Origin of the sequence: Acinetobacter kookii (assembly GCF_900096895.1) — a bacterium.
GTDB lineage: Bacteria > Pseudomonadota > Gammaproteobacteria > Pseudomonadales > Moraxellaceae > Acinetobacter > Acinetobacter kookii.
On the sequence record NZ_FMYO01000001.1, the window covers coordinates 288,357 to 346,027 of the forward strand.

General features: G+C 42.2%; 53 protein-coding genes and 2 pseudogenes (2 of these 55 cut by a window edge). 18 read left to right on the forward strand and 37 right to left on the reverse strand.

From position 1 onward, the window contains the following. Positions 1–758 carry the 5' end (the start) of a DNA mismatch repair endonuclease MutL gene (gene mutL / locus BLP85_RS01445; RefSeq protein ID WP_092818374.1) on the reverse strand. The gene continues 1,213 nt to the left of window position 1, outside the view, so 758 of the gene's 1,971 nt are visible here — the first part of the coding sequence; the start codon lies at positions 756–758; the stop codon falls past the left edge of the window. Then, a complete protein-coding gene (tsaE, locus tag BLP85_RS01450; protein ID WP_092818375.1) occupies positions 751–1,227 on the reverse strand; it encodes a tRNA (adenosine(37)-N6)-threonylcarbamoyltransferase complex ATPase subunit type 1 TsaE in 477 nt (158 codons plus the stop codon). Before tsaE ends, mutL begins: the two co-directional genes overlap by 8 nt. 149 nt (positions 1,228–1,376) lie before the next feature. Between tsaE and BLP85_RS01455 the strand changes: the two genes are divergently transcribed. The 3 genes from BLP85_RS01455 to BLP85_RS01465 all read left to right on the forward strand — a co-directional run bounded on the left by BLP85_RS01455 (position 1,377) and on the right by BLP85_RS01465 (position 3,269). Next, the gene (locus BLP85_RS01455) at positions 1,377–2,282 is read left to right on the forward strand and encodes an RluA family pseudouridine synthase (RefSeq protein WP_092818376.1); all 906 of its coding nucleotides are present in this window, start codon (positions 1,377–1,379) and stop codon (positions 2,280–2,282) included. 115 nt (positions 2,283–2,397) lie between these two features. Beyond that, entirely contained in the window at positions 2,398–2,733 is a 336-nt protein-coding gene (locus BLP85_RS01460; RefSeq protein ID WP_092818377.1) for a type II toxin-antitoxin system RelB/DinJ family antitoxin, read from the forward strand. A 92-nt stretch (positions 2,734–2,825) separates the two neighbouring features. Beyond that, on the forward strand, positions 2,826–3,269 hold the full coding sequence (locus BLP85_RS01465) for a GNAT family N-acetyltransferase (RefSeq protein ID WP_092818378.1): 444 nt from the start codon (positions 2,826–2,828) through the stop codon (positions 3,267–3,269). Positions 3,270–3,272: 3 nt separating this feature from the next. Here the strand turns inward: BLP85_RS01465 and BLP85_RS01470 are convergent, their stop codons facing one another. Then, positions 3,273–3,983, reverse strand: a complete 711-nt coding sequence (locus BLP85_RS01470) for a pseudouridine synthase (RefSeq protein ID WP_092818379.1) — start codon at positions 3,981–3,983, stop codon at positions 3,273–3,275. A gap of 139 nt (positions 3,984–4,122) precedes the next feature. Between BLP85_RS01470 and BLP85_RS01475 the strand changes: the two genes are divergently transcribed. Then, on the forward strand, positions 4,123–4,575 hold the full coding sequence (locus BLP85_RS01475) for a DUF441 domain-containing protein (RefSeq protein WP_092818380.1): 453 nt from the start codon (positions 4,123–4,125) through the stop codon (positions 4,573–4,575). Between the two features lie 53 nt (positions 4,576–4,628). On the opposite strand, the gene BLP85_RS01480 is transcribed toward BLP85_RS01475, so the two are convergent. From BLP85_RS01480 to hrpA, 9 genes and pseudogenes are all read right to left on the reverse strand, one after another. Next, positions 4,629–5,804 carry an MFS transporter gene (locus BLP85_RS01480; protein WP_228143237.1) on the reverse strand — a complete coding sequence of 392 codons (1,176 nt, stop codon included), beginning with the start codon at positions 5,802–5,804 and terminating at the stop codon, positions 4,629–4,631. Positions 5,805–5,973: 169 nt separating this feature from the next. Further along, entirely contained in the window at positions 5,974–6,894 is a 921-nt protein-coding gene (locus BLP85_RS01485) for a LysR family transcriptional regulator (protein WP_092818381.1), read from the reverse strand. Between the two features lie 751 nt (positions 6,895–7,645). Continuing rightward, entirely contained in the window at positions 7,646–8,008 is a 363-nt protein-coding gene (locus tag BLP85_RS01490; protein WP_092818382.1) for a hypothetical protein, read from the reverse strand. Positions 8,009–8,345: 337 nt separating this feature from the next. Further along, on the reverse strand, positions 8,346–9,329 hold the full coding sequence (locus BLP85_RS01495) for an ion transporter (RefSeq protein ID WP_092818383.1): 984 nt from the start codon (positions 9,327–9,329) through the stop codon (positions 8,346–8,348). Between the two features lie 112 nt (positions 9,330–9,441). Further along, positions 9,442–11,157, reverse strand: coding sequence for an AAA family ATPase (locus BLP85_RS01500; RefSeq protein ID WP_092818384.1), 1,716 nt, complete (start codon positions 11,155–11,157; stop codon positions 9,442–9,444). A gap of 88 nt (positions 11,158–11,245) precedes the next feature. Beyond that, complete coding sequence (locus BLP85_RS01505; RefSeq protein WP_092818385.1) at positions 11,246–13,252, reverse strand: hypothetical protein; 2,007 nt, start codon at positions 13,250–13,252, stop codon at positions 11,246–11,248. Between the two features lie 137 nt (positions 13,253–13,389). Continuing rightward, a pseudogene (locus BLP85_RS01510) lies at positions 13,390–14,193 on the reverse strand (lysophospholipid acyltransferase family protein). Positions 14,194–14,204: 11 nt separating this feature from the next. Further along, positions 14,205–15,314: a beta-ketoacyl-ACP synthase III gene (locus BLP85_RS01515; protein ID WP_092818386.1), complete on the reverse strand. Its 1,110-nt coding sequence runs from the start codon at positions 15,312–15,314 to the stop codon at positions 14,205–14,207. 28 nt (positions 15,315–15,342) lie between these two features. Beyond that, complete coding sequence (gene hrpA / locus BLP85_RS01520) at positions 15,343–19,233, reverse strand: ATP-dependent RNA helicase HrpA (RefSeq protein ID WP_409449174.1); 3,891 nt, start codon at positions 19,231–19,233, stop codon at positions 15,343–15,345. Between the two features lie 519 nt (positions 19,234–19,752). Between hrpA and ahpC the strand changes: the two genes are divergently transcribed. Next, positions 19,753–20,316, forward strand: coding sequence for an alkyl hydroperoxide reductase subunit C (gene ahpC, locus BLP85_RS01525; protein ID WP_092818388.1), 564 nt, complete (start codon positions 19,753–19,755; stop codon positions 20,314–20,316). 425 nt (positions 20,317–20,741) lie between these two features. After that, on the forward strand, positions 20,742–20,948 hold the full coding sequence (locus BLP85_RS01530; protein ID WP_092818389.1) for a KTSC domain-containing protein: 207 nt from the start codon (positions 20,742–20,744) through the stop codon (positions 20,946–20,948). A 48-nt stretch (positions 20,949–20,996) separates the two neighbouring features. Here BLP85_RS01530 and BLP85_RS01535 read toward each other — a convergent pair whose 3' ends face one another. Further along, positions 20,997–21,587, reverse strand: a complete 591-nt coding sequence (locus BLP85_RS01535) for an O-methyltransferase (protein WP_092818390.1) — start codon at positions 21,585–21,587, stop codon at positions 20,997–20,999. Positions 21,588–21,649: 62 nt separating this feature from the next. Continuing rightward, positions 21,650–21,871, reverse strand: coding sequence for a DUF1653 domain-containing protein (locus BLP85_RS01540; protein ID WP_092818947.1), 222 nt, complete (start codon positions 21,869–21,871; stop codon positions 21,650–21,652). Between the two features lie 264 nt (positions 21,872–22,135). On the opposite strand from BLP85_RS01540, the gene ahpF reads away from it, so the two are divergent. The 4 genes from ahpF to BLP85_RS01560 all read left to right on the forward strand — a co-directional run bounded on the left by ahpF (position 22,136) and on the right by BLP85_RS01560 (position 26,082). After that, positions 22,136–23,701 (forward strand): alkyl hydroperoxide reductase subunit F, encoded by a 1,566-nt coding sequence (ahpF, locus tag BLP85_RS01545; RefSeq protein ID WP_092818391.1) that lies wholly within the window; start codon positions 22,136–22,138, stop codon positions 23,699–23,701. Between the two features lie 191 nt (positions 23,702–23,892). Next, entirely contained in the window at positions 23,893–24,237 is a 345-nt protein-coding gene (locus tag BLP85_RS01550; protein WP_092818392.1) for a hypothetical protein, read from the forward strand. A 100-nt stretch (positions 24,238–24,337) separates the two neighbouring features. Beyond that, positions 24,338–24,541 (forward strand): VIT1/CCC1 transporter family protein, encoded by a 204-nt coding sequence (locus BLP85_RS01555; RefSeq protein ID WP_092818393.1) that lies wholly within the window; start codon positions 24,338–24,340, stop codon positions 24,539–24,541. A gap of 329 nt (positions 24,542–24,870) precedes the next feature. Then, positions 24,871–26,082 carry a YeeE/YedE family protein gene (locus tag BLP85_RS01560; protein ID WP_092818394.1) on the forward strand — a complete coding sequence of 404 codons (1,212 nt, stop codon included), beginning with the start codon at positions 24,871–24,873 and terminating at the stop codon, positions 26,080–26,082. A 385-nt stretch (positions 26,083–26,467) separates the two neighbouring features. Here BLP85_RS01560 and BLP85_RS01565 read toward each other — a convergent pair whose 3' ends face one another. The 3 genes from BLP85_RS01565 to BLP85_RS01575 are packed head-to-tail and all read right to left on the reverse strand — an operon-like array spanning position 26,468 to position 29,077. Continuing rightward, positions 26,468–26,986, reverse strand: a complete 519-nt coding sequence (locus tag BLP85_RS01565) for a hypothetical protein (protein WP_092818395.1) — start codon at positions 26,984–26,986, stop codon at positions 26,468–26,470. A 52-nt stretch (positions 26,987–27,038) separates the two neighbouring features. Continuing rightward, on the reverse strand, positions 27,039–27,818 hold the full coding sequence (locus tag BLP85_RS01570) for a TIGR03915 family putative DNA repair protein (protein WP_092818396.1): 780 nt from the start codon (positions 27,816–27,818) through the stop codon (positions 27,039–27,041). Further along, positions 27,818–29,077 carry a putative DNA modification/repair radical SAM protein gene (locus tag BLP85_RS01575; RefSeq protein ID WP_092818397.1) on the reverse strand — a complete coding sequence of 420 codons (1,260 nt, stop codon included), beginning with the start codon at positions 29,075–29,077 and terminating at the stop codon, positions 27,818–27,820. Before BLP85_RS01575 ends, BLP85_RS01570 begins: the two co-directional genes overlap by 1 nt. A 219-nt stretch (positions 29,078–29,296) precedes the next feature. Here BLP85_RS01575 and BLP85_RS01580 point away from each other — a divergent pair, with 219 nt between their 5' ends. Continuing rightward, positions 29,297–30,340 carry an NAD(P)H-dependent flavin oxidoreductase gene (locus tag BLP85_RS01580; RefSeq protein ID WP_092818398.1) on the forward strand — a complete coding sequence of 348 codons (1,044 nt, stop codon included), beginning with the start codon at positions 29,297–29,299 and terminating at the stop codon, positions 30,338–30,340. A gap of 376 nt (positions 30,341–30,716) precedes the next feature. Here the strand turns inward: BLP85_RS01580 and BLP85_RS01585 are convergent, their stop codons facing one another. Continuing rightward, the gene (locus BLP85_RS01585) at positions 30,717–31,337 is read right to left on the reverse strand and encodes a hypothetical protein (RefSeq protein WP_092818399.1); all 621 of its coding nucleotides are present in this window, start codon (positions 31,335–31,337) and stop codon (positions 30,717–30,719) included. A 283-nt stretch (positions 31,338–31,620) separates the two neighbouring features. Beyond that, a complete protein-coding gene (gene dusB, locus BLP85_RS01590; RefSeq protein ID WP_092818400.1) occupies positions 31,621–32,646 on the reverse strand; it encodes a tRNA dihydrouridine synthase DusB in 1,026 nt (341 codons plus the stop codon). An 82-nt stretch (positions 32,647–32,728) separates the two neighbouring features. Between dusB and BLP85_RS01595 the strand changes: the two genes are divergently transcribed. Further along, positions 32,729–33,937: a DUF1615 family protein gene (locus BLP85_RS01595; protein WP_092818401.1), complete on the forward strand. Its 1,209-nt coding sequence runs from the start codon at positions 32,729–32,731 to the stop codon at positions 33,935–33,937. Beyond that, positions 33,904–34,551: an HAD-IB family hydrolase gene (locus BLP85_RS01600; RefSeq protein WP_092818402.1), complete on the forward strand. Its 648-nt coding sequence runs from the start codon at positions 33,904–33,906 to the stop codon at positions 34,549–34,551. The genes BLP85_RS01595 and BLP85_RS01600 overlap by 34 nt, the downstream gene beginning before the upstream one ends. Positions 34,552–34,735: 184 nt before the next feature. Here the strand turns inward: BLP85_RS01600 and BLP85_RS01605 are convergent, their stop codons facing one another. From BLP85_RS01605 to BLP85_RS01635, 7 genes are all read right to left on the reverse strand, one after another. Then, positions 34,736–35,908, reverse strand: coding sequence for a pilus assembly PilX family protein (locus BLP85_RS01605; RefSeq protein ID WP_092818403.1), 1,173 nt, complete (start codon positions 35,906–35,908; stop codon positions 34,736–34,738). A 5-nt stretch (positions 35,909–35,913) separates the two neighbouring features. Next, positions 35,914–37,305: a PilW family protein gene (locus tag BLP85_RS01610; RefSeq protein WP_092818404.1), complete on the reverse strand. Its 1,392-nt coding sequence runs from the start codon at positions 37,303–37,305 to the stop codon at positions 35,914–35,916. A gap of 15 nt (positions 37,306–37,320) precedes the next feature. Then, on the reverse strand, positions 37,321–37,821 hold the full coding sequence (locus BLP85_RS01615) for a type IV pilus modification PilV family protein (RefSeq protein WP_092818405.1): 501 nt from the start codon (positions 37,819–37,821) through the stop codon (positions 37,321–37,323). 3 nt (positions 37,822–37,824) lie between these two features. Then, positions 37,825–38,298 carry a GspH/FimT family pseudopilin gene (locus BLP85_RS01620; RefSeq protein ID WP_092818406.1) on the reverse strand — a complete coding sequence of 158 codons (474 nt, stop codon included), beginning with the start codon at positions 38,296–38,298 and terminating at the stop codon, positions 37,825–37,827. Then, positions 38,295–38,717, reverse strand: a complete 423-nt coding sequence (locus tag BLP85_RS01625) for a type IV pilin protein (RefSeq protein ID WP_092818407.1) — start codon at positions 38,715–38,717, stop codon at positions 38,295–38,297. The genes BLP85_RS01620 and BLP85_RS01625 overlap by 4 nt, the downstream gene beginning before the upstream one ends. 588 nt (positions 38,718–39,305) lie before the next feature. Continuing rightward, positions 39,306–40,400 carry a fatty acid desaturase family protein gene (locus BLP85_RS01630; protein ID WP_092818408.1) on the reverse strand — a complete coding sequence of 365 codons (1,095 nt, stop codon included), beginning with the start codon at positions 40,398–40,400 and terminating at the stop codon, positions 39,306–39,308. A gap of 14 nt (positions 40,401–40,414) precedes the next feature. Then, positions 40,415–41,485 (reverse strand): ferredoxin reductase, encoded by a 1,071-nt coding sequence (locus tag BLP85_RS01635; protein WP_092818409.1) that lies wholly within the window; start codon positions 41,483–41,485, stop codon positions 40,415–40,417. 139 nt (positions 41,486–41,624) lie between these two features. On the opposite strand from BLP85_RS01635, the gene fabR reads away from it, so the two are divergent. Further along, positions 41,625–42,320: an HTH-type transcriptional repressor FabR gene (fabR, locus tag BLP85_RS01640; protein WP_092818410.1), complete on the forward strand. Its 696-nt coding sequence runs from the start codon at positions 41,625–41,627 to the stop codon at positions 42,318–42,320. Positions 42,321–42,372: 52 nt separating this feature from the next. Here the strand turns inward: fabR and BLP85_RS01645 are convergent, their stop codons facing one another. From BLP85_RS01645 to BLP85_RS01695, 10 genes are all read right to left on the reverse strand, one after another. After that, positions 42,373–43,200, reverse strand: a complete 828-nt coding sequence (locus BLP85_RS01645) for an alpha/beta fold hydrolase (protein WP_092818411.1) — start codon at positions 43,198–43,200, stop codon at positions 42,373–42,375. Between the two features lie 161 nt (positions 43,201–43,361). Next, positions 43,362–43,628, reverse strand: a complete 267-nt coding sequence (locus BLP85_RS01650; protein WP_092818412.1) for a PAAR domain-containing protein — start codon at positions 43,626–43,628, stop codon at positions 43,362–43,364. Between the two features lie 133 nt (positions 43,629–43,761). Beyond that, positions 43,762–46,599, reverse strand: a complete 2,838-nt coding sequence (gene rapA, locus BLP85_RS01655) for an RNA polymerase-associated protein RapA (protein WP_092818413.1) — start codon at positions 46,597–46,599, stop codon at positions 43,762–43,764. A gap of 143 nt (positions 46,600–46,742) precedes the next feature. Beyond that, a complete protein-coding gene (locus BLP85_RS01660; protein WP_092818414.1) occupies positions 46,743–47,387 on the reverse strand; it encodes an RluA family pseudouridine synthase in 645 nt (214 codons plus the stop codon). 129 nt (positions 47,388–47,516) lie between these two features. Next, positions 47,517–48,227, reverse strand: a complete 711-nt coding sequence (locus BLP85_RS01665; RefSeq protein ID WP_092818948.1) for a phosphopantetheine-binding protein — start codon at positions 48,225–48,227, stop codon at positions 47,517–47,519. A gap of 118 nt (positions 48,228–48,345) precedes the next feature. After that, a complete protein-coding gene (locus tag BLP85_RS01670; protein WP_092818415.1) occupies positions 48,346–49,050 on the reverse strand; it encodes a hypothetical protein in 705 nt (234 codons plus the stop codon). A gap of 223 nt (positions 49,051–49,273) precedes the next feature. Next, complete coding sequence (locus BLP85_RS01675) at positions 49,274–49,693, reverse strand: GlcG/HbpS family heme-binding protein (protein ID WP_092818416.1); 420 nt, start codon at positions 49,691–49,693, stop codon at positions 49,274–49,276. 141 nt (positions 49,694–49,834) lie between these two features. Next, positions 49,835–51,136 carry a glutamate-1-semialdehyde 2,1-aminomutase gene (gene hemL, locus BLP85_RS01680; RefSeq protein ID WP_092818417.1) on the reverse strand — a complete coding sequence of 434 codons (1,302 nt, stop codon included), beginning with the start codon at positions 51,134–51,136 and terminating at the stop codon, positions 49,835–49,837. Positions 51,137–51,178: 42 nt separating this feature from the next. Beyond that, positions 51,179–51,805 carry a thiamine phosphate synthase gene (gene thiE / locus BLP85_RS01685; protein WP_092818418.1) on the reverse strand — a complete coding sequence of 209 codons (627 nt, stop codon included), beginning with the start codon at positions 51,803–51,805 and terminating at the stop codon, positions 51,179–51,181. 657 nt (positions 51,806–52,462) lie between these two features. Continuing rightward, positions 52,463–52,846, reverse strand: a complete 384-nt coding sequence (locus BLP85_RS01695) for a DUF962 domain-containing protein (protein ID WP_092818949.1) — start codon at positions 52,844–52,846, stop codon at positions 52,463–52,465. A 277-nt stretch (positions 52,847–53,123) separates the two neighbouring features. Between BLP85_RS01695 and BLP85_RS01700 the strand changes: the two genes are divergently transcribed. Next, a complete protein-coding gene (locus BLP85_RS01700; RefSeq protein WP_092818420.1) occupies positions 53,124–54,584 on the forward strand; it encodes a CYTH domain-containing protein in 1,461 nt (486 codons plus the stop codon). Positions 54,585–54,814: 230 nt separating this feature from the next. Continuing rightward, on the forward strand, positions 54,815–56,275 hold the full coding sequence (locus tag BLP85_RS01705) for a CYTH and CHAD domain-containing protein (RefSeq protein ID WP_092818421.1): 1,461 nt from the start codon (positions 54,815–54,817) through the stop codon (positions 56,273–56,275). A 21-nt stretch (positions 56,276–56,296) separates the two neighbouring features. Here the strand turns inward: BLP85_RS01705 and BLP85_RS01710 are convergent, their stop codons facing one another. Further along, positions 56,297–56,929, reverse strand: a complete 633-nt coding sequence (locus BLP85_RS01710; RefSeq protein ID WP_092818422.1) for a hypothetical protein — start codon at positions 56,927–56,929, stop codon at positions 56,297–56,299. Between the two features lie 109 nt (positions 56,930–57,038). Here BLP85_RS01710 and BLP85_RS01715 point away from each other — a divergent pair, with 109 nt between their 5' ends. Continuing rightward, entirely contained in the window at positions 57,039–57,434 is a 396-nt protein-coding gene (locus BLP85_RS01715; RefSeq protein WP_092818423.1) for a DUF3144 domain-containing protein, read from the forward strand. 125 nt (positions 57,435–57,559) lie between these two features. Beyond that, positions 57,560–57,671: pseudogene (locus BLP85_RS01720) on the forward strand (amidohydrolase family protein); it runs 953 nt beyond the window's last position.

Here is a 57,671-nt window from a genome sequence, read left to right on the forward strand (position 1 = left end):
TCTGAGGGATGTCCCAACCAGCCGGACAAGCGCATATTGATACTGTCGGCATCAATCCAGTACGCATTTTCGGTAAATTGTCGGCCCAAGAGCTGCTGCACACGCTGAAAACGCAGCTCACCGCTATCTGCAACCGGCAAATTCAGGCGGATATTATTGTTATGTTCCAACACAAAACGGATATCGAAATGAGTCAATGCCAGACGGCGCACGATTTCTTCAATATGACCAAATTCAGTCGCCTGTTTTTTTAAGAATTTGCGACGTGCGGGTACATTAAAGAATAAATCCTGTACCCGGATATGGGTACCTTTTTTTGTTGCAACCGCTTGAATTTCCTGATGATCAAAAGCCGTACCATTGACTTCTACCTGATAACCGATGCCTTCATCATTTTGACTGCTGGTCAGGGTCAGGCGTGACACCGCAGCAATCGATGCCAAGGCTTCACCACGAAAACCCAAGCTGACAATGGCATGCAAATCATCTGCCGTCTGGATTTTACTGGTGGCATGCCGCATGACGGCCAGAGCCAAATCGTCAGGATGAACCCCATGACCATTGTCCATGATTTCAATGAGGGTACTGCCGCCTTGCTCAACCCGAATAATAAGCTCCGTCGCCCCCGCATCAATTGAATTTTCTAATAATTCTTTGACCACCGATGCAGGACGTTCAATCACCTCACCTGCTGCAATCTGGTTCGCCAGTGCAGGATTAAGTGCATGAATACGGCGTTCGCTTAAATTATCACGCATTGTTAAAATGGCTCTCTAATGCTTGGTTTAATGCTGCAGACGAGAAACTTAAACTTGCAGTACGCGTCAGCTCATCTTCAGACTTTTCAATGTTGATGATCAGGTCAGGCTGTGGAATTTCATCGCCACCTTTGGATGGCCATTCAAATAAAAATAGCGCATTCGGCGTTTCCAAATAATCACGAATGCCCATCAGCTCCAGTTCATAAGGGTCATTTAAACGGTATAGATCGAAATGGAAGATGTCTTTTCCATGAATATTATACGGTTCCACCAAGGTATAAGTGGGGCTTTTTACCGCACCTTGATGGCCTAAACTTTGCAAAAAATAGCGTGTCAGTGTGGTTTTACCCGCACCTAAATCACCAATTAAATAAATTACACCCGTTGTAAAATGCTCTGCCAAAACCTGTGCTAAATTTTGGGTATCGTCTTCATTGTTTAAAGCCAAATTAAATGAATACTGCATATTACTCACGACAAAATTCAAAAGAACAATTATGATAGCATCGCACCGCTTTATTGCCCATGTTCACACTTCCAAATATGGAACTTTTCCTGCATTTCATTGTAAATAGCAGGATATTATGCACAGCAGATTGATCTACCACAAATCACATGACCAGTACTGAATTTCTTCCACCCATGATTGAGGGTGTTAGCGCAAGTAAAGTTTTTTTGCCTAAAACCTCTCCTGCACCAGACAGTGTCTATCAATATCTTTGTCAGCAATTTGCGCATATCGCGCCTGCTGAATGGCAACAACGTTTTGCCGATGGTTTAATTTATGATGCCGCAGGCAATATCTTAACGGTTGATGCACCTTATAATGAAAATAGTCATGTGTTCTATTACCGCTTTTTAGCCCATGAAATACCTGTTCCTTTTGAACATAAAGTTTTATTTGAAAATGAACATTTACTGGTCATCGACAAACCACATTTTTTAACCATCAGTCCGACCGGACAATATGTCCAGGAAACGCTTTTAGTTCGCTTAAAAAAACAGACCGGCAATGAATTTCTAACCCCGATTCATCGTCTGGACCGAGAAACTGCCGGGGTGGTTTTATTCTCCAAACAGGTTGCTAGCCGTGCAATCTATCAGGAGATGTTCGCCAAACGTGAGGTGAAAAAAACCTATCATGCCATTGCACCGTTTCATACCGATTTAACATTTCCCTGCTATACACGTTACCGCATGGAAAAAGGTGAACCCTTCTATACCATGCAAGTGGTTGAAGGCAAAATAAATAGTGAAACAGAGATTGATCTGATCGAACATGATGCAGCATGGGGAAAATATGAGCTGAAACCGACCACCGGCAAGCAGCACCAGCTGCGGCTACACTTAAGTAGTTTAGGCATTGCCATTAAAAACGATCCTTTTTATCCAACAGTACAACATAAAAGGGAAGATGATTTTTCTGCACCCCTGCAACTGTTAGCCAAGCATCTTTCATTTATTGACCCCCTGAGCGGGCAGGCCATGGCTTTTTCATCGCATTTCGAATTGACATTGTAATATGCTTGTCATTACAAAATATTTTGGTAAATCGAGTGTATGAATATTGAAATTACATTCAATTTGATTAAAATAAATGCTGAAAAGTTAAGTAATTAGACGTATTTAAAAAATCATGAGAAAAACCGAAGTTTATCAAATACGACTTGATTCCCAAGAAAAAAAGCATGCTTTTGCAGTGTTTAAACAATTGGGCATTACGCCAGCACAAGCTGTCCGACTGTTTTTCAAACAGGTTGTTTTAACAAAATCCATTCCATTTTCTATTGAAAATCAAAATATTAATCTTGATCAACTACAGAAAATCCGAAAATTAAAACAACAACAAAACACTTTAAACGCTCCTGCAGAACAAGCTGTTTCTCATGATCAGGACTTTGATCTGGATGATGACCATTTAGACTTATTTGAAGAACTGAATGCGATTTTGGGTGAAAGTGACAAAACTTAACAGTGTCGCATTTACAAACAAAATTTAGAAAAATTCTCATAAAAACTTAGGTATGCTTCATGCAAAGACTATAAAAAAGCATGGAGTATCGCATGATCGTACGACGCGCCTCTTTAGAAGATTTACACCCGCTTTCTGTTCTTTTTGATGAATACCGTCAATTTTATGGTGCTTCTTCTAATCTGGATGTATCTTATCAATTTTTAAAGCAGCGATTTGAAAATCAGGAAAGCGTTATTTTCATTCATGTCAAAGATGATGTTTTTACCGGTTTTATTTTGTTATATCTCGGCTTTTCATCGGTGGCTTGCGCAAATTATTACATTCTGGATGATGTTTACGTCACCCCGACTTTTCGTCGTCAGGGTTCAGCCAAACAGCTCATCGATACTGCAATTTTATTTGCTCGTCATGAAAATGCTCAGCGTATTAGCCTGCAGACTCAAAAAAACAACTATCAATCCCATCAACTTTATCAACAAATGGGCTTTGTTAAGGATGATGAATTTCAAATCTATCATTGTTTCCTGAAATAACCATTAAACCGTCATTCGTGTCTTGGCCAGTTCTACCTGTTCCGGGCTTAAATAGGTCCAATGCCCTTCTTCCAAATCTGTGCATGTCAAGGCGCCGATTTGCTGACGATGCAATCGCTCAACCTTATTGCCTACTGCCGCCAACATTCGCTTCACCTGATGATAAACGCCCTGATGAATCGTGAATTGCAATTCGTTTTCGGCCAGTAGAATGATATCTGTCGCGGCAAAAATACCCGCTTCATTTCGCAATTCCACGCCCTGCTCTAGCTGCTGAATTTGCCCTGCCCTTACAGGATCGGCAGTTTGCATACGGTAAACTTTGGCCACATGTTTTTTCGGGTGGGTTAAGGCTTGCAGAAATTGCCCATCATCGGTCAGCAACAACAGTCCGCTGGTGTCCTGGTCTAATCGCCCCACACACTGCAAGCCGCGATTCATCAACACATCGTCAAACAAGTCAAATACGCTAAAATGATGGGTGGCCTGATGGGAACACTCATAACCTTGTGGCTTGTTTAGGGCAATATACACCTTTTCCCGATAATCAAAGCTTTCACCATAAACCGTAAAAGTTAAATCCTTTAAATCCAGCTTATGTTTGGGATTGCTGATGACTTCCCCTTGAATGGCAATCGCTCCGTTTTTAATGAGCTGCTGGCAATGTTTACGCGAACCAAAGCCCTGCGATTGCAACATCTTTTCCAACAACATAGAACCAACCTTTTACTCTCACGGAATGCGCATTCTATACCGAAATGACGGCTTTTTTTATTGTTCCCGCTTTTTCAGGCAAATCTTTTATCAAAACCTTATACAATACTCATGATTTATCACTTTCTCCCTTAAAATCATGTCCCATCTCGATTTAAACCTGATTGTTCTACTGGTGTTATTGGCCTGCGGTATTTTTAGCCACAACAGTGCCGTAACGATTGCTGCGGGGGTACTGATCGTTTTTCGCATTACCCCGCTGAGTGAATATTTTCCTTATCTGCAACAACACGGTTTAAATATTGGCATCATCATTTTAACCATTGGAGTACTTACGCCTATTGCCAGTGGCAAAATTCCCGGGGATGCCATTTTAAAATCCTTTTTAAGCTTCAAATCATTGCTTGCCATCGCCGTTGGCGTACTGGTCGCATGGCTGGGTGGACGCGGGGTCAAACTGATGAGCAACCAGCCAGATGTGGTTGCAGGATTGCTGATTGGTACAGTTGCAGGCGTGGCAGTATTGCGCGGCGTTCCTGTCGGTCCTTTAATTGCAGCAGGGATATTGACCCTGTTTATTGGACATTCTTAAGTTTTTAATTTTAAACCTGATCCCTGCTACTCTTCACACTTGATCTTCATGGCTTATGCAGCTTTTCGAAATAGAATTCTGGTTAAAAGCATACCGATGAGTGACAGTGTGGCCATTAAAATTCCCACCCAAAACCATCCACCTGTGGCCATTACAATTGAGGCAATCAAAGGCGGCAACAGGAATTGTGAGGTGGCAGAAAATTGCAACACCAACCCGATTGTGGTGGTAATGGCAATCGGCTTTGCGGAAAAATTTAACACTTGAGAAAACACGACCGCTGCGACCAAACCGCCAAACAATGAAAAGCTCAAAACCAATATAAATTGCAGAATAAAGGGCAAGAATTCGCGTAACAGATAAAAACTTAAGGCACAGACCATTAAGGTGGCAAAACCGGTTTGGACTAAAGTTTGAGGCCGAAAACCACGCTGTAACAGTAAGCCACACCCAAAGGTACCAACCGCATTGGCAATCGCCACGATTGCCGTTAAGGCCCCGGCAACCGCTAAAGAAACTTGATATTGCTGATAAATGCTGGGCAAAAAACCGACCAGACTTAACCATTGTCCGGCATATACACCAAAAACAGTCGCCAGAATCCAGGCTGGAGGATGTTTTAAAGTCAGCTTAATTAAATCAAGTATTGCAACCGATTGGGTATGGGTTTGCACTGCGGGAATAACCGTGTAAATCACGCCAGCCAAAGCGAGTGATAATATCCCGAAACCCATCCACACCCCTTGCCAGCCCATACTATTGATCAGGAATGGCGTACACAGCAAGCCTATTCCCATTCCACCTCCCATATAGGCGCTCCATAGGCCCATCTTGGCTTGCAACTGCTCGACCGGAACCAGTTGGCGGATAAAAGCGGGACCACTCAAGGTAATCAGTAAAAATCCGAAACCTTCAACCACACGCAGTGCCAGCAATGCCGGGAATTCTTTTACAAAACCACCGCTAAAACTGGCAATTGCGAGTAAACTCAAGCCCAATAGTACACAGCGTTTTAAGCCAATTTTAGCGGTATAGCTGCCCAGCAAAAGTGCCATGCACATGCCTGCAACTTGCACCAGGGACAATAAAAAACCGGCTTGCACCAAGCTGATGCCTAACTCGGCTTGCAGAACAGGAACCGCCGGTGGCAACTTGCCTACATGCATGGCAGCGACAAATCCAGCTGCAATAATCCATAAATCTTTGCTAAGCCAACGCACGGAACTCACAACCCTTCTCCCTTAGCGATTCCAGCGTTAGACTAGCAAGAATAAAAACGGTTATTTATCGTTGATTTGAATAAGTTAAGAGCTCGCAACAATCAATCCACCATTAGCTCAAATCATGAAAAACTCCCCTATAAAGCCTTGATCCTGTAACAAATTCGGGCACGACTTTTTAAGCAGAATAATACGGATTACGCTTTTGCGAGAATTTTTCCAGTTGTTTCAGGAAACCCTCAAAATAGCTTTTTTCTTTTTCCTCTGTTCGATAACCTGCATACAAAGTACGGCGCAAACCACTCGCAGCAACACAGTCCAAACGGCGCGAAGTCACCCAGCCCTTTTGCTCATATTCATTCACGACCCAGTCTGGAAGTGCCGCTATGCCGCGCCCACTGGCCACCAGTTGAATCAGCATCTGGGTCAGATCCGTGGTCCGGATCTGTTTCGGCTGTATATTGGCAGGAATAAACAGTTTCGCCATGATATCCAGACGGTGCTTATCCACCGGATAAGTAATCAGGGTTTCCTCCGCCAGTTCTTGCACGGTGATGCGTTCTGCACGTACCAGCGGATGGGTATTGGATAAGACCAGTCGGGATTCATATTCAAAAATCGGGAAATATTCAATGCCTTTTAAGGCAATCGGATCTGCCGTAATCAACAGGTCAAATTCGGCATTTTGCAGCAGTTCATGCGGATTGGCTTCAAAACCTGAAGCGAAATCAAGATCTACATCTGGGTATTGCTGACGATATTGGTTCAGCAAGGGCATTAACCAGTCAAAACAGCTATGACATTCTGACGAGAAAATAATGCGTCCCGTCTGTCCATGCACAATGCGAGTAATATCGGTTTGGGTAATTTGGATTTGCGGTAATATGTCATCTGCCAATTTGAGCAAACGCTGTCCTACATTGGAAAAAGTAACCGGACGGCTACGGCGATTGACCACTTCCACTCCATACCAGTGATCCAGTTCTTTCAGCTGATGAGAAATGGCTGATGGCGTTAAACACAGGTCATTGGCAGCAGCCACCAGTGAACCATGTTCACGCAATGCCGTTAAAGTTTTTAAGTGACGAATTTCAAGCATGAGCAAGGATCCAGCAAAACATCGTTTTGCCCTTACGCAAGGCTTTCAGCTATGCTGGAAGTGCGAAGAGGCAATAAAAGCACGGCTTTGCCTGAGCACAAGACGAGAAGCTATGCTTCGAGTGGCAAGGCTTAGACAAAACCATTAAAAATAATCTTCGCAAGGCTTTCAGCTATGCTGGAAGTGCGAAGAGGCAATAAAAAGCAGCTTTGCCTGAGTGCAAGACGAGAAGCTATGCTTCAAGTAGCGAGGCTAAGACAAAGCTTTAAATAAATAAGATTAATAATTTGAAGTTATTCGCACTACTAAAATGAATAATCAAACCAATAAGTGAATATTATTCAATATAGCATTAAATTAATTAGTATGTTTCATGTTTAATTTTATTTGATGAGGTTTTCAACAAAAACAATCTTTCTTTTAAGGAAATTTCTTCATACGCACATGGGCTATTGAAACTTTAAAGACCGCTTAGCATAAATTACAGAGGGATACAGAGGTGATTGGCATTGAAACTTCTTGTTCTGGTTTAGCGCTATTAAAAAGCATTGCTGCAGAACGTTTATGGGTGAATCCAGTTTTTGACTTGAACACGCGGGCATGGGATAAAAGACTGCCTTGGCAACTTTGTTGCAATGGCTAAAGAAGGATCGAAAGAATGAGAGGCTGCCTCATCCATTTACATGGCATAGGATTTTCAAAACAAGTGAGCTTCTTTTAGAGAATATTTTTAACCTTAAAACATTATGACTCAGCTAAAGTTGTAATATTGCCCTGTACTAAAGTCATACAGACTAATGGTCGAACCGGAAACCGTGATTTCATAATAACTCGAGTTGCCATAATGGTAACCCTCATATTTCTTGATTCCTTTCTTTTTTAAACTGATAAATTCACTATGACCATAGTCATACAGGTTAAATTCCCGGCCGGTATTTCGTCCTTCAAAAACTGCTGAGCGCTGATAATCATAAAGTTTTGCCTCATGTGCATTTACATTACCGCTGATTTGGGGATATGCACTTTCATTATAATCATAAATATTTGATTTATGATTGCCAAACTCCAGCTTGGCCACCACTAGGGCAAGCGCTGCTCTCTGGTACTGTTTCATATCTTTTCCTTTTCATTTTTTTTATTTTCGTTTGAATGAAAAAATCATCCTGTTTTTTTCAACGTTAAAACTGACCCAGCTTAATGTTCTTCACAAACAACATAGCAAATTATTTTTCCGACTCAAAGTGATTATTTTTACGGGGCTTCCTTTGAGTCAATTCCATGCCCTGTGCGCTCTACATATACGCATTTCAAACTATCATGGAGATCAGTCCAGCAATTTCAGCGAAGACATCACACCTCCTTCACAGCCTAATCATCAATCAAGCCCAGTCATCAATTTTAATCTACAATGCAAACCATGTGTGAAATGTCAACGGACCGTAAATATCAGCTTACTCTGGCAATTTTTTTCCGCAATGTGGACAATAGGCATATTGCTCGCGTTCTTGCTTTAATGCTTCTTCTCGCTGTTCGCGCAGCAGCTGGAAAACAATATCTCGAGTTTGATGCGAAGTGAGCCCCACCTCTTTGCGCATGATCTCTATTTTCTCCTGATCCCTCAATAAATCAATTTCCGAACTCTGCAATAGCTCTCTAAACTTTATTTCCAGATTTTGCTTACGCTGTTCCAGTTCGTGCGTTAGGCCTGTGGCCAAAATACCTGCCGGCAAAGCAGCCAGCCCGACGCCTAAAATGGTAATAATTGCGCCAAAAAAACGCCCCAAAGGGGTAATCGGTGTAACATCCCCATAACCTACAGTAGTCAGGGTCACCACAGCCCACCACATGGAAGCAGGTATGGAGGTAAACACCTCTGGCTGGGCTTTGCTTTCGACCACATAAATACTCGCAGCAGCCATCATGATCATAATGCCTAGAATAAAAATGACTGCCTGGAACGATCCTTTTTCTCGCTCAATCACACGCAATAGAATTTGCAGGGAAACAAAATAACGGGTTAATTTTAACAGTCGTATCAGCCGTAAAATTCTCAGGAAACGTAGGTCAATCGGCACCCAGAAATTAATATAAGCCGGCAGAATGGCCAATAAATCGATAATTGCGGCACCACTTTTGACCCAGTTCAGGCGATTTTTCCAGGCACTGTAAAATGGATTTACTTCGGCAACCGACCAAAAACGCAGCAGATATTCAAGCGAAAAAATGAAGATGGAAAAATATTCGAAAAAATCGAAAAATGCTGTATAGGATTGATACAGGTCATTCACCGACTCCAACAACACGGCTGCCGCATTGCCCAGAATCAGTAAAATTAAAAAATAGTTGATCGCCCGACTAAATTTTGTTTCGTAGTCTTCATTATGTAAATTGTTATAAACGAATTTTCTTAGTGTATACCACGTAGTAAATGCCATAGCCGTGCATATCGTGATTGAAAGGACTTTAGTTTAACCGAAGTTTGCGATGATGTAATGAATGATCAATACATCCTGACTGATCATTCATGAGCAGGAGTTTGATAATGCTTTATTCCACAAATAACAGAGCCAAACGCACCTGATCGTACCCCATACGCGGACTGGTCGCTTCCACAATCGGGCGCAGCTTGATTGCACCATCTTCACTAAAGTTTTCAGGACTTTGACGCTTCATTAAACGCTTATAGATTTTCCGTACCTGTTCCACTACCTCATGGCCCGGATGAGCCACGGAAATGTCCAAGCCCTGCTCTTTATGCAATTTCGCCAGATGATTGATAATGGTCGCTGGCGTCAAACCGCGCTCAACGGCAATATCCTGAATTTCATAACCTTCTTCAAACAGTTCACGGGTTTCATCCAGTGTGGCAGTGGCATAATTGGTTTTGCCGCCACTTTTGGCAATTTTCTTCTCGTTACGCTGAATTTCAGCTTCATTCAAGGTGCCGCCACAATGACGGATAAAGGCCTTATGCTGCGGTGTTAAATCGATCAGTTCAAAGTGGTTTTCCGCTTCTTCCGACAGTTCCTGAAAACGGCGATCAGCCTTAATAGCCAAACTGTCCAGTTCCAAAGCCTGTTCATTCATGCCCAGCAATTTTAAACCGCTTAATGCTTTTAAACGCGACAGTGCCACATAGCCCTGACCTTTTTCAAAAGTATGCGCCAGATTAATCTCGGCTGCTTCCAGCGTCATGCCTTGTGATTTATGAATGGTAATGGCCCACGCCAGACGTAATGGAATTTGCTGAAAACTGGCAATGGTTTTACCGGCATCATTATCCACGGACCAGGTTTCAGGCTCCACCAGCAATACCGTACCGTCGGTCAGTTTTACCTTGGGCAAAATGCCATATTCATCATCTTCTTCAAAGCCAATGACCTCTCCCAGACTGCCGTTGATATAGCCCATATCAAAATTGTTTTTGACAAACATGACTTTGGCATTTTTCTTTAAAGTCAGGTTTTCAGGCGCACGTACGGACGATTTTAAGGTTTCAATCAGCTTGTCATTGCCATCACAGATCGCGTCAAACTGCTTGCTTTCGGCATCGATGGCATTCAGATGCTTAAAGTTGATGCTATCCACATCCATATTGTGGGTATATAAGCGGGTGAAGGTTTCTCCCACATCCTGCTGGCGGGTCTGTTCCAAAGCCCGAAGATGCTCAGCGCTTATGCTTTGGCTGCGAATGGCATTTAAAATATCATTTAAATAGTCATTGCCCTGACGGTGCTGCTCGGTCAGATAACAGACCCGAAATTTGGCTTCCACCCATGCGTCGGACATAAAGCAGAATTTGTCCCGGTTACGTTCGTCATTTTTACCCACCGGCGGCAACTGGAAAAAGTCACCGGCGACAATGACCTGAATCCCGCCAAAGGCTTCATCGCTTTCTTTAAAATATTTTAAAACCTGATTGACCAGATTCAGCTGCTTGGCATGCAGCATAGAAATTTCATCAATAATCAGTACCTGGGCATTTTCCAGATGCTCTTTGAGGTACTTGCGCTCTTTCATGTTTTTCAGGTCAGCATCACCCAGAAAATCCTTGATGCCAATTCCCGCCCAGGTATGAATGGTCATGCCATTCATATGCGTTGCCGCAATACCGGTTGATGCCGTAATCGCCACAGGTACCTTGCGGGCTTTCAGATAATTGATGTACTGATTGAGTGTATAGGTTTTCCCTGCACCAGCCGAACCTGTTAAAAAGACATTTTCGCCCGCTTTCAAAAGCTTGAGTGCAGTTTCTTGTTTCATAAGACCTATAACCGTAAATTAACGGCTATAGCCTACCGATTTTTTTGCTAAAAGTTAAGCCCGGAAAAAAGTTTAGCGACAGCGGCTGTCACTTAAACGGCGCAAACTGGCCATTTAACCAGGAGATAAATTGCAGCGCGATATTGACAAAAAGATATTCGGTTTTTCTATTATGCGGATATTCAAGTTGGTCATAGATCAGCTGACCTTCACGCAGGTAACAGCCTAAAGTCATATGCAGCTTGCCGGTTTGCGAGACCATATGAAAAGCCACATACTCTCTTTCAATAATCCGCTGTGCATAACTGGCAGCCAGACAATTTTGACATCTTTGCGACTCTTCAATAATCCGGTCCAGATCTGTCAATTCTTCAAAGCTCCAGCTGGAAAAGTGCATGACTTTTTCCGGCATTAAAGGCTGCCATACTGAAGCTGCATAACTTGACTTTAACTGGCTGATAATTTCCTGCTTCTGGATGTAATTATGCCAGTCCGTGGCCTGATGATAAAACCCGATCCAGCTGGTACTTTTCGCTACAGGTTGATTATCCTTAAAAAACTCAACCAGATAATCCCGCACATAGGCGTCGAACACCGACACCCGGATATTTCGGCCACGCAGGTAAAAGATCTGCCTAAACTCATCCAGCTGCATTTTATAACGCTGCAACACGCTATAAAATTCGCGATTCTGATGGGTTTCCGGTCGAATATAAGCCATTAAATCATCGCCGAAAACCCTGGTTATTTTGTGCAAGTACAACATATAGGCCTGCATCACTCGGCTTAAACGCAAATAGATTTTCTTCACGGTTTGCTCATTGCCTTGGGTGACATTGCGCATTAACTCCATCCATTCATCCAGATACAAAATGGATGGGCTGATGGCAATACGCTGGTCATCCAAAGCCTGATTCTGCCCTTTAAGCATCACACTATGATTATGTTCATGCTCAAACCAGGCTTCCTGCATGGCAAAATAATGACAGCTATGAATAAACATGCGTGCTGAACAATGCTGAAAGTACTGCAAGGTGGCTAAAATAACTTGAGGATGAACCTGACTACTATCGATAAAACTGAATGCCGTGACTGCAACCCGTACACTGCTCTGCTGAATATTGCGGCTCAGCCAGTCCAGTACCTCGGCAGACTGTTTAAACAGCCAGTTTACCGCTCGCGGATAATCAAATAAGGGCAATTTTGCGACTTTCTTTTGCCAGACCCCGGTCGAGCTGTGCAGAAAATTGTGTTTGGAAAGTAAATTATCACGCTGCCAGAGTTCACGCCGCATCAAACGAACAAAGCCCAGCAAGGCTGGTTGCTCGCAAGCATGCCGATAGAGCAAATGGATATCATCCTGATGTTCCATTAGTTCATTCAAGTTAAAGCGCTCTTCAAATGAAAGCGCCATTATGCGGTACATCGCTGCAGGCAAACACTGGGCTGCACTAAAACAAAATTCATCCAGCGCTTCCATTAAAGCTTGCAAGGGTAAAAATTCATTTCCATACACCCGTTGTACTGAACAGATCTCCTGCAGCATCTGGATCAGCGCTTCAGGCAAGGCCGTTTTATTCACGACATAATCTGTCAAAACGGCACAAGAATAGATATTGGCTTTCATCATCAGCTGATCAATGATTTCAGCTTCAAGCAAGGAGAGATTTTTCAAATAAGCCCGCACCCGCTCGGCACCATGCACCCACAGATACACCTGATCGAGTAAGAGCTGGCGCAGCTGCTGGGCTTTTTGACGCAGATACAGAGAATGTTGCGGCTTTAAGTCATTGGTGAGAAAGTACAGATCATGCAGTATGAATTCTTCCAGCAATTCAGCTTTTTGTCCCAGATACGTGAAATCAAAATGCAAAATGCTGGTCTGCGCCGAATCAGAGGCATGAAATTGCAACTGAAACAACCCATTGGCCACGTGTACAATATGCCGCTCCTGATCGATACGAAACATATTTTGTGCATTCAGCTCACCGACAATATTGAGCTGATCTTGAAAAATTTCATTGAGATTTTTAGAAATTCTGAGTAACTGTTTCGCAATCCCTTGATCTTGCAGTACTAAACGATCCTGTTCCATACTCGCCTCAAATTAAATGATCATCCTAAAATGAATTTAATCATTTTAATCATATAGTAATCTAATCCAAATACTGTATGCCGAGTTCATAATTTAATCAAATCTGCTCGATGAATCCTTAAAGCCTAATGACTGGTTCATCCATTTATCATTGTGGAAATAAAATACAGGCCAAGCCTGTTCAAGCTTTTTTTGTTATCGCGCTGCTGTTTTAAATATTCTAAACTCGCATAAATTTGTTGCTGGATCTGATCGCGAAAATCTTTTAATTGTTCCTTATTTTCGATATGCATTAAATTCTGTCGCGGCATAAATTGAAAATAAAAAGGCAGGCGCTTCGGAATGATACTTTTTGGCAAGGATGGAATGACATCGCCATGGCGCAACCATTTATCCAGTTGCGGCAACTTTAACAGTTTTTGAAACTACGCGCTTTCAATAATCCGATTGACATCGAAGCCCAGCTCAAAGATTTCATCGCCACCTAAGGCAGCAAAAGGCACAATATCATAGTTAAATTCTTGCGCGAGTTTTAGAAAACCGTAACGCTGTTTCCAGATCAGCTGATAGGCCTCACCTTTTCTTTTTAAAACTTCCCGCCCGCCTCCAGGAAAGACCAGAATCGAATAGCCCTGCTGCATCGCTGCACGGATATATGCTTTTTCGCCATCGACCGCACCGAACTTCTTAAACAGGGTACGCCAGCCAGGCAAATAAAAATGGCCATGATCAGCAACACTGACCACAGCCACCTGATGATGATTATATAAATAATCAATCAGAACCGGGGAATCACCCCCCCCATAGAGGGTGTGATTCCCGACATATATTGCAGGACTGGCAGCATCAATATGTTCAGCTCCCAAAAAGGTTGGGGTGAAATACAGTTTGGACAATGCGCTGAGGCATTTAATCCATCTTGCATCATGCTCGACCTGCAATAGATGATTCCTTATGCAACAACGTGTTTTTGTACCAGAACGGAACCGACCGAATAACCCGCACCAAATGAGCAAAGTACGCCGTACTCGCCATCATTCACTTCATGTGCGGTGCGGTGTAAGGCAATGATCACGCCTGCAGAAGATGTATTGGCAAATTCATCGAGAATAATCGGCACAAGCGAACGGTCAGCATCTTTACCGACCACATATTTCAAGATCAGGTCATTCATGCTGGCATTGGCTTGATGCAGCCAGAAACGCTTCACGTTAGTTGGCGCAATTTCGTTTTTCTCAAGTTGCTTGGTGATGATTTTCGCAACCAGCGGACACACTTCTTTAAACACTTTACGACCGTCCTGACGGAACAGCTTGTCATCCACCACCGCATCTTCACTACGGTTCAAGTAACCAAAGTTGTTGCGGATGTTGTTGGAAAATTGCGTAAACAAATGCGTATCTAAAATGTCAAAACCGGTTTTAGTGGTCGTATCTTCAATAATTGATGCCGTAGCTACATCACCAAAAATAAAGTGACAGTCGCGTGAACGGAAATCGGTATGGCCAGAGGTAATTTCTACATTGACCAATAACACTCGGCGTGCACCGCTTTTGATTGCATCAGCTGCCTGTTTTAAACCGAAAGTTGCAGCAGAACAGGCAACGTTCATGTCATAGGCATAGCCTTGAATTCCCAAAGCCGTTTGAATCTCAATGGCTACAGCAGGATAGGCACGCTGGATATTTGAACATGAAAGAATCACGACATCGATATCTTCAGCCGTAACCCCGGCATTTTCCATCGCCTGTTTGGCAGCAGCTACGCCCCATTCCGCTTGAATAGAAAGCTCATCATTGCTGCGTTCACGTAAGCGTGGATATAAACGTTTTGGGTCTAGGACGCCTGATTTTTCAGCAACATAGCGACTTTTAACACCAGACGCCTTTTCAATGAATTCTGCATTCGAACCGCGAAGCGCTTCAATTTCACCCGCTGCGATTTTATCCGCATTGTCGTGGTTAAACTGTTCCACATAAGCATTTAAACTTTCAACCAATTCATCATTGCTAATCGATTCTTCTGGGTGATAAAGACCAGTACCGGTAATACGAATGCCCATGTAAAACTCCCGTTAATTTTGCGCTATGTTAATTCATGCCTGACTGATTCCATACTTTTTGCAATCGGGTTGGAGAAACCGGCATCTTTGTTTTCATTGGCTGTGAGAACAGGGAAATGCGGAACTCCTCGACCATAAAGTACAAATCTTTCAGGCGAGCGTCATTTTTAAACTTAAACAATTTTTCCATCCATGGGTCAACTTGATCGATGGCAGAATTGTCTCTTTGCAGGTTATTGGGCAAGCGTTCCAAACGCAAGACCAATGCCTTCAAATAGCGTGGAAATTCCTGCCAGATATCCGAAGATTTCACATATACACAGTTGGAAAGATTCATCAAATCAAGCTGATCCTCAATGTCATCGATATTTTTTCCAAAGATAGAATCGTCGAGAACCAATAATTTCCGACGAATATCCTGCCACTGGATATAAATATCGTTGAGTATAGATAATGCCACTTGACCATGAGTTAGGAAAGATTTTTTTACATTTAAAAGCAAGTTTTGAAATTCTTCAGCATTGACAGGAAGCTCATTTATGGTCATCTGGAGTGTGGCATAAACCAACATCTGCTCCAGTTGGGCCTTGTCACCCAGCGGTGAATAGGCCAAAGCCAGCGGTTTCGGAATCTGTTTTTTCAGCTGACGAATCAAATCGCCTAGCTGCAAATAAACCAGGTGAATCACTCCTTCCCGATGCTGTTTAATGGCTTCAGCCTGATCATTAAAGGTCTGAATCACCATACCGGATTCATCTTTCGCTTCCAGCTTTGCAAATGCTTTGGTCGGTACCAATGCCTGATATTGTTTCACAACAACACCGGTCACTTTTTGCGAAGCTTCAAAAGTGAAATTTTCGGGGAAAGTCTTAAATTCGCCCTTTAACTGCTTGACTGGACTATGCGTTTCAGTACGGCAGCGTGCTTTCAGTTCAGATAGATCCCGGCCTTTTTCAATCACACGGCCCTTTTCATCAATCACTTTAATGAACGGCAGCAAATACTGTTCGACACGTTCAAAAGAAAAGTCTTTTTCGGTAATTTGTTCGCCGCGCAGCTGAAAAGACAGGAAGCTGAAAATATGCTCGCGTAAATTGACCGCATCTATTACCTTCATCAGTTTACGTGCGGTGTCCGGAATCGGCACCAGATTACGGCGTTTGTCTTTAGGCAAAGATTTTAACAAAGCTTCGATTAAATCCTGACGCCAGCCCGGAACCCCCCATGACCAGATGTTTTCATCCACTTGTGGCAAGGCCTGTACTGGAATTTTAACCGTTGCACCATCTTCATCATGACTCGGATCAAAACGGTAACTGGCCGCCAGACGCAATGTACCATTATGCAAATAATCCGGAAATTGCTGCGTGGTTGGACGGTCGTTCATCCACAGTGCATCATCTTCGACAAATAAATAGCGCGGATTTTGCGGCTCGACCGTTGCACGCCAGTCTTCAAAACTACGGAGGCTAGCCACTTCTGCCGGCACTTTAGAGGCATAGAACTGATAGATGGTTTCTTCGTCCACCACCAGGTCACGACGACGCAGCTTGTCTTCTACCCGTTCCACTTCTTCCAGCTTCAGCAGGTTGTGTTTCAAGAATGGCGGCGTGATACCCAAATTCCCGGTGGTTAAAGCATCACGCAGGAAAATTTCATGTGCAGCAGCCTGATCGACCTTTTCATAGTTGACCTGACGTTTCGGCTCTACAATCAAACCGAATAATGAAATCTGGTCATAGGCATTGACCACACCGGCCTTTTTCGACCAGTGTGGCTCGAAATAATGATGTTTCAGCAAATCACGCGCAGCCAGCAGAATCCATTCCGGTTCAATTTTTGCAAGTGTACGCAAGTACACCTGAGATGTTTCCACCATTTCAAAAGCCATCACCCACGGCGTATTGGTCTTATGCAAGGTGGATGCCGGGAAAATACGGGCTTTTTGCTGACGCACGGCCATAAACACATTGCGCTCATCAGTTTTATTAGCAATAAAAGACAATAAACCGGTCAGCAAGGCACGATGCAGGTTTTCATAGCTGGCTTTCTTTTCATTAAAGGACAGCTTCAAGCCTTTTGCCAAATCCACCAGCTGTTCATGAGTTTTTTTCCATTCCCGCAAACGCAGCCAGCTCAGGAAGTGATTGCGGGCAAAAGTACGACGCTTGTTTTCGCTCATACTTTCTCGATTGGCATGCAATGTTTCCCACAGTTTTAAATAAAACAGGAAATCTGAATCTGCTTCACGGAACAGCGCATGTTTTTGGTCTGCCTGCATCTGTTTATCCGCAGGACGTTCACGTGGATCTTGCACTGCTAGCGCAGCGACGATGACCAGGACTTCATTCAGCACACCAAAATGCGCTCCACCCAAAATCATCCGGGCCAACCGAGGATCAATCGGCATTTTTGCCATCTGCTGACCGATTTTGGTTAATCCACTGCTTTGAAGTCCTCCTTTATCAAATGGGGACTTAGGAGGATTTGCATTTGGATTTTGACCTTTAGGGGGATTTTTCTCAGAAAGTGCCCCAAGCTCAATCAGCAATTTACGGCCATCATTCACTAAGCGGTGATCTGGCGGCTCAATAAAGTCAAATTCTTCCAGTGAACCCAGATTCAGACTTTGCATTTGCAAAATCACCGAAGCCAGGTTGGTTCGTTTAATCTCGGGTTCGGTAAATTCAGGACGGCTCTGGAAATCTTCCTCAGAATACAATCGGATACAGACACCCGGCGCAATACGGCCACAACGGCCTTTACGCTGATTGGCTGCCGCTTGAGACACTGCTTCGATCGGCAAGCGTTGCACACGGGAACGGTAGCTATAGCGTGAAATACGCGCAAAACCGCTGTCGATCACATAACGGACATTGGGTACGGTTAAGGCCGTTTCAGCTACGTTGGTGGCAATAATAATGCGTCGCCCACCACCGCAAGGATTGAAAATCTTTTGCTGCTCTGCAATAGCTAAACGCGCATATAAGGGCAAAATTTCGGTGTGCCGTGGTCCATGCTTTTGCAGGGTTTCCTGCAGTTCACGAATTTCCTGTTCGGTACTGGCAAAGATCAGAATATCGGCATGTTCAGGATGGCCTTTTTGCTGTGCATCGGCAAAACATTCTTCTACCGCTTGTACCACTGCACGCGGCAGGTTTTCTTCAAAGTCATCAAACTCGTCGTCATCACTGCCGCCAATGCTCATTTCTGAAATGGGACGATAACGCACTTCTACCGGATAACTGCGCCCTTCCACTTCAAAAACAGGTGCTCCGTTAAAGTAGTTGCTAAAACGGTTTACATCTAAGGTTGCTGAGGTGATGATGACTTTTAAATCTTTGCGGCGTGGCAGAAGCTGCTTTAAATACCCCATGATGAAGTCGATATTCAATGAACGTTCATGCGCTTCATCAATAATAATGGTGTCGTATTTGGTCAAATAACGGTCATTAGCCAGTTCAGCCAGTAAAATACCGTCCGTCATCAAACGAACAATCGAGTCTTGCGAACCCTGCTCGTTAAAGCGAATTTTAAAACCGATGGATTCACCCAGCTTCTCACCCACTTCTTCGGCAATACGCTGTGATACGCTACGCGCAGCCAGTCGACGCGGTTGGGTATGACCAATCATTCCAGTTAACCCGCGACCGGCCAGCATGGCAATTTGTGGTAATTGTGTGGTTTTACCCGAACCGGTTTCCCCAGCCACAATAATCACTTGATGCTGTTGAATCGCTTCAATCAACTTGTCTTTATATTGGGTAACAGGAAGGTCTTGATTCAGCTTGATGTCCGGAACACGCTCAATACGCTCACGAACTTTATGATTCGATTTTTCAAATAACTCTTGATATTGTTTTTCGTTGGCATCTTTACCTTTGCGGAGTCGATTTAAACGATGACAGTCACGAGCCATGACCAATTGATCTACATTTAAATGACTGAACACAGATACCTTATCCCAAAACAAAAAATTGAACTGAGTATTTTACGCTGTAACGCAGCCAAGAGAAAGCCAGCCTGATATTTATTGCTGCTATTTTTAAGCGCGACAAGCGTTAAAATCCTTCAGCTTTGGGCACCATCAAGACAATAAACCGGCACTTTATCACTCGGTTTTCCCTTGGCCAGCAGAATGAGAAACCAATAAAATGCTTTGCCCTAAAAACAAATTAAATTTTTAAAAATTTACCCTTGAATTTTACTTGTGCAACCTTCATGTTCTTAGGCAAGCTGAAAAACTGCATATTTGTCATTTAATAATCATTTTTAAATGATTGAATAGATAAAGAGTCAGATTTGGTGGAATTGTAGACTTTATATTAGTTAATTCGGTTTTTCCGATTTCAATAATGTAAAAATACTGTTTCAGCAATAAGAAAAAATTCGCTATCCTTTTGGAAATCAAATACAAACCTCAATCATGGAGACAATGATGAGCTTAATTAATACTGAAGTTAAACCATTTAAAGCAACTGCATTCCAAAACGGTCAATTTATTGAAGTGACTGAAGCTGATCTTAAAGGCAAATGGTCTGTTGTATTCTTCTACCCAGCTGACTTCACTTTCGTTTGTCCAACTGAACTGGGTGACCTTGCAGACAACTACGCTGAATTCCAAAAATTAGGCGTTGAAATCTATTCAGTTTCTACTGACACTCACTTCACTCACAAAGCTTGGCACGATTCTTCAGAAGAAATCAAAAAAATCCAATACGTAATGGTTGGCGATCCGACTTGGACTCTTGCTAAAAACTTTGAAGTATTAATCGAAGCGGCTGGTCTTGCTGACCGTGGTACTTTCGTAATCGATCCTGAAGGCAAAATCCAGATCGTTGAAATCAACGCTGGTGGCGTAGGCCGTGATGCTCAAGAACTTCTTCGTAAAGTTAAAGCAGCTCAATACGTTCACGCTCACCCAGGTGAAGTTTGCCCAGCTAAATGGAAAGAAGGCGACGCTACTCTAGCTCCTTCAATCGACCTAGTGGGTAAAATCTAATTTAAATTAGATTGAACTGATTCAAAAAAACCACGCTCTTTAGCGTGGTTTTTTTGGTCAATCGTTTGTTGTTATATTTGATTTATGAAAGATATATATTAATAAACATTTGCAATTTCATTGTTTTTACTCTGAGACTGTACTGTTTTAAATAGCCATTTTGAGAAAACCAAAGCTCATCCATAAACCCTTGCCATGGCAAAAATACAATAATCAATTGGCTAAATTAATAATGGAAAGGTGTACTTTGACAGTATTAATTTTTATCGGTTTTAGCTGGTGCTATATTTGAAAATAACAACAAATTAAATCTTAATTCCAAGCTACCTTTCAGCAATTATTTCTGTTATACATCAATTATGATCTTATCAGTATGGTCATGCTCAGTAAGACATCAAAACGCTTTGGTTATATATGAGGTGCTTATGGGAACAATGCTTGTCGTAACTTCTTATAAATACAGTACATCATCACGCTATTTAAAAATTTTTTATAATAATGGTTCAGCTGAACTGTACCATCCTGTGCCTGAATTCATTTATAACAACCTGCTTCGCAGCAGTGATAAGGCAGCATTTGTCCATAAATATCTCGAATATGATTTGCACTTTACCCGGGTTTCGATTGATTAAAAAAAATCAGGGTTTATCCCTGATTTTTAAATACCCTGAATTAATTTTTTATTTATAACAAATCATAAATAAGCCTGCGCCAATAGACAGGGTCATACTCATAAAACGTTCATCACTTTTCACCAACGCCATAAATTGTTTAACTTCTGCGGCATGCGAGATCACATTATCGACAAACATGACGCCATTTTCAGGATGCAACATATGCTGCAAATACTGCCAGTAATCTACATAGGCATCCCGTTCGGCATCCAACAAAATAAAGTCATATTGCTGTTCGGCCTTTTCAAGAAAACTTTGCGCATCCCCTATCCAAAAATCAATCACTTCACTCAGTTGTAGCTCTTGGGCATATTGCTGAGCTTGCTGGGTACGTGCCGGATCAATTTCCAAAGTAGTGACATGACCTTGGGAAGTCTGTGCTGCATTGGCGAGCCATAAAGTCGAATAACCTGTTGAAGTGCCAATCTCCAAAATATTTTTAGATTGTTGGATGCGTACCTGCATGGCTAAAAATAATGCAGAATCCGGCTCGATATTTCGATAACGCTGAATACGGTCTTTTTGCAAGGCATCAAACTTGATAAAACTTTGATGCAGCTCCTGCATTCGTTTCTGGAATGTATCACTCATGCTCATCACAGCTATTCCCATCTTATTATTCTGTTGAGTCTAGCGTTTATCGAGGTCGTTAATCCAGTTCATGCGGTTTCTTGAATTAATTTAAATCGTGGAACCACTGCACCATTCTCGAGTGTGACCGTTTCCTGAAACATCTCCAAGGGACGTACCCACATTGAATAATCGCCATATAAACATTGATAGACCACCAGTTTCTCGGCCGTTTCACTATGGGTAGCCACATGAAAGACCTGATATAACTTGCCTTTATAGTGTTGATAAATCCCGGATTTGAGTTGCATTTTTATGACCTTGTTAAAACATGATGCCATCATAATCAAAATTACCCAGAAGTATGCAGAAATTGATAAAAAATGCTTTAATTTCTACTTAATACTTGAATATTCACACTAAACCAGCATTTACTTAAGACAGTATTTTTTGTAAAAAATTTATCAATCTATTAAACCGATTGTTTTTATAAAAATGAAATGTTTTACCTATTTAAATATTTATCTTAATATAGCTTTATTAAATCAGCATTTACTCCCTTGGAGACGTTAGCCATGTTAGACCAAAACACTTCAGTACAACTTAAAACACTCTTGCAACGTCTGGAAAGCCCGATTGAACTGGTCGCAACTCTAGATGGTTCGGACAAGTCGGATAAGATTAAAGAACTGGTGACTGAAATTGCAGCCTTATCTGATTTAGTCACGGCACGTTTCGACGGTACCAATAAACGTGCCCCAAGCTTTGGGGTAGCCAAGGTAGGTGAACAGCCGCGCGTCAACTTTGCCGGCTTGCCGATGGGACATGAATTTACCTCTTTAATTTTGGCCTTGCTGCAGGTGTCGGGTTATGCCCCAAAAGTGTCGGATGAGGTGTTGGCGCAGATCAAGGGGTTGAACCTGATGGCTGATTTTGAGGTGTTTGTATCGCTGAGCTGCCATAACTGTCCGGACGTGGTGCAAGCCCTCAACCTGATCGCGATCTATAATCCGGGCACCACCGCGACCATGATTGACGGGGCTTTCTTCCAGGAGGAAGTGGAACAGCGCAAAATCATGGCGGTACCGATGCTGTTTCAGGACGGCAACCACATCGGTCAGGGCCGTATGACCCTGGAAGAAATCGTGGCCAAATTGGATTCCGGTTCATCGGCCAAAGACGCTGAAAAGCTGAATGCCAAAGACGCCTTTGATGTGCTGGTGATTGGCGGCGGTCCTGCCGGCAACACCGCAGCGATCTATGCGGCGCGTAAAGGCATTAAAACCGGGATCGTGGCGGAACGCTTTGGCGGTCAGGTCATGGACACCATGGACATTGAAAACTACACCTCGGTACAGAAAACCCAGGGACCGAAATTTGCGGCCGAGATGGAAGCGCATGTACGTGCCTATGATGTCGACATCATGAACCTGCAAAAGGTTTCCGCGATCAAGGGCGCGGATGAAACCGGGAATGGCCTGGTGGAAGTCACTTTGGAAAACGGGGCGAAGCTTGAGTCGAAAACCATCATCCTGTCGACCGGTGCACGCTGGAGAGAGATGAACGTTCCGGGTGAGCAGGAATATAAAACCCGTGGTGTGGCCTACTGCCCGCACTGTGACGGTCCACTGTTCAAGGGCAAGCGTGTTGCGGTGATTGGTGGCGGCAACTCGGGTGTTGAAGCCGCGATTGACCTGGCCGGGATTGTGGAGCATGTAACGCTGGTGGAATTTGATACCAAACTGCGTGCCGATCAGGTCTTGCAGGACAAACTCAACAGCCTGCCGAATACCACCGTGATCATGAATGCGCTGTCGACTGAAGTAGTCGGTGACGGTTCACAGGTGACGGCACTGAAATATAAGGACCGTGCAACGGATGAGGAACACACGGTTGAACTGGCGGGAATCTTTGTACAGATCGGGCTGTTGCCAAACACGGATTTCCTGAAAGCATCAAAAGTTGAACTCAGCAACCGTGGCGAGATCGTGATTAACGAGCGCAACGAAACCAGTGTGAAAGGTGTATTTGCTGCCGGTGACTGTACCACGGTGCCATACAAGCAGATCATTATTGCCACCGGTGAAGGTGCCAAAGCATCACTGTCTGCTTTTGATTACATTATCCGTTCGGGGCAGTAATCTGTATTCGGTATAATACGTCGCTTGATCAGGCTTATATTACAAGGTGGTATAAGCCTTTTTTTTCACTCATTTTTTTATAAAAAATAATTACATTTAATTAACAATTTTAGCTCATTATTTATGCATTTTTTTAGCTATATTCAAAATACCCCTATTCAGGTGGGTGCCACAATTAGAAGGAAATGAAAATGAATAAATTGCTTATTGCTTTAGGTCTTGCTGCTAGCGTTGCCCTGGTGGGCTGTAACAAACAAGAAGCACCAGAAACAGGTGCAACCACTGGTGAACATCTTGAAAACGCAGCAGATCAGGCAGGTCATGACATTTCAAAAGCTGCTGATGAGGCTGCCGCAAAAACCGAGGCTGCGACTGAAGAAGCTACTGCTAAAATTGATGCTGCCGGTGAAGAAGCCGCTGCAAAAACTGAGGCCGCTGCCCAAAATGCTAAAGAAGCCGCTAAAGATGCCACTGTAGCGACTGCCAGTGCTGTAGAAGATGGAGCAGCCAATGTGAAAGAAAGAGCTCAACAATAATGTGAATCGTTGAAATAAAAAGGCTCCTTTTAAAAGGAGCTTTTTTATTGATTAATCTTGCTTTTTTATGACATTTCTTCGATGGTCATTACAACAAATAATGTACATTTATATTCAACGTGCTTTAAAACCTGAGCTGGCGGATCAGGTTGCCGTACAGCTTATTGCCGATGATCTTCTGGAAGCGCATGCCCAGAATGAAATCTGCATTCACGAAAATACCAGAGCGAATCCCTTACAGATAGCAGGTTCTTCTGCCCTTGCATTTTCTGCCTGTGCATTATTTTCCATGATTTCTAATTAGTCAGTCCCAAACAATATCGCTCAATTAGGGTTATGACGATGAACATTGCTGGTGGACTACATTAAATGCTTTGTCTGTTTATTTTGCGGATAACACTGAAATTAAGGAAAGTTTGTAGGTTTCCATTTGGAAAATGATTGCCATGAGCTTTGCAATCAGGACAGGCTCATTATTTAAGGTCAGCCCGATTTAATTTTGTTTATTATTTTTTAAAATATATTTAATCAAATATTCTCAATTATAAATTTAATAATCTATTACAATAAATAATATTATGTGTGAATAATACAGTAAAATATCCCGACTAATTTAGTTGTTTTTATTCCCCCATGTCTATTATTGCTACGAAATCCAATCGATCTAATCTTTCGGTTTGGGTTGCTCTTTTTCTTTTGCTCGTCGGCACGCTGGGTGCCTATCAAGTTGTTGGTCTTAATCAAGCCTTATTATTTTTGGTTGGCGGTGCCCTGGGCATGACCTTGTATCATGCATCCTTTGGTTTTACCTCAAGCTGGCGTGTTTTTATTCTGGAGCGTCGTGGTCGTGGCTTACGTGCCCAAATGATCATGCTGGCGCTTGCCGTATTGCTGTTCTTTCCAGCCTTAGGTGCAGGCGAACTGTTTGGCAATCCCGTCAAAGGCAATGTCAATCCTGTTTCCATGTCTGTAATGATTGGGGCTTTTATCTTTGGTATAGGCATGCAACTGGGAGGCGGCTGTGCTTCAGGTACGCTTTATACCGTGGGTGGCGGTAGTGCGCGCATGATTGTGACCCTGATTTTCTTCTGCTTAGGCTCTTTAATTGCCACTACGCATTTAGACTGGTGGTTTAACCTGCCGCATCTTGAACCCATTTCGATTGTATCGAGTTTAGGCGTAATTCCTGCACTTATCGTCAGCTTTGTGCTGTTCGCTGCAATTGCTCTTGCAACCGTCTTTTTTGAGACGAAACGTCATGGTTCACTTGAAGTAGAACCCAAAGCTCAAACTAAAGGTCTTAAACGCTTCTTGGTTGGCCCATGGCCGCTTATTTGGGGCGGTATCATCCTGACCCTGCTTAACTTTGCCACATTAGCTTTAGCCGGTCGTCCTTGGGGTGTGACTTCTGCACTTGCAGTCTGGGCGGCAAAAACGGCCAGCTTTGCCGGTGTAGACGTCGCCTCCTGGGCCTATTGGCAACAACCTGCCAATGCCAAAGCCTTGGCCAATTCATTGTGGTTCGATATTACCTCAATGATGAACTTCGGCATTATGCTTGGTGCATTATTGGCAGCAAGCCTTGCCGGTAAATTTGCGCCAAATCTCAACATTCCAAAACGCTCACTCATTGCTGCTGTTGTTGGCGGTTTATTATTAGGCTACGGCGCACGCCTCGCCTATGGCTGTAATATTGGTGCTTACTTTAGCGGCATTGCTTCAGGCAGCTTGCATGGCTGGTTATGGCTGATCTTTGCTTTTATAGGTAACGCTCTTGGCGTGAAACTTCGTCCCATGTTCTTCCCTGGTGAACGACCACAACCCGAAAAATTAACCGGTTGTTAAATCCAGATTTCAGCCTATAAAAAAGCCCATCCAATGATGTAATGCCAGTCAGTTAAGAAATTGACTGGCATTTTATTTTTTTAAATTCATGAATATATTTGATAAATGGAAAAGTCATCCGCAACTGTTGAGGCAGGACTACATTAAAAAATGATTGTTTCTGCGACAAATTTGCTAGTTGATAGTAGCTGACGAGTTTTGCGGATGACAAATGCCTTTGGTTACTTTGGGCGAAACCAAAGTAACAAATGAGCTGCAAGAGTTTGATTTAAAAAGGTAAGACTCCGCCATGAATTACCCAAAATTAAAGAGTTTATTTCTAAACTCCTTAACTGATCAGCATTACATCCAACGATGGGCTTTTTTTGATTTATGCTATTTTTAATTAATGCAGCGCCGCTTTTAAATTACAGCCAAAGCCCATAATTTCCTGAGCCTGACGGTATGAGGTATAACGGTTTAAAATAAAGTCATAAAACTGGTCTGCATCTACAAAATTTTTGCTTAAGTTTTCACCCTGCGCGTGGGGTAATTTCACCTGTCCGATAATATTCAGGTTTTGATGGCCCAACTGGTACATCTCGGCAAAATAGCCATTCATCATTTGACAATATGCCTGTTTGACCGGTTTTAAAGAAGTACTGCTCACCGCATGCAGGTTCAAAGTCTGCAACTGGTTTACATCAAGCAGCGACTGGTCTGAAAAGGCAATATTGTTGCTTTTTTTAAAAGCCTGATAATCTTTGGATAGCTGCTGATTTAAGCTTTCAAAACGCTGCTGCAAGCTTGCCGCATCCTGCACCTTATATTTTTGAGGATCAATCTGGATTTTTTGCTGCTCGGAAGATGAACATGCTGAAACTATTACGCTTGAAATTAAAGTCGCCAAAATGAACGGCTTCATTATAAATTGTCCTCATCACTAAATCTTGCACTAGTATGCCTGAAATCTTCAGCTAAATTGACTTTTCATTCATATAACGCCAGTACCGCTTCGGCACATACTGAATATGCAGTTTCATATTTTGCCGAACCTGAATATTGACACTGCGGAAATAATCTTTCCACAACTGGTCATACAGTAATTCCTGTTCGTCCAGTTCTACAGTAAATGCCTGACTATAGCCACTCGCCAGTGTGGCATCGACCTGATGAGCATTCATTTCGATTTGATGCACATTTTGCAAATCATAATAAATGCCGTATTTACGCTTTTCGTCATAAATCAGCCAGCGTTGATCCTGATAACGTGCCTTAAAATGCCGTTCAATCAGCGGCAACACATTAAAATCAGGCCGAACCAGACTTAAAAACAGACCATCCTGACATTTTTTAAAGCGCACAAAGGCTTCCATACGATGCTTTTCACGACCTACCTGCTTTGCCCATTGCGCTAAAGCCAGCACATCAGCATGCCCATAGTTTTCGTCAACCTTGTAGCGACTTTGAAAAACATAAAGACAATAATTAAACAGGTGCTGATGAGCGATTGGATTTTCAGAGAGAAAAGTATAGTAAAAATTACGCTGACTCTGACCCGATGTTTTTTGCTTCAATCCTTGCCAGACCCGCTGGGCATGTTCTTCATTCGATGCCACCTGTATAAAATCATCAAACAGACCCTTTTGTGCATGCGGATTGCTCGTTACCTGCACCTGAAATTCTTTAAATTGAAAGGCACGAAACACGCAGCTCAACAGACCGGTCATGCTGCCATCAAAACAGTAAGTTGCCATTAAAAAGCAAAACCCAGTTGTGGCGATAACTGCTGCACATATTTGGACTGTCCCGACTGCAAAATCTGGCTCCGAATCTGGCCGGGCAACTGCTCCTTAATAAATTTTGGCGTATCGGCACAGCGGATAAAATGCTGCGCACGGTTATATGCAACGCCCATACGCTTCAGTTGATCGATGTGGATTTTGCCAAAGCGACGAGCCTGTACAATTTTTTTCGCTGAACGCACGCCAATACCCGGAACACGTAAAATCATGCGGTAATCTGCCCGGTTCAGATCGACAGGAAACTGTTCAGGATGCCTCAATGCCCATCCCAGTTTGGGATCAACATCCAGATCCAGATTGGGGTGTTTTTCATCGACCAGTTCTGTCGCCTCAAAACCATAAAAACGCATCAGCCAGTCGCTTTGATAGAGCCGATTTTCTCTTAATAAGGGTGGTGCTGAACCAATCGCCGGCAAGGCTTTTTCCTGTTCATTAATTGGAATATAACCCGAGTAATACACCCGTTTCAGGTTAAATTCTTTGTAATGCCGGTCTGCCATTAAAATAATGTCTTGATCGCTTTCGCTATGTGCTCCCACCACCATTTGCGTGGTTTGCCCTGCAGGAACAAATGCAGGAACTGAGCGAATCATCTTGCGTTCATCTTTAAACTGGATTAAACGGTCACGCACAATACCCAAGTCTTTCTGTACTTCGGCATGTGTTTTCTCAGGAGCGAATTTTTGCAAGCCTGCTTCAGTCGGCATTTCTAAATTAATGCTCATCCGGTCGACATATAGCCCCGCTTCAGTAATGATTTCCGGTGATGCTCCAGGAATGGCCTTTAAATGAATATAACCGTTAAAATTTTCTTCCAGACGTAATTTTTTCACCACTTGCAGCATGCGCTCCATAGTGTAATCAGCCGACCTGAATATTCCCGAACTTAAAAACAAGCCTTCAATATAATTGCGGCGATAGAAGTTCATGGTCAAATCCACCACTTCCTGCACGGTAAAAGCCGCCCGTTTTACATCATTGGAACGACGTGACACACAGTAAGCACAATCATAAATACAGACATTGGAAAACAGAATTTTAAGCAAAGATACACAGCGACCATCTTCGGTATAGCTATGACAGATACCCGAACCGGTATTCCCTAGGCCTTTGTCCTTATTTTTTCGGTTACTGCCACTTGAGGAACAGGAGACATCATATTTGGCAGCATCGGCTAAAATTTGCAGTTTTTCACGGATACGATCAGACATGTGTAATCAGCGCTAAAAAATGAATAGCTATTATAAAATTTTCAACTCAAGCAGCATGGACACTGATCTTTTATGCGACATAGTTTGACGCTTTATTTATCATTTCATTTTCATTTATTTTTAGTTGTAAAAAACTTTTTATTTCATAAAAAAATAACGAATATTATTTGCTTAATTTATAGGGCTTGGGCAAAGTGATGATATGCATAGGAGCCAAATATGACTTTATTAGAACAACTTGAGATTAAACATCCTATTTTCCTCGCACCGATGGCGGGTGTTTCTACTCCTCAATTGGCTGCGGAGGTTTCCAATCAAGGTGGTTTGGGTTCATTGGGTTTGGGTGCCAGTACCGTTGCGGCAGCGCGTCAACAAATTTTAGAAACGCAAGCCCTTACGCATAAACCCTTTCAGGTCAATTTCTTTTGCCATCAAAGTTCAGCACTTGACCCCACTATTGCCAAACAATGGATTGAATACCTAAGACCTCAATTCGAGAAGTATCATGCAACTCCGCCGACAGAATTAAAATGTATTTATCCCAGTTTTCTTGATAACGATGACTATTTAAACCTGGTTTTAGAAACTCGACCTCAGGCAGTAAGCTTTCATTTCGGCATTCCGCATGCACACCAGATTCAGGCCTTAAAACAGGCAGGTATCATGACGATGGTTTCAGCAACCAATCTGGCTGAAGCGCTGCAGATTGAAGCTGCCGGCATTGATGTCATTATTGCGCAAGGTATTGAAGCGGGTGGACACCGTGGCATTTTTAATGAAACATTTGACAGTGCCGTCAAAACTTCCGATCTGGTGCAATTGTTAAAACAGTACTGTAGCAAGCCTGTTGTGGCTGCTGGCGGGATTATGAATGGCACGCAGGCCCAACTGTTAATGCAGTTAGGCGCTGAAGCTGTCCAATTGGGCACTGCTTTCGTACAGTGCAAAAGCTCCAATGCCAACACAGCCTATCGGCAAGCCCTGTTTAGCAAACCGATTACCCAAATTACGGCCAGCATTTCGGGGCGGCCTGCTCGGGGTTTAATTAATCATTGGCATACCCAAATCGATCAGCCTGAACGTCCTCCAGTCGCCACCTACCCCTATTGCTATGACTTGGGGAAACAGTTGCATGCCGCAGCATCTGCACAAGGTGACCATGGTTTTGGAGCATTTTGGGCGGGAACCAATGTTGCCCAGATTCGGGAGATCGAAGCTGCAGATTTAATCAATCAACTGGTTCTGGAAATCAGTCAGGCCTAAGCTTACGGCATAGACAGATTATAAAAAACCTCTCATCTGAGTAATGCTGGTCAGTTAAGGAGTTTAGAAATAAACTCCTTAATTTTTAGTAATTCATGGCGGAGTCTTATCGTTTTAAATCAAATTCTTGCAGCTCATTTGTTACTTTGGTTTCGCCCAAAGTAACCAAAGGCATTTGTCATCCGCAAAACTCGTCAACCACCATCAACTAGCAAATTTGTCGCAGAAACAATCACTTTTTAATGTAGTCCTGCCTCAAACAATTGCGGATGACTTTTCCATATATCAACTAAAATCATGAATTTAAAAAAAATACCAGTCAGTTTCTTAACTGACTGGTATTATCTCATCTGAGAGGTTTTTTACAGATGTCAACTTAACGGGTAGCCCGGTGCCAGGCATCTTTGGCCGCATATTTGGCTTCTTCCCAACTGAGACGGGACTGATCCTTGGTATTTTCCCATTTGCTTCTCAATTCAGGTTCCACATGCTCAAACTCGACATTAGGGTCGTATTGGGAGCGGCTGCCATATCCGACCTGATAAGCACTGCAGTAATCACGATCATAATCTAAATCGGCATAGGTATTGCGGGTTTCATGGAAATAGGGCCGTTCACGGTGTTGCTCGCGCCAATAGGCATCTTCCTCTTCCGGATTTGCTGTTTGCGCGATGTCATTACCCGCAATGCCACCAACAATCCCCCCGACAATACCCCCAACCACTGCACCTGGAGGTCCACCTACCATGCCTAGTGTAGCCCCTACAGCTGCGCCACCCAAAGTACCAGCACCAGTCGCAGCCAGATGATCGCCCGCTTCATTCATATCGGGTACACGATGACTTTCAGTCGCTGGCGAATTCAGGTCAGGACGTGCACTATCAAGTGTGGGTGGACTAGATTTCAATGAATCCTGATTGAATGCATCACCCTGTTCTGGAGACATTTCTGTTGAAGCAGGATTAATCTCTGAAACTGGTCTCTTGTTATTCACCATTTTCTTTCTCCTTCTGTCAGATCCATATCATCAAATTTTTTAGATAAGCAGCTTTAATGAGCTTCAGAAGAATTTAGCATAAGGTAATTTTTGACCAGCTCTGTCTTATAAGTGTCCTGATTGGGTGATGAGATGTTGTCGCATGTAATTCTTTGAATATTGTTATACAAATTACGCAAAAAAGTTTCGATAAAGAAAAAACCACTACTCTTTTTTCATAAAATTCTTTGAAATAAAGAGCAGTGAAGCTATTTAAAATGAAGAAATAAAGAACAAATAAAAACTATTTGGTTTCAAGCAAGTTCACCGGCTCCACCTGTACATCACTCATGATTTCACCTTGAGCAAGAAGCTGGTTAAAATAGTCCTCTACGACATTAAACTGTTCAGTCGTGCTTTCCACCTTATACATATTTTGGCGGAATTCATTGCTTGAACGCAAACCTTTGGTGTACCAGGCAATATGTTTACGCGAAATACGGCAACCTGAGTATTCACCATAGAAGTCATACAGTTCAGATAAATGTCCCAATAACACATCTTTGACTTCAGCAATACTGGGTGCTGCAAGCTGTTTGCCTGTTTTTAAATAATGTGCAATTTCACGAAAAATCCAGGGGCGGCCTTGTGCGGCACGTCCAATCATCACAGCATCGGCACCCGTATAATCGAGCACATATTTGGCTTTTTCAGGGCTGTCGATATCGCCATTGGCAATGACTGGAATATTCAACATTTCTTTGACATCTTTAATCAAAGAATAACGTGCCGTATTCAAGTACATATCTTCACGGGTACGACCATGCAGAGCCAATGCGGCAATCCCCGCTTCTTCGGCACGCTTGGCAACCCGCAGGATATTTTCATGCCCATTTAAATATCCTAAACGGGTCTTTAAAGTCACAGGAACATCTACAGCAGCAACCACTGTATCTAAAATTCGTGCCACCAGATCTTCATCTTTTAATAATGCAGAACCTGCTAATTTATTGCAGACTTTTTTGGCCGGGCATCCCATATTGATATCGACAATCTGCGCCCCATTCGCCACCTGATAGCGTGCCGCTTCCGCCAACTCGTTGGGTTCAGAACCCGCAATCTGCGCAGAAATAGGCGCCAGTTCTCCGTCAAAATTGGCCCGGTACAGACTTTTCTTGCTCATGCGTAAGGTCTGGTCTGAAGTCATCATTTCGCTGACCGCATGCCCTGCACCAAAATATTTACACAACGTCCGGAAAGGACGATCCGTAACACCTGCCATGGGAGCAACAATTAAATTATTTGACAGTTGATATGGACCGATATACATATAAATTCATCACTTTTTCGACTGACATAGTATACTGCATCTGCTGTATAGGCTCATCCTTTTGGAACATGTTTTCATCATTATGAAAAAAACTCTTTTTACTTCGTCCCGGTTTAAATCTTTGAGTATTCTGGCTTTGTCTTTGAGCCTGGTGGCATGCGGCGATGGTTCTTGGTGGTCAAAAAACAATGAACCCACACTAGAAGAAGATCAGGTCAAACGTCTTATTCCACCCCGCGTCAACGATCGTAGTTCTTGGGCCAAGGATATTTACGACATTACCGATCAGCTCGGTATTCCCCAAACCAAAGAAAATATTTGCAGTATTGTTGCCGTCGTCGATCAGGAATCCAACTTCGTAGCTGACCCGCAAGTTCCCGGTTTAGGCGAAAAAGCGGTGAAGGAAGTTCAAGATCGTCTGGATGAAAAATTTAAAGATAAATTAGGTGATACTATTGGTGGAACAGTTGCAGGATATTTCCAACAAGTTTTAAAGAATCAGCCCAGTCCTGAAAATAATTATTTAAGCCAAATGCGTCGTGTAAAAACCGAGCGTGAATTAGATGAACTCTATCGTGAAATTTTTGACTATATGTCAAAACATTATCATGTCAGTGCCTTAACCGGTGCAGCCAAACTGGTCGGTCAAGACATGGGCGAAAAATTAAATCCGATTACAACTTTAGGTTCTATGCAGGTTCATATTGGCTATGCCAAAGAACATAAACGCCAAGGCGGCAATATGGCCGAATTACGTACCGACTTATATAGTCAATATGGCGGTTTGTATTATGGCATCCACCGTTTGATGATGTACCCTGCCGATTATGATAAAGCGATTTATCGTTTTGCAGATTATAACTCTGGCATGTATTCAAGCCGCAACGCAGCTTTTCAAAGCATGCTCAATGACTTGACGGCAACAGAGCTTGATCTTGATGGCGATTTGTTGCTTTACACCAAAGATGGTTCAATCCGTTCTGCAGCCAGTCAGTCTGAACGAGAACTGATCAGTGTATTTGCAGCCAACAATATTCTGGTGACACCACGGCAAATTCGTTCTGACCTGAAAAAAGAAAAAGAGAAAAGTTTCGAAGATACGGCAACTTATCGTGCTGTAACCAAGTTATATCAAGAGAAAACAGGCAAAGATCCAATTTATGCTATCATGCCTGAAGTAGTCATTTCTGGTCCTAAACTGAGTCGTGATTATAATACCAACTGGTTTGCAACACGCGTAAACGGAAGATATCAATCATGTATGCAACGGGCAAAAAGAATAAAAATTTAGCGCTCTTTGATTTTGATGGAACCCTATGTAAAAAGGACAGTTTTACAGGGTTTATCTTTTACGCCTTATCTAAACGCCATATTGTCAAACAAGGCATTAAAATTTTGCCCTGGATTCAAGCTTATTATTTGAATGTCTATTCTGCACCTGCCATGCGTTCCAGATTGTTTCGTGCGATGTTTAGCAATGCCAATGCCTTAGAACTGCAACAAATGGCACGAGAATACGCAACAAGTTTAATGTCTCAATTAAATCGGCCTTTGCTTAAGCAGCTTAAGCAGCATCAAGCTTTAGGCGATGATGTGGTTTTGGTTTCAGCATCCATCGATGTCTATCTCAAACATGTCTGTGAGCTACTCAATATTGATTTAATTTGTACTCATACTGAACAAGTCAATAATATCTATACGGGACAATACACCACACCCGATTGTAGTTCGAAACAGAAAAGACAACGAATTTTAGAAAGATATCATTTAGCTGATTATGCTGTGATTTATGCTTATGGTAATAGTCATGAAGACCAAGAGATGCTCGCGCTTGCTGATCATGGCTACATGGTTGGTGAGTCTGATCATTTGCCCACCATTTTAGATCATAAAAAATTGGCTTAATTGTTTTAATATTAAACATCAAATGCAATAAAAAAACCCACAATGGATTGTGGGTTTTTAGCTTTTGAAAAATTACATGTAGCGTTTAACAAGGCAAAAACCGGAAAGCCGCTGCAATTCATTTCAACATCTCGTTTCAAAAACAGTTGATAGCTTATATGCAAGTATGTGCAAATAGAAGCTTTTACAGCTCAACTTCATTCCAAGCCAATACTGTAGTTTTGATTGATCCACCACCCGCAAACGGATTATTAGGGTCACCTCCAAGGAAACTCGCATCATAAGTAATAGACATGTTACCACCACCATTAAGATTCATAGAAGCATTGCCAAAAGTATATGTACCTGGACTACTTCCCTGAATATTCGCTACATAGACTCCACCACGAATTGACGTGTTACCACCACCATTGCCATTAAATGACCCTAAAATGATTAGAACACCCTTGAAATCACACTGGTTACCATTTGGGGAATAATCACCACGAATAATGACAATGCCTGCACATGATGGAACAGAGTCAGCTAACTTACCGGATACACTTCCGTTAATATAAGTTACACCTGACGCATTCTTAATTGATTCAACCAATGCCATTACGTTATTTGCATCACCCCAAATACCCAAGTCGGTATTTTTCACACATGCCCCACTTCCAGTAGGGCAATCAGCACCCCCACTATAATGGTCTGAATCACGTCTATTGCTAGGTATACCAGTTAGCACAGTACTGGCACTCGAATTCATAGTCGCAATAGCAAGTTTATTTTGACCATCAATTTTAAAATTATTACTATTTTTACCGGTAAAAGAGCCAACTGTTCCGCCCAAAGTCAAAGCAGCTGGAAGGTCAGGTAATTTTACAGCACCAGGAAACTGCCCCTTAATCTTGATCTGATAAACGCTTTCGCCCAAAATTTTAGTCGTACTTCCACTGGTTTTGATTAAATTGCCCGTGACTTTTACGGTGACAATTTTATTGGTGTTATCCCAACATGGATTGCTTGCACAACCCACAGGATGTTTAGAAGGATCAATCCAGTAATATCCATTATTACCCGAATTAACCGTCAATGTCCCTGAGTTGGTCTTTGGAATACCGGCAGAGGTATTCCAGTTTTGTTGCGTTGTTCCCGTCGGCCACCCACCACCGGACGCTTTAAACTGACCGTTTAACCAAGTTAAAAATTGTGTAGCACCATCTTCAGCAGCATTGGTCGTAATGACTTTATTGTTTATATTGGCGGTCATTTTATCTTGAAAGATCGTACCACGCATAGCATAAAGACTGATCATGGTCGCTGCAAATAACACCACCACGGTAATAATAAGGACAGAGCCTTGTTGTTTTTTCATGGCTATTACCTCGACACCTTACGTACACTAGGATTTTCATTACCGCATTGTAATGTCAATGTAACACTCTCATTACCTTGTAATTGACCAGATGTCCAAGATGACCAATTTGTCAACGGTTCAATATTACTATCACCATTATTATATTGCCATTTAAGCTTCCAATCCCCTTTATCTACAACCTGACTTACATCAACTTTAACTGTAGATTTATTATTAATGCCACTGGTAGTTGCTGGTAATGCACTCCACGTTTTAGTCACATTACCATCGTAAGTAACATTAATCTTGCCCAACACATCACTAGGACAATTAGGTGTGACAAAATTAATTGGACTTGAAACGTACTCACCACATTTCACTGTAAGGCTCATGGGTTGTTTGTTTCCGCTTGGAAGCGTAAAGCTATTCGTCATCTGTAGATCATTAAAACCTGAGCTATCCTTTTGTATTTTCCAACCTGTAATAGCGACACCAGTAGCTACACTTACCGAAACACTTTGACCATTGGCAATAGTTGGATTTGAGATAGCATTCCATTTAGCCGTGCTAAATCCAGTCCCAGAAACATCAAGATTCGCTAACATTGTGCTAGAACATTGTGCTGGAGTACCTTCACCGTTACCGTTACCGTTACCGTTACCGTTACCGTTACCATCACCGTTACCGTTACCGTTACCGTTACCGTTACCATCACCGTTACCGTTACCGTTACCGTTACCGTTACCACCTGTTGATGGATTTACAAGGCTAGTTCCTCCCGTCGAAGCCAATTGAGTCATTGCCCGAAGGTGAGAGGTCGCAACAAAGTCAATAGTGGGCTGCTGAGCACTGCCATCGTTTATACTCATTTGGGTTAATACACTGGTTATTGTTCCCCACACGCCATCAACAGTAGAATTGATTGCATCACTAGAATCTAAATACGGTTGATACGCTAAAGGGGTAGTACCAGTTCCATTTTGAATCCCATAAGCAAATTTTAATCCCGAAACATTTTTTGCTAAGGTAACGGTTTGTGTGGTTCCATCATTCAAAACAAGTTCACAAATAAGTTCATTGTCTGTATTTAGCTTAAATGTATTTACAGAGGAATGATTTGTCTCACCTAAACAATCTCTTTGTGAACTATCAAAATATACAATTAACTCATTATTATTTGCAGGGAATCCAAAGGAAGTGGCTTGTCTTACTAAGCGTGTAATCGTTGTCGAAGCAAAGCGAAAATTCTCTTGTGAACGGTCCATCACATCTTTTTCAAGAATGAGTTTCTGATTGGAAAACAAGACTGTGAATGCACCTGCGGTAATAATCAAACCTACCGTTAACCCCACCATAAGTTCAATCAGAGAAACTCCCGCTTGAGAGTATCGCTGACTTGCTATTTTTCTTTTCATACGATGTTCCCCCAATTAAACTTCACATTTTGGTACTGAAAAATAATAGATAAAGCTTTCTTTATCTGCTGGATTAGCTTCATACCATTTCGCTTTTTTATTTTCCCATTCAATCGTTATTTTATAACGTCGTTTGGTTGAATCAACTATTTCAAGATTTCCCAACCAGCCATTCATACGGTTATGTAAAGCAATCTGCTCGGTAGTCAGCCCATTAACAAAGCTACTTGTATTCCCCGTCACTTTCCAACGATTTTCCCATTGTGTTTTAATTGCATTAACTTTTGTCGTATCAGGTTGACCTGTACTGTTATCCAAAGAACAGACACTGGCCCACATTCTATCAATTAAATCATTGGCTTGAATGCTTGCAATCGTGCGCTGTGTTGTAAGCGCGCTCTGCTGCACAGATTTTATGTGTAACACCCCCAGCCCCAATAGCACACCAGCGGTGATAAACATCGCAATTAATGCTTCCAAAAGTGCAAAACCTTGTTGTAAGTTCATTTTTTGCATAAGTTAGCACCCCGATTTACTTTTAAACGCTCTACCAATGACTTCTACACACACAGAATAGGTATTTGCATCTGGAATAGTAACTGTTATTTCATGTTCAGCAGTTGTTGATCCGAAGGTGTTAAAGGTTATTGTTTCAGGACCAGTAATAGAAAGTTGAGAACTGTCAAAAGTCAATTTCTGAATAGGAGTAGTTGAACCAGAATGCGTAGCAATCAGACCAGTTGACCAATTTGTTTTGTTTGCTGATAGACAACTTGAACCATCAGAACTCCCACATACAATCACTGTTTTACCGAGTCGAATCGCTTCTGTTCGCGATTGTTGTAGAAAACTCAAAATATCTCCACTACTCGTATTCACTTTAGTATTGTGAAGCATCTGACTTAGATTTGGTGCTGCCAAAGTGGCAATGATTGCCAAAATTGCTATGGTAACCATAAATTCAATCAGGGTGAATGCGCTTTGTTTTTTCATTTCCAACACCCTGATGTTGTTGGAGTTTTTGTACCATCTTCCTTCAGTGTGAGCGTGCCACACATGGAATCATTTTGAGCACTGGTTGGTGTTGCTGTAATGGTGTAAGTCTGCGAGGCATTCGCGATACTGACTGAAATCGTATAATAGGCAGACACATTGCTAGGATTCTTTAAACTGGCAGGAATACTTGCTTCCGCTGGATAACTAAAACTCGCGTTATATTTACTTTCTAAATACTGGGCTAAACTTAACATTGCGGACTGTGCTTCTGTACGATGACTTGCCACAATATATTTCGTATAACTTGGGAGTGCTATCGCTGCTAAAATTGCAATAATTGCAACAGTGACCATTAATTCGATAAGTGTGAAACCGGACTGCTTAGAATGATGAATGATCTGTCTATTAGTATACATTTTATTAATCTCTTACAGTCTGTAACTATCTGTAAGTAAAATACCATAAAGTAATTAAGGTTTAATTTGTATAAATGCTCATTTTTTACTTTACAAACACCCCATCATAAATATAAATGATAATTATTATTATTTTACCTTGTATTTAAAATTAAAATAATCCTTACATTTAGCTCTCATAAAATATGTTAAATTAATAATTTAATTCTATTTTTCAATAGGATGTAAAAATTAAATAAAAAATATATGAATTTTTCAGCAAAATAGTTTGAAAGTGTTTTTATAATAAGATATGTATAAGAGATTAATTTTTACTAACTTTTATTTTCAAAAATAAACAATAGCAAAAATGCTCAAAATAATAAATTTCATGTTTTTTTGAAAAAAAATTCACCAATAAATTAAAAAAAGTATTGTTTGAAACAGTCTACTGTATGAATTAAATGTTTGATCTATTCCTCAAATATAAAAAGTGACTCTTTCAAAGTCACTTTTAGTTAAAAATTTGCCTAGATGAAAAAATCATGTCTTATCGCAATTCAAATCGCTTTTACAACTTTAATGATTCTTCCACCTATTTAAATTTATTTACTTCTTGAATGGAAAAGCGTATTTAGCAATACGTTTAATTACACTGCCATACTGCTTAAACAGGTTGGCATTATTATAATTTAAACCATATTTCTCACATACTGCCTGAACTTTAGGTGCCATTTTACGATAACGGCGTGCCGGAATGTCCGGATATAAGTGATGCTCGATTTGATGGCTTAAGTGACCGGTCAAAATATGGAATGCTTCTGAACCTGTCAAATTGGATGAACCACGAATCTGACGCATATACCAATGTCCGCGACTTTCATTTTCCAGTACCGTTTTCGGAAAAACCTCCACATCTTTAGTGAAATGACCACAGAAAATAATACTGAAAGTCCAGATGTTACGGATCCCATTCGCAACCAGATTGCCGGTAAATACCGGTAAAGCAGCTGGACCCGCAATCAATGGAAAGAAAACGTAATCTTTAAACAATTGTTTACCGATTTTCTTTTGGAGTGGCTTCCACTCTTCTTTGAGTACCTGTTTACTCTTGCGCCCAAACCAAACTTTACCCAATTCCAGATTTTGAATGGCTACACCCCACTGGAATAACAGACAAAATGGAATCGCATAAATCGGCTGTAAAAGATAGCCTGGTTTCCAGCGCTGTTCAGGGAACAAACGCAGCAAGCCATAACCGATATCATCATCCATCCCTTTAATATTGGTATAAGTATGATGCTTGTAGTTATGGGTTTGACGCCAGTTATCCGCTGTGCCGACGATATCCCACTCGTAACTTGGGCCATGGAATTTAGGATCATTCATCCAGTCATATTGACCATGCATGACATTATGACCCAATTCCATATTTTCCATAATTTTGGCAAAACCAAGTAAGCCTGTACCTAATACCCAGGCCGGCGGAAACCAGCCAGCAAATAAACAGGCACGTCCAGCAATTGAAGCATAACGAATGGTTGAGTAAACACGACGGATATATTTCGCGTCTTTTTCGCCAATATCATCAAGCACTTCTTGTTTAATGGCATCCAGCTCACGGGCCAAATCATCTAGTTGAGATTGAGTGAGCTCACCATTTTTAGGATTTTTAAAATATTCTATTTTAACAGGCATATTCATAATATTTTTCTCACTTATAAATCAATGACAAGGTCAGACTGCGCTGAATTGACACATATTTTTAAGACATTACCGGGTTCTGAATTTTGAGCACCGTTCACCAAATTTTTGGTTGAACCTTCAACTTTCTTACAGACACATTTATTACAGATGCCCATACGGCAGCCGTGGGTAGGTCTGATATTTTGCTGTTCCAGGCTGGTTAAAATAGACTGCCCTTTAGGAATGGCTACTACTTTCTTTGACTGCAACAAAGTTACATTAACAAAGCCCATGCCAGAACTTTCAACGGCACTCATGCTAAAAGCTTCACTTTTGAAACTTTGGGCATGGGCAAATAACTGTTCAGCCTGTGCAACAAATCCGGATGGGCCGCAGGCATACACCAGACTGTTTTCGATATTGTCCAACAAAGCCAGATGGTCCTGGTTTAAGCGTTTGCCCGCATTTTCTTCCTGGGTATAAAAAACCTGAAATGAGAAATTCGGATATTGTTCCGCAAGCTTTTCAAAACGCGCTTTAAAAGCTGCATCGGCATATTCTTTGACCCAATACAACAACTGGATAGGTGCTTGAGTCATACGATCCGTTTTAGAAAGCGCTTTAAGCAAGCTTAACATTGGGGTAATACCGCTACCCGCAGCGAGCAAGATCATCGGCTGAGCTTGTTCTGGTAACAGCATGTCCCCATAAGGCTGCCCAAATTCAAGAATATCGCCGACTTGTGCCTGCTCAACCAGCCAGGAACTAACTTTACCCTGATCAACTTTTTTCACTATTAATAAGACATGTTGCGCATCAAGTTGGGTCAGACTATAGCTACGTTCATAGCGAACACCATTCACTTCCACAAAAACTGGATGATGCTGCCCTGCTTGCCCCATTTGAAAATGACGGTTCACTTGAATAGTCAAACTCATCATATTTTGTGCAGAATTTTCTTTTTGGACAATTTTGCCTAAGGCTTGATTGATTGACCAAAGCGTATTGAATTTCTGCAGCCAGAAATTGGCTGCGTGCTGATCCATAACGCTTTCAGCTAGTGAACTCAGGGGAGATTTTTTCATTTTTTCTACAACATGCATAGTCAGTACCACGCGATTGAATTTTAATTATTATACACATGTATATATATTTGTATATATATTTGTATTATTTCTAATTATTTCCCAAGTTGCACTGCAACCGCTATAATGTTTTTGTGTTTCTAATCCCTTGAAAAATATGAACCAGTCTTCAATCAAAAAAAGTGTTGATGCGCCTGTTGATAAACAGAATTTTGTTCATGAGCCGGTGATCGTCCGTACCGTGGGCCGAAAAGCAACCATTACCAAAGAAGAGCTGTTTCAAGCTGCATTGAATTTAATTGGACCGCAAAAAAGCATCTCCTCCTTAAGCCTACGTGAGGTTGCACGTGAGGCAGGTATTGCTCCAAACAGTTTTTATAGACATTTTAAAGATATAGATGAACTTGCAATTGAATTGATTGATCGTGCAGGGATTGTATTGCGTCAAATTTTGCATCAAGCGCGTTTAAAGGCTTCTAAGGAAAACAGCATTATTCGCAGTTCAGTCGAAATTTTTATTGAACAATTAGATGCAGATGAAGGAAATTTAAGTCTATTATTGCGTGAAGCCTATACCGGTTCTGCGTCTTATAAAGCAGCAGTGCAACGCCAGCTAAATTATTTCCAGCAAGAGTTGCAGGAAGATTTAATTCGTCTGGAACGCCTCAATAACAATAGGCTTTCTCACCCCGACATTGCCGCTAAAGCCATTACCCAGCTGGTATTCAATATGGGTGCAACGGTCATCGATATTTCTGCGAAGGAACGCAATGAAATTGCCGAACAAACCATGATCATGATTCGCATGATTATAGAAGGTGCACGTCATCTGGATGAAGCTCAAATTCGATAATCTATAACGTGATTGCTCGTGAAGGATGCAAAATGAAATCCTTCACTTTTCCTTAAATACTTTGCTGTTTGGCAATCCTCTGTTTCACCCATTCGGCTGTGCTTTCCGGTTGCTCTAAAGGAAACATATGCCCACCTTCGACCACACTAAACTCAATGCCATAGATTTTTTTCATCCCTTGCGGTAAGCCCTGTTTATAAAAGTGGCTCTGTTTTGCGGTAATCAGATGTACCGGAACTTGAGGTGCTTTACGTGGAGTACGCCACCACCACGCAGGTACTGTTCTAAAAATTTCAGCTTCAACCGCTTTAGGAATAGTTAAGGTCGCGCCCCCTCTGCTTTGATCTTCTGTAATAGCATGGGCAAAATAATCATCAAAACACTGCTGATCAAAATTCTTGAACAGGCGGTTATTTCGCAAAGATGTATATGCTTCATCAAAACTGCACCAATGATCATTGCGTTTAAGCGTAATCGCGGCTGGCGTGATTTTATCCACGGCTTTTAATTTCAGCTTTTGCAAACCCTCAAAAATGGCAGATTTAGGTCCGATCACAAAAGGCGGATCCATAATGACCAGCTGTGAAAACAGATCAGGACGTTTATAGGCCGCCATTAGAGTAAGCAAAGAACCAAATGAATGCCCCAAACCAATCACCTGCTGTTCTGGAAATTGCCGTTCAATGTCTGCAATTACCTGTTCAACCAGATAATGCCAGGTCAGAGTCACCGGATATCTGAGATCCAGACCAATCACCGAAATGGCTTTAAGATCAAATTCTGGTCCCAAACAGCGGAAAAACTTTTGATAGCTGGCCGAAGGAATCCCATTGGCATGGGTAAAATGAATCGCCTGTTTTCTGAATAATCCATCTGCCATATAAGCTACTCTTATTTTCATTTACATTTATCTGATTAACAGCATCGTAGCTTAAGGAAAAATAGACTGGGATGACATCCATAAATGCATGATTCACTGACTTGCAAGTCAGATGGCTTAAATACAGAATTCTATACAATAAATGATTTGACTGCTGCGGTTTATTTTCGCCAAACCACCAGAAACTGACTGCCTAAAAAAGTTGCTCCGCAAGTCGTCTTGTCCCCTGCAATCACCACCCCACGCCCTTTCACAGTGGTTGACTGTTTCGCCGCAATGGCTGACACAACCATTTGGCATTTTGGACAATAATGTTTCATACCATGCAAATGCACAGCGATTCCATTTATGATAAAAGAAGGATCACATTCCGAGACTATTCCGCCGTGCGACGTGCTAGAACCCATGGTAATTAAAGACTGAGCCATTGTTATTCTTCTTATATTTTATAAAAATTATTTTCTTATTTTAGCATGAGTTGAATTTTAAGCCAGATGAACCACAACTGCCTCATCTTAAACATATAAAGCACCCGTAGGTGCTTTATATTTCAGTTTAAAATTATGGCTTAACCACTACCATCACCTGAATGGCTTCTGGTGTGACTGATAAACCATCCAGCAGGCTCAAACCTTCTTTCTGGAATTTTTGCAAACGTGAAATTTCATCTTCACGGATGCTTGGGTTGAACTGTTTCAGATAAGTCAGGCGATCAATTTCATATTGCCATTTGTTGCCATACACTTCTTTAGCCTGCTGCTTAAAGTTAGGCAATGCAGCTTTGGCAATATCCAAGGCTTGTGCATAACGCTGTTCAATCACTTCACGGCGTGCTTTCACCACCTGACGGCAGCTATTGCCATCCAGGTGATGTAAATAAGGTTTCAGGATTTCCGGTGCAATCTTTTCAGACAGATCCTGACCTTTTTCACTGAGCAATACGCGAATCAGCTGCTGTGGCAAGCTAGATGGCAAGTTCAATGCCTTCGGTGCAACCACATCCACCTTAAACCAGACTTCAATCAACACCGAACCTTGTGGCAAGGCTGCAGATTTTAATACCGCAACGTTGGTACTACCAAAAGCCTGGGTATTAATCATTTCCATCACGCTTTCTGTGAATGGATGTTCCAGCGTCAAGTATTGTGCATCTTCACGAACCTGCGCCTGATCACGATAGAAAGTCGCTGTCATGCCTTCTTCATCTAAAGACAAACCTTGAACCTGCATCTGATCGGTTGGCTTGATGATCACGGTACCGTTACTTTGCTCATCGAAATCGATGTTGGTCGATGCCATGAAGCGTTTCATGAACATTGGCAAAGTGGTGTTGTCGTCATAATCTTCAAGCGCCTGCACAATTTCTTGCGCCACAATTGGACGGCAAGAATTGTATTCGAGCAGACGGTCACGGCCTTCCTGCAATTCAGCTTCTAAAGCCTCACGCTGAACAGTGACTTCTTCAAGCAAATCTTCAAACTGCTGGCCTAAATCTGCCAGTAAACAGCCTTTTAATTTCACAATGAAGTTTTCTTGCAGGGTTTGTGCCGTCGGGGAAATATTGCTGAAGATATTTAAACCTTCGTTGTACCAGCGGAACATACGTTCTTGCGCAGTACCGACCAGATAAGGCACATGAATCTGAATCCGGTTTTCCTGACCAATACGGTCTAAACGGCCAATACGCTGTTCCAGCACATCCGGGTTCGCAGGCAAGTCAAACAGGATCAGGTCAGAGGCAAACTGGAAGTTACGCCCTTCCGAACCGATTTCAGAACACAACAGAATTTGTGCTCCATAAGACTCTTCAGCGAAATACGCTGCTGCCTGGTCACGTTCAAGCAGGCTCATGCCTTCATGGAACATCGCGGTACGGATACCGGCATGTAAACGCAGCACATTTTCCAGTGCTTCCACCACCGGACCACTACGTGCAATCAGCAAGACTTTTTTGTGCTTTAACTCGGTACGCAGGATTTCCATAAGCCACATGACGCGTGGGTCATGTTCCATCCAGGAGCCATCCAGCTGTGCTTCTTCAGGCCACATCTGTTCACGCAACTTGCCGTCTTTCGACCAGTTGGCAGGTGCTGGTAAAGGTGCCGGCTGACAGTCACGGCCCGGGAAACCCTGAATCGCTTCACGGGTATTACGGAACAAAATACGGCCGGTACCGTGACGGTCCAACAACTCGTGAATGGCACGGAACCGCTGTTCCGGCTCATCCTGAATGCCATGCCCCAACAAGCCTTCGATCGCTTTTAAATGCCCTTCTTCCAAAGGCAGGTCTGACATCAACACTTCAGCAATTTTTGCAGTTTGATGATACTGCTCTTCTTCATCCAGAAAGCGGTCGAGTGAACTGAAACGTTGCGGATCGAGCAAACGTAAACGGGCAAAATGGCTTTCCACACCCAGCTGTTCTGGGGTTGCTGTAAGCAGTAACACACCCGGGGTTTTTTCCGCCAGTTCTTCAACCAGATCGTAACGGTCATTACCGCCTTCTTCTTCGCTCCACATCAGGTGATGTGCTTCATCGACCACAAGAAGATCAAAACCGGCTTCTAAAGCCTGTTCACGCAAATCTTCGTGATCGACCATCAAGTCAACAGAAGCAATGATGCGCTGCTCAGTCAGGAACGGGTTTAAGTCAGGGTCATGTTCTTTAATCGAAGCGGTACGGGTCAAATCGAACAGTGAAAATTCCAGATTGAAACGGCGGCGCATTTCAATCATCCACTGATATTGCAGTGAGTCTGGAACCAAAATCAGGATACGTTCAGAACGGGCAGTTTTGAGTTGCTGATGAATAATCAGGCCTGCTTCAATGGTTTTACCCAAGCCCACTTCGTCAGCAAGCAAGACACGCGGCGCAAAACGCTGGCCCACTTCATGGGCAATATACAGCTGGTGCGGAATCAGGCCTACACGCGCACCGACCATGCCGCGCAGAGGACTGTTCTTCATGTTGGCTTGCATCAGCAAAGCTTCAATACGCAGGTCATACCATTCTTTATAGTCGACCTGGCTGGCCAGCAAACGGTCAAGCGGTTTAGAGAGCTGGATGGTCGCACCAATACGGGTTTCGTTGAGTGATTTACGTTCTTCTGAGCCATCTTCCAGATTGCGCACGACGTTATAGCGCACTACGCCATGACGGTCTTCCAGCGACTCAACTGTCCATTGGGTGCCTTCCTGATCCTGCAGTTCATCATTCACATTGAACACAATACGTGATAAAGGTGCATTGCTACGTGCATAGACACGTGTTTCATCACTTTTTGGGAATAAGATGCTAACCGATCTTTCATCTACGTCTATAAGAACCCCTAAACCGAGTTCTGTTTCCGTGTCTGATAACCAACGCTGACCAATAGCAAACTGATGCAATTTTTCCACCTTTATCTAAAAATGAGGACACTAATTTCAAGCCCAAAATCTGGTTGGTATTTGAGCAAAAAACCAGGTCTTTAAGCAATATATTTTGACATAAAGCCCACTAAAAAGTGCGCAAAATCGATGAGGATTAAAAAGTTTTTACTTTAAAAAGGAACGGGAGCATAAAACTCCATCAGCTGTTCTGTTTGCGGATGATAAAAACTTAAGTTTTCAGCATGCAGGCACAGACGTGGCATCAACAGTTGCTGCTCAGGAGTGGCATATAAAGTATCACCTATGATGGGATGACCCAGATATTGCATATGCACGCGTAGCTGATGGGAACGGCCGGTAATCGGGCTAAGTTTGACCCGCGTCACCGCCTGTCCCTGAATTTCAAAATGTTCGATGGCCTGCCAATGCGTGAGTGCAGGCTTGTTATGCTTGGGATCGGCAATATGTAAAGGAGGATGTTCAGGGTCATAAACAACCGGCACATCAACCGTGCCTTCCCCTTCTAGATGTCCCGCTACTACGGCTTGATAGGTTTTGTCGGTTTGACGTTCCTGAAACTGGCGGGAAATAGTTTTTTGTCCCCATCTGCTCAGGCCAAACACCAGAATGCCGGAAGTATCCCGATCCAGCCGGTGAATCAGTAAAGTTTTGGGTTCTATTTCTAATAACCGGTTGATCACGCAATCTTGTAAATCTTCGGTTTTGCCGGGAACGGTGAGTACACCTGCAGGTTTATGGATGACCATAAAATCTTCATCACGATGTATCAGATGTTCGGTTAGAAAATTACTCAATGTTCAATCCCAGGCTGATCGCGAAAACAAGGCGGCAATGATAGAAAGCTTGGCACAGAATTACAATGCACAATATTCGAATTGGTGACGGATTTTCCGATTTTGCTCAAAAATTATTTCAATCTCGTGTTATGAACCTACTGATTGCAATACAAAGCTGACCAGTGCATGCAGTGAATTGTGTTTTAGAACATCTTCATACCTAATATTTGCCCCATGCGCCCGCCAAATACCCACCAACGTCACCATGGCTACAGAATCCAAACTGTATTGTCTTAAATCAACATCAGGATCAATTTCAAGTGCATCCATGTTCAGTTGCTCTGCAACTGCGAGCATAATTCCCCTGGAGGAAAGCACGTAATGGGATGGTGCACTTAAATCCCATAACCGAGTCAAACTATAGCTGTTCATGTGATGCAAAGCTTGTGCCGAAATGTTATCAATCCATTGAATATGCTGTTCCTGATTCGACAATAAAATCGCATCATCCACAACACAGATTTGCTCGGTGACACTTTGTAGATGTGGCAATATTTGCTTGAGCATCGGCGTGACCTGTCCTGCAAAAATCAGCTGCGGATGCGATGATGCATATTCACCCAGTTGCTGCATACCCTGCGTCAGGTCATCGCCATATAAGTCAACAATTGGAATATCTAAAGCTTTAGCTTTATTAGTGATCTGAACCAGATGAGTCATTAGGTCGCTGTCTTGTATTCCTGCCATCGTCCTTAAATTTTGTAATCCCACCAACACCAGGACAGATTCAATTGATGAAAGCTGCCATTTGGCTTGTGATGGTGCAAGTTGGATTTTTTTGGGCATGGGGTACAGCATGGGAGATGATTCATCTAATACTTGCATAGTTACGATATGCTAGCTTAGATTAACCTGCTTGATAAGTTTGAAAGTAGTTAAATTTTTTTTTAAATAATGTTATTCACCAATTAAAATGTTACTGAAAATATTTAGCTATTATCAATATTATAATTACTGAAAAAATTAGCATGAACCAATACAGAATGTTTTTTGAAAATATATTTTTAGATATATCAATCGACGGATCAGATTTTGTAAAAGACTTATAGTGTTTTTTAACATATTCAGCTCTTTTTTGATTAAATTTTATAATTGCATTTTCTTCTTCAGCACTAATATTCTGATCTAACTTACGAAAATGAAAAATAGATTCTTCATAGAATGGTTGAGATGAATAGATCTTTTCAGCAAGATCATCGAGGCTTTTTATCCCTTTTGCCCTATATTCAAGAATCTCCTTTAAATCTAACTTTATATTCCAAGAATAACTATAATGGCGAAGATCGCATTGCACGTCCAAGAAGAATTCTTGCTGTTTTTCCAATAAATACCATACCCCTTCACGATAATCTAATACTTTCATTTCATCTGGAATATCCGAAATTATCTTAGTTGCAATTTTTAAGAATCCCAAGCAAGCCAAATACTCATTTGTAAAATATAAAGTATCTTTCCGTAAGACTCCTCTTTCAATGAAGCTCAAACACCATTGCTGACTATTTCTGGATTTTTCTAAATGAATTGTTATATCAAAATCGAGTCCATAGCTAATGACCTCATCATTACTTGGATAATATGTCACCATTGGGTAGAGGATATGGTGTAGATCGATTATTTTCATATGTATTTTTTGATTAAAGACTATTTTTTAATTTCTCTAAAATTAACATAATACACATCACATAAAATTTTAAAATTAATTAATTTTAATTCATTGGCTTATGACTCGATTAAAAGCCCAAATTACAAATTATTGGGCTTTTGTTGATTTTTTTCATTCCACAATTAATTTTTAATCAAAATTACACTTTAATATTCAATTTTATTAAAAAATATAACTGATTTTAGACTTTAATCTGCGCCAAAAACTTCTCAATCGCCTGCTGTGCAATTTCCGCATCTTCAAATGACTTCACACCCGACACCCCCATTGCACCCACCAACTGCCCTTCATACATAATCGGCTCACCACCTTCCAGCATGCCAGAAAAACTGTCCATTGTCAGGAAGCCCATTTGACCGCCTTTAATAATATCTTCAAACAGCTTGGATGGACGACGACTCATTGCCGAGCATTTGGCTTTTTCAAAACACAGATTGGCTGTCATCGGTGAAGCACCATCCATACGCTTCATCGCTAATAAAGTTCCAGTTTCATCAACCACGGCGATACTGACATTAAAATTGTTCTGAATCGCATATTCATAAGCTGTATTCAATAAAAATTCAGCATCACTTAAAGTCAAATAATGTTTGGTTTGCATGAATAAATATCCCTAATTTTAGAATTTAATCTCCCCTAACCCCTCTTTAAAAAAGAGGGGAACTCCAATATAAAAATTCTTAAAATTCCCTCCTTTGAAAAGGTGAGAAGCACCGCTTCGCAAGAGGGAGGATTTAAAAACTTAAGCTTTCATTTCAGCAAATGTTTCTTTTGCAGCTTGAATGGTAAATTCAATATCTTCATCACTGTGTGCAGCAGAGATAAAACCTGCTTCGAATGCAGAAGGTGCAAGGTTTACACCACGTTTCAACATGCCGTGGAAGAATTTACGGAAAGCATCAACATCACATTTCAGCATGGAATCGAAACTGGTGATGTCTTCCTGATCTGTGAAGTACAGACCGAACATACCGCCCACTTGTTGAGTCTTGAATGGAATGCCTGCTTCATCGGCAGCCGCTTGTAAACCGGCAAGTAATTTTTCGAGTTGCGCGGTTAATTTTTCATAAAAACCTTCAGCCCGAAGATGCTTGAACATCTCAATACCTGCACGCATCGCCAGCGGATTCCCTGACAATGTACCCGCTTGATAGACCTTACCTAAAGGTGCAATGCATTCCATCACTTCATGTTTACCACCAAACGCACCGACTGGCAGACCTGCACCAATAATTTTACCCAAAGTGGTTAAATCAGGTGTTACGCCATAATGTGCCTGCGCACCCCCCAAACCGACACGGAAACCGGTCATCACTTCATCAATGATGAATACTGAACCGTGTTCGTCACATACATCACGAATCGCTTGCAGGAAGCCATCAATTGGTTTCACCAAGTTCATGTTGCCAGCTACCGGTTCAACAATCACCCCTGCAATTTCAGAACCGAATTTAGCAAAGCATTCTTTCAGGGTGGCAATGTCATTGTACGGCAAGGTTAAAGTATGTTTGGCAAAGTCGGCAGGAACACCAGCAGAAGTCGCTTCACCCTCACCACTGGTTAATAAACCTGAACCGGCTTTAACCAGAAGCGAGTCTGAATGACCATGATAACAGCCTTCAAATTTTACAATCTTGTCACGACCCGTATAACCACGTGCCAAACGGATTGCGGTCATGGTCGCTTCAGTCCCTGAGTTGGTCATACGCACCAACTCAATAGACGGCATGATCTCACAAATAATGTCCGCCAAAGTGGTTTCATGAACCGTTGGCGCACCAAAGCTTAATCCATCCACAGCAGCATCTTGCACGGCTTGAATAATGTCAGGATGGGCATGACCCAGAATCATCGGTCCCCATGAACCCACATAGTCCACATAGCGTTTGCCATCCACATCATACAGATAGGCACCTTGGGCTTTTTCAATAAATACAGGTGTACCGCCTACGCCATTAAAGGCACGTACCGGTGAATTCACACCGCCTGGAATATGTTTGCTGGCTTGTTTGAACAGTTGTTCTTGCTTTGGAGATAAGCTCATAGAGACACTCAACTAAAAATTAAATCAATAAGCAATAAGGTTTTATGCTAAGGCTGTAGTTTTAAACAATGCAGACCACTCGTCTAAACGCTCTGGAATCGCGTGCATCGGACGACCTAATATATCACTGATTACCGCACAATAATCTGCACCACATTCAATCACCTGCTGGGAATTTTCAACAGTTAAGCCACCAATGGCACAGATCGGCACATTCAGTTTTTCTTTGGCCAGTTTTAAGGTGTCCAGACCAATATTACCTGCTTCAGGCTTAGACTCGGTCGCATAGATAGCTCCAAAAGCCACATAGTTTGCACCATCGGCAATTGCCTGTTCTGCCAATTCCAGTGAATTGTTGCAGCTGCGACCAATCAGCACACCTTGCGGCAAACGCGCAACCGCTTCCTGAATCGAGCCATCATCCTGCCCCAGATGCACACCTACGCCGTATTTAACCGCAGTTTCAAGATCGTCATTAATCACGAAAGGCACGCGATATTCAGCACACATGGCTTTCATGTATTCAATTTCATAAATTTGGTCTTGTTTGGCGACTTTTTTACGACGGTATTGCAATACTGAAATACCGCCATTGGCCATTGCCCCTTCAAGCTTAGCCAATAAAAGTTCTAAAGGATCGTCATTGGTAATCAGATATAAACCGCGCATAACATACTGCCAAAATGAAAACTGCCCTATTATAGGCATATCAGCAACAAGATTCAGCGGAACTGGCTTAATTACTTATAATTACTCTAGATAAATATGCAAAAAATCGGAAAACCCAGCCCCCAACAACTGTAATGAAATTTTTGGGAAAAAATACCTATTTTCAGGGATGGATCATCTGGATATTAAACGGTTTAATAAATCACAGAATAACAATAACTAATAAAGACACTATAATAATAAAACTTGCAGCCCTGATCAGACTTTCTAATTCTTTGTTATCAAACGCGCTTGGGGAAGCGAATGAAGAATTAGAGAGTTGCCTTATTTTTTATCCGGGTATTCCAGCCAACATTGCATCCTACTTTCAATCCTGATGAATCCTCTTTTAGTCCATGATGAATGTTGATATTTTTTAAGCTGAGCTTTTAACGTACCGCCTGCATAAAAAAAGCCTAGAGAAGGTCACTCTAGGCTTGGAAAACTTTAAGATTGGGGACAGGCACGAAGTAAAAATTCAGCTTCTTAAATGTCTGTTCTATTAATAAAATATTCACTCTAGCATTTCAAGACAAAATTAATTTTATTTCTACATTTTTTATGAAAATAATCACAAAATGGTGATTTTTTGTCTGAATGGTATAAATAAGCCGCAATTTAACCTGGCATTTTATCTTTAGAACGGTCTTGCAAACTTAAATTACCGCGCAGTACATCGGCAAACATGCGCCAATCCGAAATAAAACTATACAGCGGTTGTTTAAAACTTGCCGGTTTGTTTTTTTCAAAGACAAAATGCCCCACCCATGCACAGGCATAGCCTGCAACCAAACCATATAACACATATTTGGCCTTTTTATAGCGTATCGCTTTAGTCACACAATATAAGCCGATACTGCTGCCCACCACATGCAAACGGCGACTCATGACATTACGGTGCTCAGTTAAATAAAACCGATAGAATTCATGATAGTTTTGAATCGGCAGCTGAAATTCCGGTTCTGGATGATGTTCAAATTTGAGCTGGATTGTTGTATTCATGGTCATAGCCCTGCATATTTTGATTTAAGTTAGCGCATATTTTGTTCAAATTAAAGTGTCAGCCCTCATCATTTTTTTGATCATTTGCAAAGCAACCAGGCAAGAATCTGTTCGTCAAGTCTTACATCAAAAATCATTTTCGTTACAATCAGGAGCCTAGAATGAACAATACAATTTCCGGCGCTATAAAAGAACAGATTTCATAACGCATTTGTAAGCTATCGATGATGACGAGTTGTATTGCTGACATCGCATCACAAAATTTGGATGAAAGATCATGGTTGAAGTTGAATTAAAATTTCAGATTCCTGAAGCAAGACGCAATGCCCTACTGAAAGCATTGGATCCTAAAAAATCTGAAATTATTCAACTGAAAGCCAAATATTATGACACCTCGGAACGTTTACTGTCACAGCATGGTGTGGCCTTAAGACAACGTCTCGAAGGCACGCGCTGGATTCAAACCCTGAAAGCTGCCGGTAAAAGCCATTTGCACCGTTTTGAGCATAACCATGACTTAGGCGAACTGGAACAGGCACCGCAGCTGGATTTATCCATTTACGCGCAGGATGCCGAAGCGCAGCACATCCTGAAAAATGCTTTGGGCGAGGCACAGGATCAGCTTAAATTGCAGTTTGAAACCGATATACAGCGGACCTTTCGCGTCATTCATTTTGAAGAAACCGAAATAGAGGTCAGCCTAGATGTCGGTGCAGTGAGGACTGAAACAGCACACAGTGAAGTGCATGAAGTTGAGTTTGAATTGAAATCAGGCTTGGTCCAGTCACTTCTCGCCTTTAGCTTTGAATGGGTAAAGAAATATCATCTTTGGCTGGATGTGCGCAGCAAGGCCGAAATCGGCAATCTTTTGGCCATCCAGCAACCCGTCAGTCCGGCAAAATTGGCCAAGGAATTTAACTTAAGTAAAAAAGACCCCGCCAATAAAAACTTGCGTCTGCTGATTACCCAGCAGTTACAGCATTTACTGCCGAATATCGCGGCCATTTCTGCCGGTGTTGCCGAGAAAACACATATTCAGCAAGCACAAATTGCCCTGGATCATTTGCATTTGACCCTGTCTTTATTTAAAGACTGGAATTATGCAGTTTCAGACAAATGGGCGACGCAACTGGGCGCATTTAAGCATCAGTTTGATCATTTACAGCATTTGCAGCACATGCAGTCAACGCTAGGTGCTTTTTTACAGAATCCGAATACTGCATCGAATTTAGCCAAAGATATTTTGTATGCCAAAGAAAAGTTGGCCAATCTGGTTCGTTCAACGCAAAACGTCCATCATTATCTGGAATTATTGATGTTTGGCTTAGAGCCTGAGGATAAGCCGCAAGCGCATGACTTAAAGTGGTTCGCGCAAAATACCCTGCAAAATCAATATAAACAGCTGCAAGAGCATCTTGCGAATGCCGATATTGCCAATTTTGAAAGTCTGGATCAGTTAGCCACTAAAATTCATGAACTGAAATTTAGCTTCCCGATTTTAACCTCGATTTATGATGTCAAGAATTTGCAGAAATACAGCAAAGCCTTGAATGATGCTCAACTTGCAGCCAGTGAATATCAGATTCTGGCCTCTTCTGCCGAGTATATTCAGCAAACTGAACTTGAAGCCAGTGACTGGTTTGTTTTGGGCTGGCTGACAGCGAAACAGGAAGTGTATGCACAAAAGCTGCTTGAAGCGACGGAACAATTCCTGGTGAGTCGTAAATTTATTAAGTAACAAATAAAGCAACAAAATTAAACCAGTCAAATCAAAGCGTATGGCATGATCTTTTAATGTACCCTAAGAGTGGGGTGACATACGCTTGATCTACTTTCTGGCACAACCCTACTCTTGTTTCGATACTGGCTTACCATGATATTGGCTTACCATGATATTGGCTTACAATAATAGCCGTTTACAATAAAAGTCATGACCCTATCGGATGATGAAGCGTCAGGAGTTTTAACATGCTCGAAGTAGAATTAAAATTTCAGATTCCCGCATCAGATCAGGAAAAGCTCTATCAGCTATTCTTGAACAAGAATGCTCGCTTGATTTCTTTATATGCAAAATACTACGACACGCCCGAACGGCATTTAGCTCAAAAAAACATTTCATTACGGCAACGTCTTGAAGACGGTCACTGGATACAAACTTTAAAAGCGCCCAGCGATCATTCCTTGCAGCGCCTTGAACTGGAAACCGATCTAGGCAAGCTGGAAAATCCGGGTTTGAACCTGGAGATTTACCAGTCGCATGCAAAAGCAAAACAATTGCTGCAAAAGGCTTTGGGCAAACAGGCTAAAAACCTGACGGTGCAATACGAAACGGTCGTGCAGCGTCTGGTGCACGTGGTTCATTTTAACCGTTCAGAAATTGAGGTGAGTCTGGATCGCGGCGAGATTCGCCATAACGATAAGAAATTGGCGATTTATGAAATTGAATTTGAGCTTAAACAAGGTTCTGTTCAAGACCTGCTCAAGTTTATTCACCCCTGGGTACAGCGATATCATTTATGGCTGGATGTGCGCAGTAAAGCGCAACGTGGAGATTTGCTGGCACAGGATTTAAAAATTCCTCCCGCTCAGTTTGCAAGTCCGCTCAAACTGAATCCACAGGACTCGACTGATCACGTATTGAAGCAGATCATCAATAATACCTTGCAACACCTATTGCCGAATGCATCTGCGATTGCTTCCGGACAGTATGATAGCGATCATGTTCACCAGACCCGGGTTGCCATTCGCCGTTTAAGAAGTGCCTTGCGTGTGTTTGGTGACTGGTCCAAAGATGTTCACCCAGACTGGCAGGAACAACTGACTCAGCTGTTTCGCCAACTGGGGTCAACCCGTGACCGCGATGCCTTGAGTGAAGGACTTTTACCTCAGCTCGAACAGGCCGGTGCCCCTTTTGTCCAGCTTCCTCGTACGCCTGAAGAATCCGGCATTCCGATTGATGAATCTTTACGTTCTTCAGACTTTGTAGAACTGATTCTGCATCTGCTGCGCTTTGTCGATCAGCCAAGTAAAAAGCAGAAAAAAGCGGGATTAAAAAAAGATATCGCAAAAAAACTACAAAAATTGCATCAACAGATCTGCAAAGATGCCGATCAATTTTTACAGCTGGATATCGAGTCACGGCATCGTACCCGCAAACGGGTCAAACGCTTGCGTTATTGCGTAGAATTCGTTGCCTCGCTTTATCCTGCTCAAGATGTAAAGCGCTATCTCAAAGATTTAAAACCCGCCCAGGAAAGTTTGGGACAGTATAATGATTTGATGGTGGCTGAAGCGCTGTTTCAGGATATGGTGCAACGTAAACAAAAACTCTGGTTTGCCTTAGGCTGGATAGCCAACGAGAAAGAATCCGTGTTGCAACAGGCTCAGCAGCATTTAGAGGATTATTCTAAAACCGCTATTTTCTGGTAAGGGGCAAACGCAAAGCCAAGATTAGCGGTATTTGCCAAATATTTTCCAGGTTCCATTATCTGCCAATGGATCGCTATAACTGTCATTGCGCTGTTTGCGCGGCTTGTCACGGGCATCTACCAGTTCAAAATGCGGCTCTGTACTCAGCACAATGCCATTTACATAAAACCGCGTGCGTGTGTACTCACTTTGTCCATGCTGGAACACATAAGTGCGCAAATCGATGAATTCACGATGAGCCACCAACGCTGCGGTATCATCACTTTCCAGCCAGGCACGCATGGCCTGAATCTGCTCAGGTTCAAATTTCCCGCACTTATCGAGCAGGCTGGCAATCCCCCGAAAGGTTTTGGACTCTTTGGCACGGGTTTTGTTAATCCGGATGCGGTCGACATGAAAATAAAATAAAGGCAGATTTAAATGGCTGGGCAAATGTACGGCATCCAGGGTTTCATCTTGCATAAAAGGCTGAAACAGGTCTTGCGCCCTTTCAATCAAGCCGGTCCATTGCCGATAATATTCGTCCACTTCTTTTTTAGAGCCATAATAAATGGGCAAGCCCTCTACATTGGCCAGATTGGCAGGTGGCCAAATATTTTGACGAAGCAAGGCGATGTCACTTTTTAAACTTTGTACGGCAATGGCATCTTGCATTGGAGTATCCATTTCTATGCTTAGGCTATTTTTAGATTAAGCCAAAGGTTTAGTTTCTGCAAGGCTTTGCCTATAATAAGCGATTAGATCGTTTTTGCAGGAAAAGTTCATGGTTCAAAAGATTGAAGCAACAGATGTAACCGAAGAAGAAGCGTTAAATGCTGCTTTTTTTGAACGTGCTGATGAATTTATTAAACAAGCCAACGAATTTTGCCGTGTCGAAAAAGGTTCAGCCGTGAAACCTGCTGAAATGCGCGGACAAGTCAGCGCTGCCATGCTGTTTGCCACTGCCCGTTTTAATACCTGGGTCGCAGCCAACAATTTTAAAGATGGCAATGAAATGCGTGATGCCAAAGATCAGGTCATGTCTTACATCATGCAGCAATTCCAGATGATGCTGGAAGACAATTATGATGAATATTGCGAACAGTTTGAAAATTATCTTCGCTTTCGTCGCAATGAAGAATTTCATGCCAACAAACATGACCATGATCATCAGCACTGATCAGAAGTTTAAAAAGCCCTACGGGGCTTTTTTTATGTGCTGAGTTTTTGGATGAAAGGTCATTTAAAGTCAGGGCTCTTTACAGTATGGTTAAATAACAGAGACTTGCTGAATTAAGGACAGAAATGCAAGCGCTGGATTTTGCAATTATTGATGCACATATTTACCAATGGGATCCGTATAACACGCCCCATGCTGCCGCCTTGGCGGTCAAATTGCTGGGCAAACACCCTTACC

Excerpts from the sequence above, each read along its gene's own strand:
- BLP85_RS01630 (WP_092818408.1), bottom strand. The coding sequence starts at position 40,400 with ATGAATATGCCTGTTAAAATAGAATATTTTAAAAATCCTAAAAATGGT.
- ahpF (WP_092818391.1), top strand. The coding sequence starts at position 22,136 with ATGTTAGACCAAAACACTTCAGTACAACTTAAAACACTCTTGCAACGT.
- BLP85_RS01665 (WP_092818948.1), bottom strand. The coding sequence starts at position 48,227 with ATGCTGTACCCCATGCCCAAAAAAATCCAACTTGCACCATCACAAGCC.
- BLP85_RS01460 (WP_092818377.1), top strand. The coding sequence starts at position 2,398 with ATGAGAAAAACCGAAGTTTATCAAATACGACTTGATTCCCAAGAAAAA.
- BLP85_RS01485 (WP_092818381.1), bottom strand. The coding sequence starts at position 6,894 with ATGCTTGAAATTCGTCACTTAAAAACTTTAACGGCATTGCGTGAACAT.
- BLP85_RS01595 (WP_092818401.1), top strand. The coding sequence starts at position 32,729 with ATGAAAAAAACTCTTTTTACTTCGTCCCGGTTTAAATCTTTGAGTATT.
- BLP85_RS01670 (WP_092818415.1), bottom strand. The coding sequence starts at position 49,050 with ATGAAAATAATCGATCTACACCATATCCTCTACCCAATGGTGACATAT.
- BLP85_RS01455 (WP_092818376.1), top strand. The coding sequence starts at position 1,377 with ATGACCAGTACTGAATTTCTTCCACCCATGATTGAGGGTGTTAGCGCA.
- BLP85_RS01535 (WP_092818390.1), bottom strand. The coding sequence starts at position 21,587 with ATGAGCATGAGTGATACATTCCAGAAACGAATGCAGGAGCTGCATCAA.
- BLP85_RS01575 (WP_092818397.1), bottom strand. The coding sequence starts at position 29,077 with ATGTCTGATCGTATCCGTGAAAAACTGCAAATTTTAGCCGATGCTGCC.
- BLP85_RS01605 (WP_092818403.1), bottom strand. The coding sequence starts at position 35,908 with ATGAAAAAACAACAAGGCTCTGTCCTTATTATTACCGTGGTGGTGTTA.
- BLP85_RS01555 (WP_092818393.1), top strand. The coding sequence starts at position 24,338 with ATGTACATTTATATTCAACGTGCTTTAAAACCTGAGCTGGCGGATCAG.
- BLP85_RS01560 (WP_092818394.1), top strand. The coding sequence starts at position 24,871 with ATGTCTATTATTGCTACGAAATCCAATCGATCTAATCTTTCGGTTTGG.
- ahpC (WP_092818388.1), top strand. The coding sequence starts at position 19,753 with ATGAGCTTAATTAATACTGAAGTTAAACCATTTAAAGCAACTGCATTC.
- BLP85_RS01465 (WP_092818378.1), top strand. The coding sequence starts at position 2,826 with ATGATCGTACGACGCGCCTCTTTAGAAGATTTACACCCGCTTTCTGTT.
- BLP85_RS01475 (WP_092818380.1), top strand. The coding sequence starts at position 4,123 with ATGTCCCATCTCGATTTAAACCTGATTGTTCTACTGGTGTTATTGGCC.
- BLP85_RS01470 (WP_092818379.1), bottom strand. The coding sequence starts at position 3,983 with ATGTTGTTGGAAAAGATGTTGCAATCGCAGGGCTTTGGTTCGCGTAAA.
- tsaE (WP_092818375.1), bottom strand. The coding sequence starts at position 1,227 with ATGCAGTATTCATTTAATTTGGCTTTAAACAATGAAGACGATACCCAA.
- BLP85_RS01495 (WP_092818383.1), bottom strand. The coding sequence starts at position 9,329 with ATGGCATTTACTACGTGGTATACACTAAGAAAATTCGTTTATAACAAT.
- BLP85_RS01700 (WP_092818420.1), top strand. The coding sequence starts at position 53,124 with ATGGTTGAAGTTGAATTAAAATTTCAGATTCCTGAAGCAAGACGCAAT.
- BLP85_RS01620 (WP_092818406.1), bottom strand. The coding sequence starts at position 38,298 with ATGAAAAAACAAAGCGCATTCACCCTGATTGAATTTATGGTTACCATA.
- BLP85_RS01645 (WP_092818411.1), bottom strand. The coding sequence starts at position 43,200 with ATGGCAGATGGATTATTCAGAAAACAGGCGATTCATTTTACCCATGCC.
- BLP85_RS01705 (WP_092818421.1), top strand. The coding sequence starts at position 54,815 with ATGCTCGAAGTAGAATTAAAATTTCAGATTCCCGCATCAGATCAGGAA.
- BLP85_RS01610 (WP_092818404.1), bottom strand. The coding sequence starts at position 37,305 with ATGAAAAGAAAAATAGCAAGTCAGCGATACTCTCAAGCGGGAGTTTCT.
- BLP85_RS01500 (WP_092818384.1), bottom strand. The coding sequence starts at position 11,157 with ATGAAACAAGAAACTGCACTCAAGCTTTTGAAAGCGGGCGAAAATGTC.
- fabR (WP_092818410.1), top strand. The coding sequence starts at position 41,625 with ATGAACCAGTCTTCAATCAAAAAAAGTGTTGATGCGCCTGTTGATAAA.
- hemL (WP_092818417.1), bottom strand. The coding sequence starts at position 51,136 with ATGAGCTTATCTCCAAAGCAAGAACAACTGTTCAAACAAGCCAGCAAA.
- BLP85_RS01600 (WP_092818402.1), top strand. The coding sequence starts at position 33,904 with ATGTATGCAACGGGCAAAAAGAATAAAAATTTAGCGCTCTTTGATTTT.
- BLP85_RS01715 (WP_092818423.1), top strand. The coding sequence starts at position 57,039 with ATGGTTCAAAAGATTGAAGCAACAGATGTAACCGAAGAAGAAGCGTTA.
- BLP85_RS01635 (WP_092818409.1), bottom strand. The coding sequence starts at position 41,485 with ATGCATGTTGTAGAAAAAATGAAAAAATCTCCCCTGAGTTCACTAGCT.
- BLP85_RS01585 (WP_092818399.1), bottom strand. The coding sequence starts at position 31,337 with ATGGTGAATAACAAGAGACCAGTTTCAGAGATTAATCCTGCTTCAACA.
- BLP85_RS01695 (WP_092818949.1), bottom strand. The coding sequence starts at position 52,846 with ATGAATACAACAATCCAGCTCAAATTTGAACATCATCCAGAACCGGAA.
- BLP85_RS01530 (WP_092818389.1), top strand. The coding sequence starts at position 20,742 with ATGGGAACAATGCTTGTCGTAACTTCTTATAAATACAGTACATCATCA.
- BLP85_RS01515 (WP_092818386.1), bottom strand. The coding sequence starts at position 15,314 with ATGGGCATTCGTATTACCGGTACTGGTCTTTATCACCCAGAAGAATCG.
- BLP85_RS01565 (WP_092818395.1), bottom strand. The coding sequence starts at position 26,986 with ATGAAGCCGTTCATTTTGGCGACTTTAATTTCAAGCGTAATAGTTTCA.
- BLP85_RS01710 (WP_092818422.1), bottom strand. The coding sequence starts at position 56,929 with ATGCAAGATGCCATTGCCGTACAAAGTTTAAAAAGTGACATCGCCTTG.
- BLP85_RS01490 (WP_092818382.1), bottom strand. The coding sequence starts at position 8,008 with ATGAAACAGTACCAGAGAGCAGCGCTTGCCCTAGTGGTGGCCAAGCTG.
- BLP85_RS01570 (WP_092818396.1), bottom strand. The coding sequence starts at position 27,818 with ATGGCAACTTACTGTTTTGATGGCAGCATGACCGGTCTGTTGAGCTGC.
- thiE (WP_092818418.1), bottom strand. The coding sequence starts at position 51,805 with ATGCGCGGTTTATATCTGATTACCAATGACGATCCTTTAGAACTTTTA.
- BLP85_RS01615 (WP_092818405.1), bottom strand. The coding sequence starts at position 37,821 with ATGCAAAAAATGAACTTACAACAAGGTTTTGCACTTTTGGAAGCATTA.
- hrpA (WP_409449174.1), bottom strand. The coding sequence starts at position 19,233 with ATGGCTCGTGACTGTCATCGTTTAAATCGACTCCGCAAAGGTAAAGAT.
- dusB (WP_092818400.1), bottom strand. The coding sequence starts at position 32,646 with ATGTATATCGGTCCATATCAACTGTCAAATAATTTAATTGTTGCTCCC.
- BLP85_RS01580 (WP_092818398.1), top strand. The coding sequence starts at position 29,297 with ATGACTTTATTAGAACAACTTGAGATTAAACATCCTATTTTCCTCGCA.
- BLP85_RS01550 (WP_092818392.1), top strand. The coding sequence starts at position 23,893 with ATGAATAAATTGCTTATTGCTTTAGGTCTTGCTGCTAGCGTTGCCCTG.
- BLP85_RS01625 (WP_092818407.1), bottom strand. The coding sequence starts at position 38,717 with ATGTATACTAATAGACAGATCATTCATCATTCTAAGCAGTCCGGTTTC.
- BLP85_RS01540 (WP_092818947.1), bottom strand. The coding sequence starts at position 21,871 with ATGCAACTCAAATCCGGGATTTATCAACACTATAAAGGCAAGTTATAT.
- BLP85_RS01650 (WP_092818412.1), bottom strand. The coding sequence starts at position 43,628 with ATGGCTCAGTCTTTAATTACCATGGGTTCTAGCACGTCGCACGGCGGA.
- BLP85_RS01505 (WP_092818385.1), bottom strand. The coding sequence starts at position 13,252 with ATGGAACAGGATCGTTTAGTACTGCAAGATCAAGGGATTGCGAAACAG.
- BLP85_RS01675 (WP_092818416.1), bottom strand. The coding sequence starts at position 49,693 with ATGCAAACCAAACATTATTTGACTTTAAGTGATGCTGAATTTTTATTG.